The 55967-nt window shown below is 68.7% G+C and carries 51 protein-coding genes and 1 riboswitch (2 of these 52 only partly in view); of the genes, 27 read left to right on the top strand and 24 right to left on the bottom strand.

Features of this window, described 5'->3' with window-relative positions; translation table 11 throughout:
* Positions 1–1619, bottom strand: partial view of a methionine synthase gene (gene metH, locus INR38_RS04540; RefSeq protein WP_242698953.1) — the 5' portion only. It extends 1111 nt beyond the left edge of the window; the window shows 1619 of its 2730 coding nt (coding positions 1–1619); it begins with the start codon at positions 1617–1619; the stop codon falls past the left edge of the window.
* Positions 1620–1673: 54 nt separating this feature from the next.
* Positions 1674–1800, bottom strand: a riboswitch (S-adenosyl-L-homocysteine riboswitch).
* Positions 1801–2077: 277 nt separating this feature from the next.
* Between metH and INR38_RS04535 the strand changes: the two genes are divergently transcribed.
* From INR38_RS04535 to INR38_RS04515, 5 genes are read left to right on the top strand one after another with little or no spacing between them, the layout of a single operon-like run.
* Positions 2078–2869 (top strand): FadR/GntR family transcriptional regulator, encoded by a 792-nt coding sequence (locus INR38_RS04535; protein ID WP_207442898.1) that lies wholly within the window; start codon positions 2078–2080, stop codon positions 2867–2869.
* Complete coding sequence (locus INR38_RS04530) at positions 2866–3672, top strand: transporter substrate-binding domain-containing protein (protein ID WP_063327764.1); 807 nt, start codon at positions 2866–2868, stop codon at positions 3670–3672. Before INR38_RS04535 ends, INR38_RS04530 begins: the two co-directional genes overlap by 4 nt.
* Positions 3673–3703: 31 nt before the next feature.
* Positions 3704–4423, top strand: a complete 720-nt coding sequence (locus INR38_RS04525) for an amino acid ABC transporter permease (RefSeq protein WP_207442899.1) — start codon at positions 3704–3706, stop codon at positions 4421–4423.
* Positions 4420–5073: an amino acid ABC transporter permease gene (locus INR38_RS04520; RefSeq protein WP_012202167.1), complete on the top strand. Its 654-nt coding sequence runs from the start codon at positions 4420–4422 to the stop codon at positions 5071–5073. Before INR38_RS04525 ends, INR38_RS04520 begins: the two co-directional genes overlap by 4 nt.
* Positions 5060–5806, top strand: coding sequence for an amino acid ABC transporter ATP-binding protein (locus INR38_RS04515; RefSeq protein WP_016448706.1), 747 nt, complete (start codon positions 5060–5062; stop codon positions 5804–5806). Before INR38_RS04520 ends, INR38_RS04515 begins: the two co-directional genes overlap by 14 nt.
* A gap of 71 nt (positions 5807–5877) precedes the next feature.
* On the opposite strand, the gene INR38_RS04510 is transcribed toward INR38_RS04515, so the two are convergent.
* The 7 genes from INR38_RS04510 to urtA form a co-directional block, all read right to left on the bottom strand.
* A complete protein-coding gene (locus INR38_RS04510; protein ID WP_012202165.1) occupies positions 5878–6237 on the bottom strand; it encodes a zinc ribbon domain-containing protein in 360 nt (119 codons plus the stop codon).
* A 46-nt stretch (positions 6238–6283) separates the two neighbouring features.
* Positions 6284–7513, bottom strand: coding sequence for a formamidase (fmdA, locus tag INR38_RS04505; protein WP_013800108.1), 1230 nt, complete (start codon positions 7511–7513; stop codon positions 6284–6286).
* A gap of 36 nt (positions 7514–7549) precedes the next feature.
* Positions 7550–8239, bottom strand: coding sequence for an urea ABC transporter ATP-binding subunit UrtE (gene urtE, locus INR38_RS04500; protein WP_012202163.1), 690 nt, complete (start codon positions 8237–8239; stop codon positions 7550–7552).
* Positions 8240–8259: 20 nt separating this feature from the next.
* On the bottom strand, positions 8260–9003 hold the full coding sequence (gene urtD / locus INR38_RS04495) for an urea ABC transporter ATP-binding protein UrtD (protein ID WP_012202162.1): 744 nt from the start codon (positions 9001–9003) through the stop codon (positions 8260–8262).
* 19 nt (positions 9004–9022) lie between these two features.
* Entirely contained in the window at positions 9023–10213 is a 1191-nt protein-coding gene (gene urtC, locus INR38_RS04490; protein ID WP_180318525.1) for an urea ABC transporter permease subunit UrtC, read from the bottom strand.
* A 71-nt stretch (positions 10214–10284) separates the two neighbouring features.
* Positions 10285–11199, bottom strand: a complete 915-nt coding sequence (urtB, locus tag INR38_RS04485; protein WP_013800106.1) for an urea ABC transporter permease subunit UrtB — start codon at positions 11197–11199, stop codon at positions 10285–10287.
* Positions 11200–11309: 110 nt separating this feature from the next.
* Positions 11310–12575, bottom strand: coding sequence for an urea ABC transporter substrate-binding protein (gene urtA, locus INR38_RS04480; protein ID WP_012202159.1), 1266 nt, complete (start codon positions 12573–12575; stop codon positions 11310–11312).
* Between the two features lie 214 nt (positions 12576–12789).
* Here urtA and INR38_RS04475 point away from each other — a divergent pair, with 214 nt between their 5' ends.
* Positions 12790–16290, top strand: coding sequence for an ATP-binding protein (locus INR38_RS04475; protein WP_207442900.1), 3501 nt, complete (start codon positions 12790–12792; stop codon positions 16288–16290).
* Positions 16291–16309: 19 nt separating this feature from the next.
* A complete protein-coding gene (locus INR38_RS04470) occupies positions 16310–17275 on the top strand; it encodes a response regulator (RefSeq protein WP_207442901.1) in 966 nt (321 codons plus the stop codon).
* On the opposite strand, the gene INR38_RS04465 is transcribed toward INR38_RS04470, so the two are convergent.
* Positions 17248–17742 carry a PACE efflux transporter gene (locus INR38_RS04465; RefSeq protein WP_180318523.1) on the bottom strand — a complete coding sequence of 165 codons (495 nt, stop codon included), beginning with the start codon at positions 17740–17742 and terminating at the stop codon, positions 17248–17250. The genes INR38_RS04470 and INR38_RS04465 overlap by 28 nt on opposite strands.
* A 74-nt stretch (positions 17743–17816) precedes the next feature.
* Here INR38_RS04465 and INR38_RS04460 point away from each other — a divergent pair, with 74 nt between their 5' ends.
* From INR38_RS04460 to INR38_RS04445, 4 genes are all read left to right on the top strand, one after another.
* Positions 17817–18749 (top strand): LysR family transcriptional regulator, encoded by a 933-nt coding sequence (locus INR38_RS04460; protein WP_207442902.1) that lies wholly within the window; start codon positions 17817–17819, stop codon positions 18747–18749.
* A 68-nt stretch (positions 18750–18817) separates the two neighbouring features.
* Positions 18818–20464 carry a hemagglutinin gene (locus INR38_RS04455; RefSeq protein ID WP_207442903.1) on the top strand — a complete coding sequence of 549 codons (1647 nt, stop codon included), beginning with the start codon at positions 18818–18820 and terminating at the stop codon, positions 20462–20464.
* 5 nt (positions 20465–20469) lie between these two features.
* Positions 20470–20871: a hypothetical protein gene (locus INR38_RS04450; protein ID WP_013800101.1), complete on the top strand. Its 402-nt coding sequence runs from the start codon at positions 20470–20472 to the stop codon at positions 20869–20871.
* A 28-nt stretch (positions 20872–20899) separates the two neighbouring features.
* Positions 20900–21772, top strand: a complete 873-nt coding sequence (locus INR38_RS04445; RefSeq protein WP_043823254.1) for a phosphate--nucleotide phosphotransferase — start codon at positions 20900–20902, stop codon at positions 21770–21772.
* 24 nt (positions 21773–21796) lie between these two features.
* Here INR38_RS04445 and INR38_RS04440 read toward each other — a convergent pair whose 3' ends face one another.
* A complete protein-coding gene (locus INR38_RS04440; protein ID WP_207442904.1) occupies positions 21797–22615 on the bottom strand; it encodes a fumarylacetoacetate hydrolase family protein in 819 nt (272 codons plus the stop codon).
* A gap of 176 nt (positions 22616–22791) precedes the next feature.
* Here INR38_RS04440 and INR38_RS04435 point away from each other — a divergent pair, with 176 nt between their 5' ends.
* The 5 genes from INR38_RS04435 (at position 22792) to INR38_RS04415 (ending at position 28599) form a co-directional block, all read left to right on the top strand.
* Positions 22792–24096 (top strand): Glu/Leu/Phe/Val dehydrogenase, encoded by a 1305-nt coding sequence (locus INR38_RS04435; RefSeq protein WP_013800098.1) that lies wholly within the window; start codon positions 22792–22794, stop codon positions 24094–24096.
* 320 nt (positions 24097–24416) lie between these two features.
* Positions 24417–25385: a tripartite tricarboxylate transporter substrate binding protein gene (locus INR38_RS04430; protein WP_207442905.1), complete on the top strand. Its 969-nt coding sequence runs from the start codon at positions 24417–24419 to the stop codon at positions 25383–25385.
* A gap of 21 nt (positions 25386–25406) precedes the next feature.
* A complete protein-coding gene (locus tag INR38_RS04425; RefSeq protein ID WP_207442906.1) occupies positions 25407–26987 on the top strand; it encodes a class I adenylate-forming enzyme family protein in 1581 nt (526 codons plus the stop codon).
* 20 nt (positions 26988–27007) lie between these two features.
* Complete coding sequence (locus INR38_RS04420; protein ID WP_207442907.1) at positions 27008–27997, top strand: tripartite tricarboxylate transporter substrate binding protein; 990 nt, start codon at positions 27008–27010, stop codon at positions 27995–27997.
* 149 nt (positions 27998–28146) lie between these two features.
* Positions 28147–28599: a PaaI family thioesterase gene (locus tag INR38_RS04415; RefSeq protein ID WP_207442908.1), complete on the top strand. Its 453-nt coding sequence runs from the start codon at positions 28147–28149 to the stop codon at positions 28597–28599.
* A gap of 58 nt (positions 28600–28657) precedes the next feature.
* Here the strand turns inward: INR38_RS04415 and INR38_RS04410 are convergent, their stop codons facing one another.
* From INR38_RS04410 to INR38_RS04375, 8 genes are all read right to left on the bottom strand, one after another.
* Entirely contained in the window at positions 28658–29203 is a 546-nt protein-coding gene (locus INR38_RS04410) for a hypothetical protein (RefSeq protein ID WP_012202143.1), read from the bottom strand.
* A 138-nt stretch (positions 29204–29341) separates the two neighbouring features.
* A complete protein-coding gene (locus tag INR38_RS04405) occupies positions 29342–30409 on the bottom strand; it encodes a tripartite tricarboxylate transporter substrate binding protein (RefSeq protein WP_207442909.1) in 1068 nt (355 codons plus the stop codon).
* 187 nt (positions 30410–30596) lie between these two features.
* A complete protein-coding gene (locus INR38_RS04400) occupies positions 30597–31469 on the bottom strand; it encodes a CoA ester lyase (RefSeq protein WP_207442910.1) in 873 nt (290 codons plus the stop codon).
* Positions 31470–31492: 23 nt separating this feature from the next.
* Positions 31493–32500, bottom strand: coding sequence for a tripartite tricarboxylate transporter substrate binding protein BugD (locus tag INR38_RS04395; protein ID WP_207442911.1), 1008 nt, complete (start codon positions 32498–32500; stop codon positions 31493–31495).
* A gap of 103 nt (positions 32501–32603) precedes the next feature.
* The gene (locus tag INR38_RS04390; RefSeq protein ID WP_097205500.1) at positions 32604–33968 is read right to left on the bottom strand and encodes an MmgE/PrpD family protein; all 1365 of its coding nucleotides are present in this window, start codon (positions 33966–33968) and stop codon (positions 32604–32606) included.
* A 41-nt stretch (positions 33969–34009) separates the two neighbouring features.
* Complete coding sequence (locus tag INR38_RS04385; RefSeq protein ID WP_013800090.1) at positions 34010–35212, bottom strand: CaiB/BaiF CoA-transferase family protein; 1203 nt, start codon at positions 35210–35212, stop codon at positions 34010–34012.
* 10 nt (positions 35213–35222) lie between these two features.
* The gene (locus INR38_RS04380) at positions 35223–36389 is read right to left on the bottom strand and encodes an acyl-CoA dehydrogenase family protein (RefSeq protein ID WP_012202137.1); all 1167 of its coding nucleotides are present in this window, start codon (positions 36387–36389) and stop codon (positions 35223–35225) included.
* A 190-nt stretch (positions 36390–36579) separates the two neighbouring features.
* Entirely contained in the window at positions 36580–37488 is a 909-nt protein-coding gene (locus INR38_RS04375; RefSeq protein WP_207442912.1) for a MaoC family dehydratase N-terminal domain-containing protein, read from the bottom strand.
* 207 nt (positions 37489–37695) lie between these two features.
* On the opposite strand from INR38_RS04375, the gene INR38_RS04370 reads away from it, so the two are divergent.
* The 5 genes from INR38_RS04370 to INR38_RS04350 all read left to right on the top strand — a co-directional run bounded on the left by INR38_RS04370 (position 37696) and on the right by INR38_RS04350 (position 43067).
* Positions 37696–38613: an SDR family NAD(P)-dependent oxidoreductase gene (locus INR38_RS04370; RefSeq protein WP_207442913.1), complete on the top strand. Its 918-nt coding sequence runs from the start codon at positions 37696–37698 to the stop codon at positions 38611–38613.
* Positions 38614–38782: 169 nt separating this feature from the next.
* Positions 38783–39676, top strand: a complete 894-nt coding sequence (locus tag INR38_RS04365) for a MaoC family dehydratase (protein WP_097204682.1) — start codon at positions 38783–38785, stop codon at positions 39674–39676.
* Between the two features lie 51 nt (positions 39677–39727).
* The gene (locus INR38_RS04360) at positions 39728–40525 is read left to right on the top strand and encodes an enoyl-CoA hydratase/isomerase family protein (RefSeq protein WP_012202133.1); all 798 of its coding nucleotides are present in this window, start codon (positions 39728–39730) and stop codon (positions 40523–40525) included.
* Positions 40522–41823 carry an acetyl-CoA hydrolase/transferase C-terminal domain-containing protein gene (locus INR38_RS04355; RefSeq protein WP_207442914.1) on the top strand — a complete coding sequence of 434 codons (1302 nt, stop codon included), beginning with the start codon at positions 40522–40524 and terminating at the stop codon, positions 41821–41823. Before INR38_RS04360 ends, INR38_RS04355 begins: the two co-directional genes overlap by 4 nt.
* Before the next feature lie 35 nt (positions 41824–41858).
* Positions 41859–43067, top strand: a complete 1209-nt coding sequence (locus INR38_RS04350; protein WP_013800084.1) for an acetyl-CoA C-acetyltransferase — start codon at positions 41859–41861, stop codon at positions 43065–43067.
* Positions 43068–43077: 10 nt separating this feature from the next.
* On the opposite strand, the gene INR38_RS04345 is transcribed toward INR38_RS04350, so the two are convergent.
* The 3 genes from INR38_RS04345 to INR38_RS04335 all read right to left on the bottom strand — a co-directional run bounded on the left by INR38_RS04345 (position 43078) and on the right by INR38_RS04335 (position 46405).
* Positions 43078–44085: a tripartite tricarboxylate transporter substrate binding protein gene (locus tag INR38_RS04345; protein ID WP_034397674.1), complete on the bottom strand. Its 1008-nt coding sequence runs from the start codon at positions 44083–44085 to the stop codon at positions 43078–43080.
* A complete protein-coding gene (locus INR38_RS04340) occupies positions 44082–45101 on the bottom strand; it encodes an NADPH:quinone oxidoreductase family protein (RefSeq protein ID WP_207442915.1) in 1020 nt (339 codons plus the stop codon). The genes INR38_RS04345 and INR38_RS04340 overlap by 4 nt, the downstream gene beginning before the upstream one ends.
* Positions 45102–45181: 80 nt before the next feature.
* On the bottom strand, positions 45182–46405 hold the full coding sequence (locus INR38_RS04335; RefSeq protein ID WP_207442545.1) for a CoA transferase: 1224 nt from the start codon (positions 46403–46405) through the stop codon (positions 45182–45184).
* 132 nt (positions 46406–46537) lie between these two features.
* Here INR38_RS04335 and INR38_RS04330 point away from each other — a divergent pair, with 132 nt between their 5' ends.
* The 6 genes from INR38_RS04330 to INR38_RS04305 all read left to right on the top strand — a co-directional run bounded on the left by INR38_RS04330 (position 46538) and on the right by INR38_RS04305 (position 53129).
* Positions 46538–47500, top strand: coding sequence for a LysR family transcriptional regulator (locus tag INR38_RS04330; RefSeq protein WP_232245274.1), 963 nt, complete (start codon positions 46538–46540; stop codon positions 47498–47500).
* Positions 47501–47655: 155 nt separating this feature from the next.
* Positions 47656–48663 (top strand): tripartite tricarboxylate transporter substrate binding protein, encoded by a 1008-nt coding sequence (locus tag INR38_RS04325; protein ID WP_207442544.1) that lies wholly within the window; start codon positions 47656–47658, stop codon positions 48661–48663.
* 14 nt (positions 48664–48677) lie between these two features.
* On the top strand, positions 48678–50189 hold the full coding sequence (locus INR38_RS04320) for a class I adenylate-forming enzyme family protein (protein WP_207442543.1): 1512 nt from the start codon (positions 48678–48680) through the stop codon (positions 50187–50189).
* A 355-nt stretch (positions 50190–50544) separates the two neighbouring features.
* A complete protein-coding gene (locus tag INR38_RS04315; protein WP_207442542.1) occupies positions 50545–51516 on the top strand; it encodes a tripartite tricarboxylate transporter substrate binding protein in 972 nt (323 codons plus the stop codon).
* Positions 51494–51754, top strand: coding sequence for a hypothetical protein (locus INR38_RS04310; RefSeq protein ID WP_013800077.1), 261 nt, complete (start codon positions 51494–51496; stop codon positions 51752–51754). The genes INR38_RS04315 and INR38_RS04310 overlap by 23 nt, the downstream gene beginning before the upstream one ends.
* A complete protein-coding gene (locus INR38_RS04305; protein ID WP_207442541.1) occupies positions 51738–53129 on the top strand; it encodes an amidase in 1392 nt (463 codons plus the stop codon). The genes INR38_RS04310 and INR38_RS04305 overlap by 17 nt, the downstream gene beginning before the upstream one ends.
* A 68-nt stretch (positions 53130–53197) precedes the next feature.
* On the opposite strand, the gene INR38_RS04300 is transcribed toward INR38_RS04305, so the two are convergent.
* The 3 genes from INR38_RS04300 to INR38_RS04290 form a co-directional block, all read right to left on the bottom strand.
* Positions 53198–54328 carry a zinc-dependent alcohol dehydrogenase family protein gene (locus INR38_RS04300; protein WP_016450258.1) on the bottom strand — a complete coding sequence of 377 codons (1131 nt, stop codon included), beginning with the start codon at positions 54326–54328 and terminating at the stop codon, positions 53198–53200.
* Positions 54325–55566, bottom strand: coding sequence for an ABC transporter substrate-binding protein (locus INR38_RS04295; protein ID WP_034397661.1), 1242 nt, complete (start codon positions 55564–55566; stop codon positions 54325–54327). Before INR38_RS04295 ends, INR38_RS04300 begins: the two co-directional genes overlap by 4 nt.
* A 146-nt stretch (positions 55567–55712) precedes the next feature.
* Positions 55713–55967, bottom strand: partial view of a tripartite tricarboxylate transporter substrate binding protein gene (locus tag INR38_RS04290; RefSeq protein WP_034397659.1) — the end only. Its footprint extends 771 nt past the window's final position; only the last 255 of its 1026 coding nucleotides appear in the window; its start codon lies off the right edge, out of view; the stop codon is at positions 55713–55715.

Here is a 55967-nt window from a genome sequence, read left to right as displayed (position 1 = left end):
GAGGCATCGGGCACGTAGACCACGGGGCCTTCGTACTTGGGCGCGATCTTGACGGCGGTGTGCACGCGCGAGCAGGTGGCGCCGCCGATCAGCAGCGGAATCTTCTTGATGCGGAAGTAGTCGTCCTTGTGCATCTCGCCGGCGACGTATTGCATCTCTTCGAGGCTGGGCGTGATCAGGCCCGACAGGCCGATGATGTCCGCGCCCTCGGCCTTGGCCCGGGCCAGGATCTCATGGCAGGGCACCATCACGCCCATGTTGATGACCTCGAAGTTGTTGCACTGCAGGACCACGGTGACGATGTTCTTGCCGATGTCGTGCACGTCGCCCTTGACGGTGGCGATGACGATCTTGCCCTTGCTGGACACGTCCAGGCCCGCCGCTTCCTGCTGGCGCTTTTCCTCTTCGATGTAGGGCACGAGGTGGGCCACGGCCTGCTTCATCACGCGCGCCGACTTGACCACCTGGGGCAGGAACATCTTGCCGGCGCCGAACAGGTCGCCCACGATGTTCATGCCGTCCATGAGCGGGCCTTCGATCACGTGCAGCGGGCGGCCGCCGCCCTGCACCACGATCTGCTGGTAGGCCTCTTCGGTGTCGACGACGATGAAGTCGGTGATGCCGTGCACCAGGGCGTGCGACAGGCGCTCGCCCACGGTCTTCGGGTTCTCGGGCGTGCCGCGCCATTCGAGCTTCTTGCTGTCGTCCTTGGCGGCGCCCTTGGCCGCGTCGGCAATCTCCAGCAGGCGTTCGGCAGCGTCAGGGCGGCGGTTGAGCACCACGTCTTCCACGCGCTCGCGCAGCTGGGGCTCCAGGTCGTCATAGACGCCGACCATGCCGGCGTTGACGATGCCCATGTCCATGCCCGCCGAGATGGCGTGGTACAGGAAGACGGTGTGGATGGCCTCGCGCACGGGGTCGTTGCCGCGGAAGCTGAAGCTCACGTTGGAGACACCGCCCGAGACCTTGGCGCCGGGCAGGTTGCGCTTGATCCAGCGCACGGCCTCGATGAAGTCCACGGCGTAGTTGTCGTGTTCCTCGATGCCGGTGGCCACGGCGAAGATGTTGGGGTCGAAGACGATGTCCTCGGGCGGGAAGCCCACCTCGTCCACCAGGATGCGGTAGGCGCGCTCGCAGATCTCGATCTTGCGCTGGTAGGTGTCGGCCTGGCCCTTCTCGTCGAAGGCCATGACCACGGCGGCCGCGCCGTAGCGCCTGATCAGCCGGGCCTGGCGCTTGAATTCATCCAGGCCTTCCTTCATGGAGATGGAGTTGACGATGCCTTTGCCCTGCAGGCAACGCAGGCCGGCCTCGATGACTTCCCACTTGGAGCTGTCCACCATGACCGGCACCTTGGCGATGTCGGGCTCGGAGGCGATGAGGTTCAGGAAGCGCACCATGGCGGCCTTGCTGTCGAGCATGGCCTCGTCCATGTTCACGTCGATCACCTGGGCGCCGTTTTCCACCTGCTGGCGTGCCACGGACAGCGCTTCCTCGTACTGCTCGTTGAGGATCATGCGCGCAAAGGCCTTGGAGCCCGTGACGTTGGTGCGCTCGCCCACGTTGACGAACAGCGTGCCCTCGCCGATGGAGACAGGCTCCAGGCCCGACAGACGCATGGGAGGGGGAGTGAAAGAGGACGACATCAAGCTCACCTGCAAAAACGGCATGGCAACAGGTGAGCGTCGTTGGCACCGTGGGCGCGGTCCGGCCGGGAACCTGCACCTGGCCCAAGCCTGACGCGGCCCGCGATCCGGTGTACGGATGGGCGGGTGCCGCGCTGCAACGCTCCTCGGGCCAAAGCCCGGGATTCTACGGCGGCTGGCGGCGGCCTGCAGTGCGGGTTTTACGCCCGCATTCGGGGCAGGCCTGCACAAAGCCATGCGGCACTGCACCAAAGCGCGGCAGCGCGGGCCGCCGGCGCCGCCTTCGGGGCGGATTGTCGATACCCCATCGCCCCGGATTCTTTGCAGTGCCTGAGGACAACGCTCCTTTTTTTGCATCTGGCACGCAATTCGCTATCTGCTGGGTACGTGGTCTGACCAGTCAGGCCAAAACCCTCCACCCGCGCCAGCCCATGCAAAGCATTCCGATCTCGATGGCCCAGACGCTGCAGCAGCACATCCTGAGCGGCCACTATCCCGGCGGCAGCCAGCTGCCGCCGCAGCGCGAGCTGGCCCGGCAGCTGGGCATCAGCCGCGCTTCGCTGCGCGAGGCGCTGTCCATGCTGGAGGCCCTGGGCCTGGTCGAGATCCAGCCGGGCAAGGGCGTGCGCATCAACGGCCCGCACAGCGGCCGTGCACGCATGCACCGCGCCTATGCCACCCCGGCGCTGGGCACGCTGTCGCCGCGCCAGCTGATCGAGCTGCGCCTGGTGCTGGAGCCGGGCTGGGCCGCGCTGGCGGCCGTGCGCGCCGACGACAGCGGCCTGCGCCAGCTGCAATGGACCCAGTCCCAGCTGGCCCACGCCCTGGACCGCAGCGACCTGCTGGCCGCCGCCGACGCCGATCTGCAATTCCACCTGCTGCTGGCCCAGCTGTCGGGCAACCCGGGCCTGGTGGCCATGGCGCGCCAACTGGAGCTGGCCATCAGCCACAGCCTGCGCCTGCCGTTTGCCTGGAGCGGCGCCGACGACCAGCCCGTGCGCGAGCACGACGCCATCGTGCAGGCCGTCTGCGCGGGCGATGCGCCGGGTGCCGCGGGCGCCATGCGCGCCCACCTGCTGTCGGCCGCAAGGCGCAGCGGCATCGATCTCGACACACCGGACGACGCGACGGCGCCCGACGCAACAGCGCCCGATACATCTGCGCCCGACCCTGACCCGCTTTCCTTTCGCCTCACCCCACCTTCCGAAGGAGCTTTCGCATGACTTCCCCCCTGACACCCCGCCGCGCATTCATCCGCACCGCCCTGGCGGCCGCCACCCTGGCCGCTGCCGGCCTGGGCGGCGCAGCCCATGCCGACATGCTGGCCAACATCCAGAAGGCCGGCGTGCTGCGCGTGGCGATTCCGCAGGACTTCCCGCCCTTCGGCTCGCTGGGCACCGACCTGAAGCTGCAGGGCTATGACATCGACATGGCCGCCCTGGTGGCCCAGGAGCTGGGCGTGAAGGTGGAGCTGGTGCCCGTGACCAGCACCAACCGCATCCCCTTCCTGACCACGGGCAAGGCCGACATCGTCATCTCCAGCCTGGGCAAGAACGCCGAGCGCGCCAAGGTGATCGACTTCACCCAGGCCTATGCGCCCTTCCCCAAGAGCGTCTACGGCCCCAAGGACGTGAGCATCAAGGCCCCTGCCGACCTGGCCGGCAAAACCGTAGGCGTGACGCGCGGCTCCACCGAGGACCTGGCCCTCACGCAGGTGGCGCCGGCCTCGGCCACCATCAAGCGCTACGAGGACAACAACGCCACCGCGCAAAGCTATCTGACGGGCCAGGTGCAGCTGGTGACGCTGGGCAACATCGTGGCCAACGCCGTCAACGAGCGCACCAGGCTGCGCCAGCTGGACGTGAAGTTCGCGGTCGAGGACACGCCCTGCTACATCGGCGTGGCCAAGGGCGAGCCGGCGCTGCTGCAGAAGGTGGACGCCATCATCACCAAGCTCAAGGCCGACGGCCGCCTGACCAGCCTGTCCCAGCGCTGGATGAAGATGCCGCTGCCTGCCACCCTGTAACCGCTGCGCCCCTGCTCCCGGAAATCCTTCCATGGCCTATCAATTCGACTTCGGTGCCGTGTTCGACTACAGCGGCCTGCTGGCACAGGGCGCAGGCTTCACGCTGGCGCTGACGGCGGCGGGCGCCGTGCTGGGCGGCGCCATCGGCGTGGCCGGCGGCGTCAGCCGCGCCTGGCGCATTGCGCCGCTGCACTGGCTGTTCAAGGTGTACGTGGAGGGCATACGCAACACGCCCTTCCTGGTGCAGCTGATGTTCGTGTTCTTCGGCCTGCCTTCGCTGGGCGTGCAGATCAATGAATGGCAGGCCTGCCTGCTGACCACGGTGATCAACCTGGGCGCCTACATCACCGAGATCGTGCGCGCCGGCATCCAGGAGACGCCGCGCGGCCAGCTGGAAGCCGCTGGCGCGCTGGGCATGGGCCGCTGGGCGGTCTTCCGCCATGTGGTGCTGCGCCCTGCGCTGCAGCGGGTCTGGCCCTCGCTGAGCAGCCAGATCGTGATCGTGATGCTGGGCACCTCGGTGGTCTCGCAGATCGCCGCCCAGGACCTGACGTTTGCCGCCAACTTCATCCAGTCGCGCAACTTCCGCGCGTTCGAGACCTACCTGGTGGTGACGGCGGCGTACTTCGTGCTGGCCCTGGCGCTGCGGCAGTTGCTGGCCTGGATAGGCCAGCGCTTCGTGGTGGGCCGCCGCACGCCGCGTGCAGCCCGGCGCGCTGCACCTGCAACCACTGCCGGAGACGCCGCATGATTGCCGACATTCCCCTGCTGCCCATCCTGGCCAAGCTGGCCGAGGGCCTGCTGGCCACGCTGGCGCTGTCGCTGCTGGCCTTCGTGCTGGGCGGCGCCACCGGATTGCTGGTGCTGTTCGCCCGCGTGGGCCGCAGCCAGAACCTGCGCCGCCTGGCCAAGGCCTATATCCAGGCCTTCCAGAACACGCCGCTGCTGATGCAGATGTTCATCGTGTTCTTCGGCTCGTCCATGGCCGGCCTGGACATCTCGCCCTGGACGGCGGCCGCCATCGGCCTGACGCTGTACACCAGCGCCTACCTGGCCGAGGTCTGGCGCGGCTGCGTGGAGTCCATCCCCAGCGGCCAGTGGGAAGCCTCCTCCAGCCTGGCCATGGGCTACCTGCAGCAGATGCGCCATGTGGTGCTGCCGCAGGCGCTGCGCCTGTCGATAGCGCCCACGGTCGGCTTCTCGGTGCAGATCATCAAGGGCACGGCCGTGGCCTCGATCATCGGCTTCAGCGAGCTGACCAAGCTCGGCTCCATGCTGGCCAACGCCACCTTCCAGCCCTTCCTCATCTACGGCCTGGTCGCCGCAGGCTACTTCCTGCTGTGCTGGCCCCTGTCCCTCTACGCATCCCATCTGGAGAAGAAACTCTATGCCGCTCGTTGATGTGCGCGCCGTTCACAAGCATTACGGCAACAACCATGTGCTCAAGGGCGTGGACCTGAGCGTGGACAGCGGCCAGGTGGTCGCCATCATCGGCCGCAGCGGCTCGGGCAAGAGCACGCTGCTGCGCTCCATCAACGGGCTGGAGGCCATCCAGTCCGGCCAGATCGTGGTGGACGACGCCGTGCTCAAGGGCTCGGAGGGCAGCGCGCCCTCGCCCGCCCAGCTGCGCGCGCTGCGCCTGAACGTGGGCATGGTGTTCCAGCAGTTCAACCTGTTCCCCCACCTGACGGCGGGCGAGAACGTGGCCCTGTCGCCCACCGTGGTCAAGGGCGTGAAAAAGCCCGAGGCGGCGGCGCTGGCGCGCCAGATGCTGGCCAAGGTCGGCCTGGGCGACAAGTACGACAGCTACCCCGACCAGCTCAGCGGCGGCCAGCAGCAGCGCGTGGCGATTGCACGCGCGCTGGCCATGCAGCCCAAGGTGCTGCTGTGCGACGAGATCACCTCGGCCCTGGACCCGGAGCTGGTCAACGAGGTGCTGGCCGTGGTCAAGCAGCTCGCCGCCGAGGGCATGACGCTGATCATGGTCACGCACGAGATGCGCTTTGCCCGCGACGTGGGCGACCAGCTGGTGTTCATGCACCAGGGCCTGATCCACGAAAGCGGCCCGGCCAAGCAGCTGTTCGCCAGCCCGCAGACGCCGGAGCTGGCCGGCTTCATCGGCGCGGTGCACTGAGCGGTACGGCCAGGCAGGACAAAGGCCCGCGTCGCGGGCCTTTTTTCATGGGTGCGGCGCAGGGGCCGCGGTCAGTGGCTGATCATCCAGGGCCGCTTGGTCGGGAAGGTCTTGGCGCCGTTGGGCGCCGTGACCGTGGAGCCGCGCTTGCTGGCGCCGCTGCAGCAGCCGCAGCCCGAAGGGTGGCGCATGCGCGCGTAGCTGCCCTCGGCCACATCGCGTGAGCGCCTGGGCTCGTGCCGGGCGCGCTCGTTGGTGTCGTGGGCGCGGCGCTGCTCGGGGCTGGTGCAGGCCAGGCGCGGGGCGCTGACGAAGACGCGGGGCGAGGCCGCCTCGCAGCTGGGGCAGGGCGCGGGCTCGTTGCGCTGCGAGAGGCTGCGCAGCGCGTCGAAGCCGCCGCATGCGGTGCAGTGGTAGTCATAGGTGGGCATGGGCGGCCTCTGGCGGATGGTGGATAGCGGGTGTCGTATGCCGGGCTTACTTGTCCTGGGCGATGGGCAGATCCACCCCGCCCGTGATGATCTTCTGTGGACCCTCGGCCGTGGGATTGATGTCGAAGTCGAAGATCTCCGTGGGCAGCCACAGCGTAGCGCAGGCATTGGGCACGTCCACCACGCCGCTGATGTGGCCCTGCACGGGCGCCGTGCCCAGCAGCGAGTAGGCCTGGGCGCCGCTGTAGCCGAATTTCTTCAGGTACTCGATGGCGTTCAGGCAGGCCTGGCGGTAGGCCACGGTCACGTCCAGGTAGTGCTGCTTGCCCTTTTCGTCCACCGAGATGCCTTCGAAGATCAGGTAGTCCTTGTAGTTGGGCGTCATGGGGCTGGGCTTGAAGATGGGGTTCTTGATGCCGTACTTGGCCATGCCGCCCTTGATCAGCGAGACCTTCATGTGCACCCAGCCGGCCATCTCGATGGCGCCGCAGAAGGTGATCTCGCCATCGCCCTGGCTGAAGTGCAGGTCGCCCACGCTCAGGCCCGCGCCGTCCACGTAGACGGGGAAGAACACGCGCGAGCCGCGCGAGAGGTCCTTGATGTCGCAGTTGCCGCCGTGCTCGCGCGGCGGCACGGTGCGTGCGCCTTCGGCGGCGGCCTTGTCGCGCGCCTCGCCCTGCATCTGGCCCATGTGGGCGGTGGTGGCGTTGGGCGGGTTGGCCAGGCCGGGAATGCGGTCGGGGTCGGTGGCGATGAGGCCGGTCTCGCGCTCATTCCAGCTGGCCAGCATCTTGGGGTCGGGCAGGCAGCCGATCAGCCCCGGGTGGATGAGGCCTGCGAAGTTGACGCCGGGAATGTGGCGGCTCTTGGTGAACATGCCGTGGAAGTCCCAGATGGACTTCTGGGCCAGCGGGAAATGCTCGTCCAGGAAGCCGCCGCCGTTTTGCTTGGAGAAAAAGCCGTTGAAGCCCCAGAGGCTGTCGTCGCGCGCGCCGATGTCCAGCAGGTCCACCACCAGCAGGTCGCCGGGCTGCGCGCCCTTCACGCCCACGGGGCCGGACAGGAAGTGGACGGTGGACAGGTCCACGTCGCGCACGTCTTCGGCGCTGTCGTCGTTCTTGATGGCGCCGCCGGTCCAGTCATAGGTCTCCAGCTTGAACTCCGCGCCCGGCTCCACCCAGACCGCCATGGGGATGTCGGGATGCCAGCGGTTGTGCACCTGCGGGTTGTCGTAGGGGGACTGGTTGAGATCGACCTTGATCAGGGTTTCGGCCATGGTGTGCTCCTTGCGATGGCAGTGGGAAAAAACGGATCAGACGGAGAGGTAGGACTTGATGCGCTGTTCATCCGTATCAGCACGGGCCGTCTCATGGACCAGGCGGCCGCCCTCGATGACGAACAGCCGGTCGGCCACATCCATGGCGAAGGAAAGCACCTGCTCGCTGACCACGATGGTGATGCGGCGCAGCTTGCGGATCTCGTTGAGCGCCTTGGCGATGTCCTTGATGATGGAAGGCTGTATGCCCTCGGTGGGCTCGTCCAGCAGCAGCACCTTGGGGTCGGTGACCAGGGCGCGCGCAATGGCCAGCTGCTGCTGCTGCCCGCCCGAAAGGTTGCCGCCCTTGCGCCGGCGCATGTCCCAGAGCACGGGGAACAGGGCGTAAATGTCGTCGGGCACCTGGCGCGTCTTCGCGTTCTCCAGGCCCGTCTGTATGTTCTCTTCCACGGTCAGCGTGGGGAAGATCATGCGGCCCTGGGGCACGTAGGCAATGCCCTTGGCCACGCGCCGGAAGCTCTCGTCCTTCGTGACGTCCTGGCCGGCCACGGTGATCTGGCCGCTCTTGGCGGGCATGACGCCCATCAGGCTTTTGAACAGCGTGGTCTTGCCCATGCCGTTGCGGCCCATGATGGCCACGGTTTCGTTCTCGCGGCCCTCGAAGCTGATGCCGTGCAGCGCCTCGCTCTGGCCATAGGCCACGTACAGATCCTTGACTTGCAGCATGTGAATTCCTTGTGCGTGCCTCAGTGGCCGAGGTAGACGTCGATGACCTTGGGGTCGGCCTGCACCTTGTCCATGGGACCCTCGGCGAGGATCTTTCCCTGGTGCATGACGGTGACCTTGTGCGCGATGCGCGCCACGAACTCCATGTCGTGCTCGATGACGATGACGGAGCGGTTCTTGCAGATGCGCTGCAGCAGCTCGGCCGTCAGCTCGCGCTCGCGGGCGCTCATGCCGGCGATGGGCTCGTCCAGCATCAGCAGCTCGGGCTCCTGCATGAGCAGCATGCCGATCTCCAGCCACTGCTTCTGGCCGTGGCTGAGCAGGCCGGCCTCGGTGTCCAGGCGCTCGTCCAGGCCGATGTCGGCGGCCACGGCCTGCACGCGATCGCGCACCGCCTCCGTGCACTTGAAGGCCAGCGCACCGAAGACCGAGCGGCCTTGCGGGTAGGAGACCTCCAGGTTCTGGAAGACCGACAGGTTCTCGTAGATGGACGGTGTCTGGAACTTGCGCCCGATCCCCAGGCGCACGCGCTTGTGCTCGGCCATGCGCGTGAGTTCCTCGTTCTTGAACTTGATGCTGCCGGCCGTGGCGCGGGTCTTGCCGCAGATCAGGTCCAGCAGCGTGGTCTTGCCCGCGCCGTTGGGACCGATGATGACGCGCAGCTCGTTCTTGTCGATGTACAGGTTCAGCGCGTCGATGGCCTTGAAGCCGTCGAAGGAGACCGTCAGGTCTTCCACGGCCAGCGTGAAGTCGGTATTGCTCATGGTGTGCTCCCGCTGTGGTTCAGGCGCCCTGGCGGCCCATGCCTTCGGACAGGGCGGACGTGGGCTTGGTGGCGGCCGGAGCCGGGGCAGGTGCTGCCTGGGCTCCCTGCGCTGCGCCAGGTGCCGTGCCCTTGCGGCGGCTGTTCCACCAGGGAACGATGCGGCTTTCCCACAGGCCGGCCAGCCCCATCGGGAAGGCCATGGTCACGCCGATGAACAGGCCGGCCATGAGGAACAGCCACAGGTCCGGGAAGCTCTCCGAGAAATAGGTCTTGCCCGCGTTGACCAGCAGCGTGCCGTACACGGCGCCCACCAGGCTCATACGCCCGCCCACGGCGGCGTAGATCACCATTTCGATGGAGGGCACGATGCCCACGAAGCTGGGCGACATGAAGCCCACCTGCAGCGTGAACATGGCGCCGCCTATGCCCGACAGCGCAGCGGCCAGGCAGAACACGAAGACCTTGAAGTTGGCCACGTCGTAGCCGGAAAAGCGCACGCGGTCTTCCTTGTCGCGCATGGCCAGCAGCAGGGTGCCCACCTTGCCGGTCTGAATCCAGCGGCACAGCACGATGGCGCCGATCAGCAGGGCCACGCAGACGTAGTAGAGGATGTACTTGGCGCTGTCCGTGCGCGTGTCCCAGCCCCACAGGGTCTTGAGGTCGGTCATGCCGTTGACGCCGCCCGTGTAGCCCTGCTGGCCGATGATGAGCACGGTGACGATCAGCGCCACGGCCTGCGTGATGATGGCGAAGTACACCCCGCCCACGCGGCGCTTGAACATGGCGAAGCTGATGAGCCAGGCCAGCAGCGTGGGCACGGCGATGACGGCGGCCAGCGAGAACGGCAGGCTCTTGAAGGGCAGCCAGAACGAGGGCAGCTCGGTCAGCTGGTTCCAGTCCATGAAGTCGGGGATGCCGGGCGTGGACTGGATCTTGGTGCTGATGGGGTCGGACGCCTCCAGCTTCAGGAACATGGCCATGGCGTAGCCGCCCAGGCCGAAGAACACGCCCTGGCCCAGGCTGAGCACGCCGCCATAGCCCCAGACCATGACCAGGCCGATGGCGACGAAGGCATAGGTCAGGTACTTGCCGACCAGGTTGAGGCGGAAGATGTCCAGCGCCAGGGGCAGCACCACCGCCAGCAGGACGGTGAGCAGCACCAGGCTGGCGAGCTGGTAGCGCTGTATCCAGGCTTTGAGGGCTTGCATGGAATGACTCCGGTGAACTCAGGGGAAATCGGGGGAACGCGGGGAATTCGTGGACAGGGCCGGCGCGGGGATCAGCGCCGCACCTTGGAAGCGAACAGGCCCTGGGGACGCAGCATCAGGATGAAGACGATCAGCGACAGCGTGATCACCTTGGCCATGGAGCCCGCGAGGAAGAACTCGGTGATGGACTGCGTCTGCGCAATGCCGAAGGCCGAGACCACGGTGCCCAGCAGGCTGGCCGCGCCGCCGAAGGTGACCACCAGGAAGGCGTCCACGATGTACAGCGAGCCCGAGGTGGGGCCGGTGGAGCCGATGGTGGTGAAGGCCGCGCCCGCCACGCCTGCGATGCCGCAGCCGATGGCAAAGGTCAGGCGGTCGGTCTTCTTGGTGTCGATGCCGATGGCGTTGGCCATCACGCGGTTGCTGACCGTGGCACGCACGCGCAGGCCCCAGCGGCTCTTGTGCAGCGCGATCAGCACGCCGGCCGTGACCACCGCGGTCAGCGCCAGCACGAACAGGCCGTTGATGGGAATGTCCAGCCCCTCGGCCGGCGCCCACGAGCCCATCAGCCAGTCAGGCAGGGTGGGGCTGACTTCCTTGGGGCCGATGAAGGTGCGAAAGCACTGCTGCAGCGCCAGGCTCACGCCCCAGGTGGCCAGCAGCGTGTCCAGCGGGCGCTTGTAGAGGTGGCGGATCAGCCCCCACTCCACCAGCCAGCCGGCCGCGAAGGCGAACAGGAAGGCGGCCACGATGGCCAGCGGGAAGTAGTAGGGCATGAACTCGGGCGCGTGCTGCGCCGTGAGCGTGGAGCCCAGGTAGATGGTGTAGGCGCCAATGGTCATGAACTCGCCATGCGCCATGTTGATCACGCCCATCTGGCCAAAGATGATGGCCAGGCCCAGGCCCATCAGCAGCAGCACGGCGAACAGGCTCAGCCCCGCGAAGCCCTGCATCAGGCCGATGTTCATCATGTCGGAAAAACTCATGGTGCTGCTCCTGCGCGCAAGCCAATCGGGAGAGGGGGAAACGGTTCACGCGGCGGCCCGCCCACCAGGCCGCAGGCCGCCACGCATCACCTGCCTGAACGGATCAGGACTTACTGGTAACCCTTGGGGAAGGGATCGGGTTTGATCAATTCCGGAGATTCCGAGACCACCTTGAACGTGCCGTCCGGCTGCCCCACGGCAATGCGCGACTTGCTCCACAGGTGGTGGTTGGCATCCACCTTCACGTAGCCTTCGGGCGCGGTCTTGAGTTCCAGCCCCGGCGATGCGGCCACCACCTTGTCCACGTCGAAGCTCTTGGCCTTTTCCACGGCGGCCTTCCACAGCCAGGGGCCCAGGTAGCCGGCCTGGGTGACGTCGCCGATGACGGCATTGGGGCCGTACTTGGCCTTGAAGGCGGCCACGAACTTCTTGTTGTTCTCGTTGTCCAGCGTCTGGAAGTACTTCATCGAGGAGTAGAAGCCCGTGAAGTTCTCGCCGCCCACGCCGGTCATCTCGTCCTCGGTCACCGACAGCGTGACCAGCAATTGCTTGTCACCCGTGATGCCTGCGGCCTTGAGCGCCTTGTAGAAGGCCACGTTGGAGCCGCCCACCACGGCCACGAAGATGCAGTCCGGCTTTTGCAGCTTGATCTTGTTGACCAGCGAGCCGAAGTTGGTGCTGCCCAGCGGGTAGTACTCCTCGCCGACGACCTTGCCCTTCTGGAAGTTCTCGATGTGCTTGCGCGCGATCTTCATGGAGGTGCGCGGCCAGATGTAGTCCGAGCCGATCAGGAAGAAGGTCTTGGCCTTTTTCTCGGCCTTGGCCCAGTCCAGGCTGTACAGGATCTGCTGCGTGGCTTCCTGGCCCGTGTAGATCACGTTCTTGGACTGCTCCAGGCCTTCGTAGAAGGTGGGGTAGTACAGCAGGCCGTTTTCCTTCTCGAACACGGGCAGCACGGCCTTGCGCGAGGCGCTGGTCCAGCATCCGAAGACGGCGGCGCAGCGGTCGTTGATGAGCAGTTTCTTGGACTTCTCGGCGAAGGTGGGCCAGTCGGAGGCGCCGTCTTCCTTGATCACGCGGATCTTGCGGCCCAGGATGCCGCCCATGGCGTTGATCTGGTCGATGGCCAGTTGCTCGGCCTGGATGGAGCCGGTCTCGGAGATCGCCATGGTGCCCGTGGCCGAGTGCAGCTGGCCCACGACGACCTCGGTGTCGGTCACGGCCAGCTTGGTGGTGTTGACCTGGGCCGTGGGCTGGGCGAAGGACCAAGCCGGCAGCCCGGCCACCGAGGCGGCGCCAAGCGCCTGCAGGACGCGGCGGCGGCCCATTTCCGTGCCGGGGGAACCAGGTGTGCGGGGGTCGGAGGGGTGGCTCATGGTGACTCTCCTGTAAGGATCGGTTGGGTGATCTGCAAGTGGCTGAAAACTGGCGTTGCGGTTACGGCTTGTTTCCGCGCTGGGTCCAAGATTAGGAAGAACCCTTGAAACCGCCCATACGTCAATTGACGTAGCCATCTGCGTACGCACCCCGCGCACCCCTCTTGAAAGCCGCGCCAGCATTGGCCCCGCACGTTTCTTGCTAGACCAGGGAATGCACTCCGCACCCCCGCCCGACAGCTCCGCCAGCACCTCGCCCGCGCCGCAGACCATCTTTCGGTTCCGGCGCGAATACAACGCCTGGGTGGCCGACGAGACCATGGAGGACTACGCGCTGCGCTACACGCCGCGCAGCTTCCGGCGCTGGAGCGAGTTCCGCGTGGCCAACACGGCCTTCGGCTCGCTGTCCTTCCTGGCGCTGGAGGCGATCGGCGGCGCCATTGCGCTGAACTACGGCTTTGCCAACGCCATGTGGGCCATCGTCACCGTGGGGCTGGTGATCTTCCTGACGGGGTTGCCCATCGCCGTCTGCGCCGCGCGCTACGGGCTGGACATGGACCTGCTGACGCGGGGCGCGGGCTTCGGCTACCTGGGCTCGACCATCACCTCGCTGATCTACGCCGTCTTCACCTTCATCTTCTTTGCGCTGGAGGCGGCCATCATGGCGCTGGCCCTGCAGCTGGTGGTGGACTGGCCGCTGCAGTGGTGCTATGCGCTGTCGGCCCTGGTGGTGCTGCCGCTGGCCATGCGCGGCATCACGCTGATCTCGCGCCTGCAGGCCTGGACGCAGCCGCTGTGGCTGTTCCTGCTGGTGCTGCCCTTCGTGTGGATGGCGCTGTCCCAGCCCCAGCTGTACCGCGACTTCGCCAGCCTCACCGGCCTGCGCTCGGGCAGCAGCCAGTTCGATCCGCTGATGTTCGGCGCGGCGGCCGCCGTGATCTTCGCGCTGGTGGTGCAGATCGGCGAGCAGGTGGACTTCCTGCGCTTTCTGCCGCCGCGCACCCGGGCCAACCGCCTGCGCTGGTGGGGCGCGGTGCTGGTGGCCGGACCGGGCTGGGCCGTGATGGGCATGCTCAAGATGGCGGGCGGCGCGTTTCTCGCCTTCGCGGCCATGCAGCTGGAAGGGGTGGACGCCTCGCGCGCGGCCGAGCCCACGCAGATGTTCCTGGTGGGCTTCCAGCAGGTGCTGCAGGCCCTGGGCCTGCCGGGGCTGGCCGTGGCGGTGACCGTGGTCTTCGTGGTCATCTCGCAGGTCAAGATCAACGTGACCAATGCCTACGCGGGGTCGCTTGCCTGGTCCAACTTCTTCGCGCGCATCACGCGCAGCCATCCGGGGCGCGTGGTCTGGATGGTGTTCAACGTGGTCATCGCCACCTTGCTGATGACGCTGGGCGTGTTCGGCGCGCTGGAGAAGGTGCTGACCATCTACAGCAACGTGGCCATCGCCTGGGTGGGTGCGCTGGTGGCCGACCTGGTCATCAACAAGCCGCTGGGACTGAGTCCGCCGGGCATCGAGTTCCGCCGCGCCCATCTGTACGACTTCAATCCCGTGGGTCCGGGCGCCATGCTGCTGGCCGCCGCCGTGGCCTGCTGCGCCTATGCGGGCCTGCTGGGCGAGACGGCGGCCGCTTTCTCGCCCTTCATCGCGCTGGCGCTGTCCATGCTGCTGTCGCCGCTGCTGGCCTGGCTGACGGGCGGGCGCTACTACCTGGCGCGGCCCGCAGGCAACCTGTGGAAGCCCGGCGAGACCGTGCGCTGCGCCGTCTGCCAGAAGCATTTCGAATCCGAGGACATGGCGCACTGCCCCGCCTACGGCGCGCCCATCTGCTCGCTGTGCTGCTCGCTGGAGTCGCGCTGCCATGACCGCTGCAAGACCGGATCGCGCGCGGGCGAGCAGTTGCACGCGCTGGCCTCGGCCCTGCTGCCGCCGCGCTGGGCGACCAAGGTGAACTTCCGCGCGGGCCAGTACCTGGTGGTGATGCTGTCGCTGTGCGCGGTGACGGCCTTCATGGTGGGCGTGGTCTACATGCAGGAAAGCCTGCAGGCAGGCAGCGTCGATGGCGGCGCGCTGCGCATCCCCTTCCTCAAGGTCTTCGCGCTGCTGGCCCTGCTGTGCGCCGTGGCCGCCTGGTGGGTGGTGCTGAGCACGGACAGCCGGCGCATGGCGCAGGACGAGTCCGAGCGCCAGAACCAGCTGCTGCTGCAGGAGATTGCCGCCCACAAGCGCACCGATGCCGAGCTGCAGGCCGCCAAGGACCATGCCGAGCAGGCCAGCCAGGCCAAGACCCGCTATGTGGCGGGCATGACGCACGAGCTGCGCTCGCCGCTCAACAGCCTGCTGGGCTATACGCAGATCCTGCTCAAGAGCCCACAGGTCGATGGCTGGGTGCGCGAGACCCTGTCCACCATGCAGCACAGCGGCCAGCACCTGCGCGCGCTGATCGACGAATCGCTGGAGCTGGCCAGCATCGAGGCCGGCCGCCTGCGCCTGGACCTCGCCCCCCTGCCCCTGCCCGCGCTGATCGACGGCATCGAGGCCATGATGCGGCCCCAGGCACAGGCCAGGGGGCTGCAGTTCTCGGTCGAGACGCTGGGCACCATGCCGCGCTGGGTGCGGGCCGACGCCAAGCGGCTGCGCCAGATCCTGATCAACCTGCTGTCCAACGCCGTGCGCTTCACCCAGCACGGCGAGGTGCGGCTGCGCATGGACTTCAGGCCCCATGTCTCGCGCATCGAGGTCATCGATACCGGCATCGGGATCGAACCGCAGGACATGGAGCGCATCTTCGTGCCCTTCGAGCGCGGCAGCGCGGGGCGGCGCGTCAGCGAGGCGGGCACGGGCCTGGGGCTGACCATCACCCATCTGCTGACCGAGCTGATGGGCGGCCAGCTCACCCTGAGCAGCACGCCCGGCGAGGGCAGCTGCTTCACCGTGCGCCTGTACCTGCCCGAGATGGCGCCCGACGCGTCCTGGGTCCCTCCGGGCGCCGCCGCCACGCTGCACACCGTCATCGGCTATCTGCCGCCCCGGCGCACCCTGCTGGTGGTGGACGACCAGCCGCTGCAGCGCCAGCTGCTGGCCGGCCTGCTGCTGCCGCTGGGCTTCGAGATCCGCGAGGCCGCCAGTGGCCGCGAGTGCCTGGAGATCGTGGAGCAAAGCCTGCCCGACCTGGTGCTGCTGGACATCAGCATGGACGACCTGGACGGCTGGCAGACCGCCGCCCTGCTGCGCGCGCGCTGGGATGCGCAGCAGCTGCCCGTGGTCTTCGTCTCGGCCAACCTGTTCGACAACGACCCGCCGCGCCTGGCCGATGCGCGCTGCCAGGGCTTTGTCGCCAAGCCCGTGACCGAGTCCGAGCTGCTGCAGGTGCTCGAGCGCGTGCTGCGGCTGGAATGGGTGCATGACAACCGCCCGCTGCTGCTGCCGGCGCCGCGTGCAGAGCAGGCAGAGGCCAAGGCAGAGGAGGCGCCGGCAGCCGCCCCCTTCCCGCCCGACCTGCGTGAAGACCTGGCCCGGCTGGCGCGCTCGGGCCAGGCCACCGCCCTGCGCGAGCGCCTGCGCCAGGCGCGCCAGCAGGCGCCCGCGCATGCCGCGCTGCTCGATGCGCTGCAGGCCTGCGCGAACCGCTTCGACTTCGATGCGCTGGCGCGCATGCTGCCGCGGCCCGAGCAAGAGGATGAAGAAGACGAAGAAAGAGAGGAGACCGATGAATGAGAACCCGCAAAGGCCACAGATGACGACCGCCGACAGCAGCAGCCACCCCCCTCACAACGCCCACGTCATCCTTGTGGTGGACGACGCGCTGGACAGCCTGCGCATGCTGTGCGACGCGCTGGCCGCCGAAGGCTACGTGGTGCTCGCCGCCCGCGATGCCGACGAGGCCCTGCAGCGCTTCGCCCTCACCGTGCCCGACGGCGTGCTGCTGGACGCCGTCATGCCCGGCATGGACGGCTTCACGCTGTGCCGCACGCTCAAGGCCACGCCGGCCTGGGCCCATGTGCCCGTGGTGTTCATGACCGGCCTGTCGGACACGGACCAGATCATCCGCGGCTTTGCCAGCGGTGGCGTGGACTACGTGGTCAAGCCGCTGCGCATCCCCGAGGTGCTGGTGCGCCTGGCCACCCATGTGCGCAATGCCCGCGCCACGCGCCAGGCGCAGGAGGCCGTGGACGTGGCGGGGCTGGGCGTGGTGGTGCTCGACGGCCAGGGCCGCGTGGCCTGGCGTTCGCCCCAGGCATCGCGCTGGCTGGAGGAGGCCTTTGCGGACCAGCCCTTCCCGCTGGAGGCGGCCGGGGACTGGCTGGCCGGCGCCCGCCAGCCGGATGAGCACGGCAAAGCGGATCAGGAGGGCCAGCCCGCCCCCCAGGATCTGGCGCTGGCCCTGGCCGATGGCCGCCAGCTGCTGGCGCGCCACATGGGCGCCAGCGGCCTGGGGGAGTCGATGGTGCTGCTCAGCCACGAGGCGCCGCAAACGCCGGCCGCGCGCCGGCTGCAGCAGGTGGCGCTCACCCCGCGCGAGACCGAGGTGCTGTCATGGCTGAGCAAGGGCAAGACCAACCGCGACATCGCCGACATCCTGGGCATGAGCCCGCGCACGGTGAACAAGCACCTGGAGCACATCTTCGAGAAACTCGGCGTGGAGACCCGCACGGCCGCCGCCGCCGTGGCCGGTCAATTGCTGCAGGCCGGCTCGCCCTGAGCACGCGGGGCCACCGCAGCGGGCGCCGAGGCCGAGGCCGGCAGGCCGAACACATGGTCGAAGCACCAGTTGAAGACATAGGTGTAGACCAGGAAGAAGACCAGCAGGCCAGCCTCCATCACCGTGGCCTCCCACAGCGTGACGCCGAACCACCAGGCCATCAGCGGGATCAGCACCATGGCCAGACCGCCCTCGAAGCCCAGAGCGTGCACCACGCGGCGCATCACCGAGCGGCCCTTGACGCTCTGGCGCGCCTCCCATTGCTCGAACAGGTGGTTGAAGGTCAGGTTCCAGACGATGGCCAGCGTGGAGGCGGCAATCGCCATGCCGCCCGAATGCCCGGCGCTCTGGCCGATGGCCATGAACAGCAGGCTGGAGGCCGCGATGGCGATCAGTTCATACAGGGTCACGAAGACCACTTTGCGCTTGGGCCCCTGGAGGCCCTTTTTGTGTGTCTGCAAGGTCATAGGGGGCGCAGTTTATTTGTCTGGAATTGAACGTTAAAGTCAGATTCTTTCAATAAAACTGACAGGTTCCCGCCATGTCCTTTCCCGCTGACCAGGTGCCGCTGTTCCTTGCCGTGCTGGACCACGGTTCGTTTTCCGCCGCCGCACGCCGGCTGGGGCGGGTGCCCTCGGCCGTGAGCATGGCCATCGCCCAGTTGGAGGCAGAGCTGGACCTGCAGCTGTTCGACCGCAGCGGCCGCGAGCCCCGGCCCACGGCGGCGGCGCGCGCACTGGAGCCCCAGGCCCGGCTGCTGGCCGCCCAGCTGCAGCAGCTCAACCACCAGGCGCTGGCCCTGCACCAGGGACTGGAGGAGCGGCTGACCCTGGTGATCGCGCCCGAGCTGCTGTCCACGGCCTGGGCCGCGCCGCTGCAGCCGCTGGTCGAGGAATTCCCGGGGCTGGAGGTGGAGGTGCTGGTGGCCGCCCAGGTCGATGCGCTCAAGGAACTGCATTCGGGCCGCGCGCATCTGGCCCTGGTCTTCGAGCGCCCTGCCATCGACGGCCGCGAGGATTTCCAGGAGATGGGCCAGGAAACCATGGTCGCCGTGATGGCGGCCAGGCACCCGCTGGCCCGGCAACTGGGCGTGGACGGGCAGCAGCGCCTGGACGTGGGCCAACTGGCCGGCGCACGCCAGATCCTGCTGGCCAGCCGCGACCTGGCCCATACCGATCCGCGTTTCGTGATCTCGCACCAGCTGTGGCGCACGGACAGCCATCTGGCGGCCCTGTCGCTGGTCTCGGCCGGCCTGGGCTGGGGGTGGCTGCCCTTCAGCGTCGCCGAGCCCCTGCTGCAAACGGGCGCGCTGCTGCGCATTCCGCTGTGCAACATCAGCAACGGCACCCAGCTGTTCGTGGACTGGGTGTGGTCCAAGGAGCGCCCGCTGGGGCTGGCGGCGCGGCGGTTCGTGGAGCAGCTGCAGGTGCCGGTGCGGCTGGAGCCGGACAGCGATGGGGATCGCATCGGGTAGCATCTCTCGCCATATCGGACCAAAAATCCACATCTCCAGCAGCAGGTCACACAAGAGGAAGGGAAAACATGTTCTTTGATCATCAGCACAGCAAAACCGCCATCGCACTGGCTTTGGGCGCCGTCCTGGCCGGTTGCGGCGGCGGTGGAGGCGGCGGGCCGTCCGGCCCGTCTTCCCAGTTGACGGCCGCCTGCTCGGGCACGGCCTGCGGCGCGGCCAATGCCACCACCTATTCAGGCCAGGGCGTGGGCGTCTGGAGCTACACCAACACCACGCAGGCCGAGCAGCAGATTCCTGTGGCGCTGACCAACCTGGGCAGCAAGCAGGTCACGCTGATCTACACCAACAACGGCGACGCCAGCGTGCCCATGCCCGCCCTGACGCTGACTCCGCCTGCGGCGACCACCGCCACGGCCCAGAAAAGCCTCAGCGCCGCATCCGCAACGGTCAACCAGATTCCCGAGCGCATCCGCAACTTCAAGCCCCGCCTGACGGCAGCGGACACGCAGGCGCGGCAATCCATCAAGCCGCAGGCAGCGGCGATCCTGCCCGTGGGCAGCCAGCGCAGCTGGTTCGTCCAACCCGGCGACTCCCGCATCGAAACCCGCCAGGCCACGCTCAGGCGCCAGGCCAGCGTGCCCACGCCCACCGGCACCCGCACCATCAACGTCTGGCTGGAAGACAGCGAGTACGACGCGGCCAAGGTCAGCGATGCCATGCTCGACACGCTGGTCCAGCGATTCACCAGCGGCTCCGACGCGGTCTACCCCCTGATCACCGGACTGTCTGGCGAACCCTGGGGAGCACACTCCTACGGCGACCTCATCGACCCCGACCAGCCCCTGGACATCGTGTTCGTGAATTTCGTGCCGGACCGCACTCCGTACGGTCTGCTGGGCTATTTCTGGTCGCTGAACAACTTCAAGGCGGACCCTGCAGATCCCGATGTCAAGTACAGCAACCAATCGCTGTCGTTCTACATGGATACGGAAACGCTGTACCTGGATCCTGCTGCCGGCATGACCAACCAGATCAGCACGCTGTCCCATGAGTTCGTCCACATGACGAACTTCTACCGCCGCAGCGTCCAGCTGTCCAAGCCGGGAACCGACTACGCGTTCGACACCTTCCTGGAGGAAATGAGCGCCATGATGGGCGAAGACATCGTGGCCCAGCGTGTCACGCCCGGCTTCAACTCCATCGCCAGCGGACGCGTCCCCTCCTGGCTGTCCCGCTCGGGCTTCAACTGCGATCCGGCCGCCTGGAGCGCCGACACCGCCGCGCCCTGCTTCGGCTACGACGTCAACGGCAGCCTGGGCGCCTATCTGGTGCGCCAGTACGGCGTGGGCTTCTACAAGCAGCTGCTGAGCAACACCACGTCCACCGATTCGCTGCAGGTCCTGGGCAATGCCATCCAGCAGGCCGGCGGTCCCACGCTGCCCGTTGCCGTCCAGCGCTGGGGCGCGAACATCGCCCTGCTGCCCGCAGACAGCCCCAGCGGCTTTGGCTGGCCTGCGCGCACGGAGCAGGGCTTCACCCTGGCGGCGATCAACGGCAGCAGCCTGGCTTCTTCCCGGGTCCTGCCCACCACGGTGCCGGTGAACCTCAATGCGCGCGGCCATTTCCCCTTCCTGCGTCAGCCTGATGCGCAAGGCACCTACCAGGAACAGCTGCGTGTTCCGGCAGGCAGCACGCTGACAGCCGTCGTACGCTGAACGCCATGAACCACGCACACCCGACTGCCTCCGCCCGCGGCCTGCGCCGCAGTCTGCCGCTGCTGCTGGCCAGCGGCCTGGCCCTGCTGAGCGCCTGCTCGGCCCCGGCTTCGCCCGCCGCCAGCGCGGCTGCGCCAGCCTCGGGCGCGGCGGCCGAACCGGGCCAGCCCCTGACCCTGCAAGGCCGTCTGGTGCTGCGTGGCAATGCGCCCCATGAGCAGCCCGTGCTGCAGACTGCCTCCGGCGAGACTTGGCAGCTCAAGGGCCTGAGCGCCGAGCAGGTCACGCAGTGGCAGCGGCAGAACGTGGAGGTCCGGGGCCAGCCCGGCCCCAGGCCCGCCGCTGGCGCCGCGCCTTCGATGGCGCCGCCGCAACTGCAGGTGCAATCCATTCGCGCCCAGCCCTGACCCTCCCCGCTCACCCACCGCTCAAGCCATGGACGCCTTCAACCCTTTCTCCAGCCGCGATGCGGCCGTGCAAAAGCTCTGGGAGCAGTGGCAACCGCGCTCCGCCAAGTCCGACAAGGACAAGCCGATTGCCCTGGCCGACTTCGACCCCGGCGCCAAGCCCTTTTCCAACGGCAACGGCAAGACCGAGGACAAGGCCGCCGTCGAGGCCCTGGCCGAAGAGATCGACGCGCTGCAGAACCTGCTGTACGCCGACCGCCGCTACAAGCTGCTGGTCGTGCTGCAGGGCACGGACACGGCGGGCAAGGACGGCACCATCCGTGGCGTCTTCGGCCGCACCAGCGCCCTGGGCATGAACGCCGTGGGCTGGAAGGCGCCAACCGATGCAGAGCGCGCGCACGACTACCTGTGGCGCATCCACCAGCGCGTGCCGGGCGCAGGCGAGATCACGGTCTTCAACCGCAGCCACTATGAGGATGTGCTGGTGCCCGTGGTCAACGGCTGGATCACGCCCGAGCAGCAGCGCCAGCGCTTTGCCCACATCAACGACTTCGAGCGCATGCTCAGCGAGACGGGCACCGTGGTCGTCAAGTTCCTGCTGCACATCAGCGCCGACGAGCAGCGCGCGCGCCTGCAGGAGCGCCTGGACGACCCGGCCAAGCACTGGAAGTTCGACGAGAACGACATGAAGGTGCGCACGCAGTGGAAGGACTACCAGCAGGCCTACGGCCAGTTGCTGGGCGCCACGCACACGCCCTGGGCGCCCTGGACCATCGTGCCCGCAGATTCCAAGACGCACCGCAACCTCATGATCGCCACCTTGCTGCGCGAGGTGATGCGCAACCTGGACCTGCGCTTTCCGCCCGGCGATCCGGCCCTCAAGGACTACAAGATCACCTGATCACTCGATGGCCTGCCTGAAGCCTCACAGCTGCAGGCGGGCCTCGGCGATGCCGTCCAGCTCGGCCACCACCAGGTCACCGGCCTGGGCAAAGGCCAGGCCATTCCACGTGCCCGTAGTCACCACCGTGCCTGCGGGCACGCTGCCATAGCGGCGCACCAGTTCCTGCAGCCAGCCGGCCAGCAGCCACAGCGGATCGCCCAGCGGATGCGTTCCGGTGAACGCCTGCAGAGGCGCCGCGCCCACGCGCAGCCGGCAGACCTGGGCTGACCAGTCCCGCGGCGACTCGCGCGGCAGCAGCCGCGAAGCGTCCTGCCAAGGTCCCAGCACCAGCGCGCCATGGCACAGGCCGTCGGCGGCCAGCAGCAGCGGCGGCGCCTTCAGGTGCTGGCGCCAGCGCGTATCCACCACCTCGATGGCGGCGGTGATGCCGTCGATCAGCTCCAGGCCCTCGCCGGGCTGCAGGGCGGCGGCCATCGCGGCCGTGACATCGCGGCCCAGGCGCAGGGCGACCTCGGCTTCGATGCCGCGCAGGTGCAGCGGCGCGCCGCCAGCGACCGAGGGGCTGGCCCAGACGCCTTCTTCGGGCAGCGGCGCATGGGTCAGCGGGGCATCGCGGCGCGGCGCGCCAGACTTCCAATAGCCCGGCACGCGGCCCGGTCCCTGCTGGCTGCCGGCCACGCGCCAGCCCAGGGCGGGCGCCATGGCGGCCTGCACGGCCTGTGCATCTGCGGGCGTGCGCACCACGTCGGCCCAATAGTCGGCATCCAGCAATTCGCCGCTGTGGCGTGCCTGGAGCAGCGCATGGGCCAAGGCTGTGGGAGTGCGGGGCGTGTTCGTCATGGGGCGGCTTTCCTGGAGTGCATCGGTGGGTCTCAAGCGGCCCCGATTGTCCGCTGGACAAGGCGCTCCCAGGGTTATGCATTAAATGCATAAGGCTCTCGCTCATAAGGCGTTGGACAGCGCATAGCCCCGGGAATAAGCTCAAAACCCTCAGACAACTCTTGTGTGGAACCACCATGCAGCAACCCGCTTCGGCCGGCGTTACCAACCACGCCATCCCTTCCTACCTGCAGGCCGATCACCTCGGCCCCTGGGGCAACTACCTGCAGCAGGTCGATCGCGTCACGCCCTATCTGGGCCATCTCGCCCGCTGGGTCGAAACCCTCAAGCGCCCCAAGCGCATCCTGATCGTCGATGTGCCGATCGAGCTGGACAACGGCACCATCGCCCACTACGAAGGCTACCGCGTTCAGCACAACCTGAGCCGCGGTCCCGGCAAGGGCGGCGTGCGTTTCCACCAGGATGTGACCCTGTCCGAAGTCATGGCCCTGTCGGCCTGGATGTCGGTCAAGAACGCGGCCGTCAACGTGCCCTACGGTGGCGCCAAGGGCGGCATCCGTGTCGATCCCAAGACGCTGTCGCGCGGTGAGCTGGAGCGCCTGACGCGCCGCTACACCAGCGAGATCGGCCTGCTGATCGGCCCCTCCAAGGACATCCCCGCGCCTGACGTCAACACCAATGGCCAGATCATGGCCTGGATGATGGACACGTACTCCATGAACACCGGCGCCACCGCCACCGGCGTGGTCACGGGCAAGCCCGTGGACCTGGGCGGCTCGCTGGGCCGCGTCGAGGCCACCGGCCGCGGCGTGTTCACCGTGGGCGTGGAAGCGGCCAAGCTGACCGGCCTGTCGGTCCAGGGCGCGCGCATCGCCGTGCAGGGCTTCGGCAACGTGGGCGGCACGGCGGGCAAGCTGTTCGCCGACGTGGGCGCCAAGGTGGTGGCCGTGCAGGACCACACCGGCACCATCCACAACGCCAATGGCCTGGATGTGCCGGCCCTGCTGGCCCACGTGGCCGCCAAGGGCGGCGTGGGCGGCTTTGACGGCGCCGAGGCCATGGACGCGGCCGACTTCTGGAGCGTGGACTGCGACATCCTGATCCCCGCCGCACTGGAAGGCCAGATCACCAAGGACAACGCCGGCAAGATCAAGGCCAAGATGGTGATAGAGGGCGCCAACGGCCCCACCACCACCGAGGCCGACGACATCCTGACCGAAAAGGGCGTGCTGGTGCTGCCCGACGTGCTGGCCAATGCCGGCGGCGTGACGGTGAGCTACTTCGAATGGGTGCAGGACTTCTCCAGCTTCTTCTGGAGCGAGGACGAGATCAACGCCCGCCTGGTGCGCATCATGCAGGACGCCTTCGCGGCCATCTGGCAGGTCGCCCAGCAGCACGGCGTGACGCTGCGCACCGCCACCTTCATCGTGGCCTGCCAGCGCATCCTGCATGCGCGCGAGATGCGGGGACTGTATCCCTGATCACCCCCTGAGGCGCTGACGCGCCTTCCCCCTCTCTGCTTGCTTCGCAAGGGAGGGGGACGACACCCTCGCTGCGGGGCGGCCCTTGCTCGGTGTCCCTGACTTGGGCCGCGCCAGTTTCATGCGCTGTGCATTCTGCGAAAAAGAAAAGGCGCTTCGGCGCCTTTTTTCTTGTGGCCGCCTTTTCGGCAACGGGTTAGCACGCGTTCCAGTGGGCCTAAGCGCGGGTTTCCGAATGGCGAAGCGGATCTCCAGTCAAACCCTGGTGCCCTGGGGCCCAGGGTTTTCTATCGTTGCGGGCAGTGAACTGGAGACTGCCCATGACCGTCCGACGCAGCCTGCTGGCCCTGCTGGCCGCTTTGCCTTTTTTCTCCCTGGCTCCTGCCGCCGCGCTGGCGGCGGCCTGGCCTGAACGCCCCATCACCATCGTGGTGCCGGCCGCCGCTGGCGGCACCACGGACATTGCCGCGCGCGTGCTGGCCGAGAAGATGGGCAAGGACCTGGGCACCTCGGTGGTGGTGGAGAACAAGGGCGGTGGCGGCGGCAGCATCGGCACGGCCCAGGTGGCGCGCGCCAGGCCCGATGGCTACACGCTGCTGATGGGCAACATCGGCCCGGTGGCCATCAATTTCAGCCTGTACAAGCAGCTCAGCTACAAGGAAAGCGATCTGCGCGGCATCACCAATGTGATCCCCGTGCCCAACATCCTCGTGGTCCATGCCGATTCGCCCGTGCGCAGCGTGCGCGAGCTGGTGGAGCTGGCCAGGACCCGGCGCCTGAACGTGTCCACCTCGGGCGTGGGCCAGTCGCCGCACATGTCCTCGGAGATGTTCCGCCAGAAGGCCGGCATCGAGGTCACGCTCGTGCCCTTTCCCGGGGCCGCGCCTGCGGTCACGGCGCTGCTGGGCCAGCAGGTGGACTACATGATCGACAACCTGCCCAGCTCCATGCCGCACATCAGGAGCGGCAAGTTCCGCGCGCTGGCCATCACCAGCGCCACGCGCTCGGCCCAGTTGCCCGAGGTACCCACCATGACCGAGGCCGGCGTGCCCATGCAGGTCACGGCCTGGTTCGGCCTGCTGGCCCCTGCCGGCACGCCCGATGCCGTGGTCGAGCGCATTCAGCAGTCGGCCCGGCGCGCCATGCAGACGGCCGAGGTGCGCCAGCGCTTTGCCGACCTGGGCGGCGTGCCCGGTGGCGAGACACCGGCCGAGTACGACGCCTTCATCGCCCAGGAACGCAAGAGCTGGGCTCAGATCGTCAAGGCCGCAGGTCTGTCGCTGGAATAGTTCTCCCCACTCGCCCCTCCCATGCAAGAAGACATCGCCTCCCTGCTGCGCCAGCCCTTTGGCTCGCTGCCCGAACTCGTCGCGCTGCAGGCCAGCCAGCGCCCCCGCCACACCGCCCTGGCCATGGATGGCCGCAGCCTCGACTACGCCGCGCTGCGCCTTGGCATGGACCGCGTGGCCCTGCGCCTGCAACGCCAGGGCCTGGGCCCCGGCGACGTGGTGGCCATCTGCGCGGGCAGCTCGCCCGAGTACGTGCTGGCCTTCCTGGGCGCGCTGCGCGCGGGCGTGGCCGTGGCGCCGCTGGCCCCGTCGGCCACCGCCGGCCACCTGGGCGCCATGCTGGACAACTGCGGCGCCCGGCTGGTGCTGCGCGACGCGGACACCGCAGCGCAATGGCCGCTGCAGGCCGGACAGGATCTGCAATGCGTGGCCCTGGACGGCGCTGTCGAAGCCGGCATGCCGTGGTCGCAATGGCTGGCTGCGGACGAAGCGGACCATGGCACGGCACCCACGCCCATCCACCCCCAGCCCGACTGGCCCTTCAACGTCATCTACTCCTCGGGCACCACGGGCGTGCCCAAGGGCATCGTCCAGTCCTGGGCCATGCGCTGGGCCCACGTGCAGCGCGCCATCCACAACGGCTACGGGCCCGATGCCGTCTCGCTGTGCGCCACGCCGCTGTACTCCAACACCACCTTGGTCGCGGCCCTGCCCACCATGGGGCTGGGCGGCACCCTGGTGCTGATGCGCAAGTTCGACGCGGCGCACTACCTGGAACTGGCCGAGCGCCACCATGCCACCCACACCATGCTCGTGCCCGTGCAGTACCAGCGGCTGATGCAGTGCCCGGGGTTCGACGGCGCCGACCTGAGCCGCCTGCGGCACAAGTTCTGCACCAGCGCACCCTTCCATCCCGCGCTCAAGGCCGAGGTGCTGCGCCGCTGGCCCGGACGGCTCATCGAGTACTACGGCATGACCGAAGGTGGCGTGCGCTGCGAGCTGCACTGCCATGACTTCCCCCACAAGCTGCACACCGTGGGCAGGCCGGGGCCGGGCGCCGACATCCGCTTCATCGATGAGCAGGGCCGCGAACTGCCGCCCGGCGAGCAGGGCGAGATCGTGGGCCGCTCGGCCGGGATGATGAGCGGCTACCACCGCCTGCCCGACAAGACGCAGGAGGCCGAATGGTTCGATGCCCAGGGCCTGCGCTTCATCCGCAGCGGCGACGTGGGCCGCCTGGACGAGGACGGCTTCATCGTGCTGGGCGACCGCAAGAAGGACATGATCATCACGGGCGGCTTCAACGTCTACCCGAGCGACATCGAGTCCGTGCTGCTGCAGCACCCGCAGGTGGCCGAATGCGCGGTGATCGGCGTGCCCTCCGATGCTTGGGGCGAGACCCCCGTGGCCTACGCCGTGGCGCGCCCCGATGCCACGCCCTCGGCCGCCGAGCTGCGCGAATGGCTGAACGCCCGCGTGGGAAAGACCCAGCGCGTGGCCGAGCTGCGGCTGGCCGCCAGCCTGCCGCGCAGCGAGATCGGCAAAGTGCTCAAGCGCGCGCTGCGCGAGCAGTACCAGGCCGGCGCCCTGTCCTCTTCATGAAACGGAGTCCCCCCATGCCCATGCCCATGCACCCACTCCCGCGCCGCCGCCTGCTGTCCTGCCTGGCCCTGGCGACCTGCGCCCTGCTGGCCCCGGCCGCCCATGCTGCCGAGGCCTGGCCTGCCAAGCCCATCCAACTGGTCATTCCCTATCCACCCGGCGGCAGTGCCGACCTGCTGGGCCGCCCGCTGGCCGTGCAACTGCAGCAGCAGCTGGGCCAGCCCGTGGTGCTGGAGTACAAGCCCGGCGCAGGCGGCACGCTGGCCTCGCAATACGTGGCGCGCGCCAGGCCCGATGGCTACACCGTGCTCATGGTGCTGGCCGCCCATGCCATCAACGACAGCCTCTATCCCAAGCTGCCCTACGACACCCGCCGCGACTTCGCGCCCGTGTCACTGGTGGCCAACCTGCCCATGGTGGTTGCGGCCAGCAGCAAGCTGCCGGCAAAGAACATCCAGGAACTCATCCAGGCCGCCAAGGCCAACCCCGGCAAGCTCACCTTCGGCTCGGCAGGCAATGGCAACACGGGGCATCTTGCGGCCGAGTACTTCGGCTCCATGGCAGGCGTGCGCATGACCCATGTGCCCTACAAGGGCAGCGCGGGCGTGGTCAACGCCATGCTGGCCGGCGACATCGACCTGACCTTCGACAGCATCTCCACCTCCATGCCCCACATCCGCAGCGGGCGCATGCACGCGCTGGCCGTCACCAGCCCGCAGCGCTCGGCGCTGGCGCCCGAGGTGGCCACCATCCAGGAGCAGGGCATCGCAGGCTTCGACGTGACCGGCTGGTACGCCGTCATCGCGCCGGCCGGCACGCCCGCCGAAGCCACCCAGCGCCTGAGCCGCGAGATCGCCACCGCCCTGCGCCAGCCCGCGCTGCAGGCCCAGCTGGCCGCCGGCGGCTACGAACCCGTGGGCTCCACGCCCGAGGCGCTGCAGGCGCATATCGACAAGGAAATCACGCGCTGGGCCACTGTCGTCAAATCGACAGGTGCACGGGTGGATTGAAAGTCACCCCCTGAGCGGCTGCGCCGCTTCCCCCTCTCTCGCTTCGCGGGAGGGGGACGGCACCCTCGGTGCGGGACGGCCCTTCCTCGGTGCCCCTGAGACGGTACACGCCAGTCTCGAGCGCCGCGCCCAATGCGATGATCATGTCCATGAATACACCCATCAAAGAACACCCGGCCAACCCCTTCGAAGGCGAGGCGCCCGGCATCCTCTTCGGCCTGCCCATGCCCATGGCCCGCGCCATGAAGCTCAGCGGTGAACGCATCGGCGAAGACCGCGCCCAGATCCGCATGGGCTTTCAACCGGACCAGGCCAACAGCCGCGGCGACGTGCACGGCGGCGCCATCGCCTCGCTGCTGGACTGCGCGCTGGCCTCGGCCTGCCGCTCGCATGACCCCACGGCCTTCGGCGTGGCCACCATCGATCTCACGCTGCACTACGTCTCGGCCGGCAGCGGCGATCTCATCGCCACCGCCCACTGCGAGCGGCGCGGCCGCTCCATCAGCTTCGCGCGCGGCGAAGTGCGCGCCGAGGACGGCACCCTGGTGGCCCTGGCCACGGGGACGTTCAAGCTGATGGCGCGCAGCCCGGCACAGGCCTGAGCGCAGGGCACGCGCGGCGCCGGATGGCGCCGGACGGCACTTGCGTGCCGCCGCGTCGTCAGAGCCGCTTTTCCTTGGCCTCGATCAGCTTTTGCATCAGTTCGCAGACCTGCCTGGCCTGCTCCTGGGTGATGTCGATGTTCTCGATCACCGAGCGCTTGAACTGGATGCCGTTGACTGCGCCGCTGTTCTCGATGAAGCCCAGCGTCAGGGTGCGGTTCAGGAAGTAGATGACGGCGGCGATGCCCCAGCCGATCAGCATGACCACCAGGCCTGCAAAGAAGCTCTGGGCCATCATGGACCCGCCCATGAACAGGGACAGGGCACCGATGCCCAGCGCCGTCTTCCAGGGCTTGTGATAGCCGTAGTAGGTGGAGCAGATGCCCTGCAGGGGGATCAGGCGCGACTGGGTGCCCGACAGCGAGGCGCTGCTGAACTCCAGGCGCTCGCTGCCCACGCGGATGGTGGTGGTGGGATCGATGTTGACCTTGGACAGGATCCAGGCGACCAGGCCGCCTTCGCGGCCTGTGATGGCAATGTGGTTGCCCTTGTCGTCTATGGGTTGCTCGCTGGCCTTCCAGGCCTTGATGACCAATGCACTCACGGTAATACCCTCTCTTGAATGTTTGAGAAACCACGGGCTGTCCCGTCATGGCATTGCACCACCGGGGCCGCCTGAGGAGGGGCGATTACAGCACAGGGCATGAGTGCAGCCTTGGGCAACCAGGGCCGCTGTGCGCCATCAACCGGGTTGCACCCCTGCCGACTGCAGCAGCCGCCCCCAGACCGGAGCCTCTTGCGCCCAGGCCTTGCCGAAGCGCTGGGCCGTGTCGTCATCCACGGGAACGAAACCGGCCGCGATGATGCGGGCCGTGCCTTCGCGGCTGGCCACGGCGCGGTTGGAGATCTCGCCCCATTGCCGCGTGAGGTCGGCCGGCAGGCCCCTGGGGCCGGCGATGGCCAGCCAGCCGGACAGTTCCATGGCCTCGTGGCGGTAGCCGGCCTCGGCAAAGGTGGGCACCTCGGGCAGCAGGGGCACGCGGCGCGTGCCGGTGACGGCCAGGGCGCGCAGCTTGCCTGCATCGATGTGGGGCTTGAGCGTGAGCAGGCTGCCCATGCCGATGGGGATGCGCCCGCCCAGCATGTCCTGCACCATCAGCGCCTCGCCCCGGTAGGCCGCATGCGCCATGCCGGCACCGGCCATGTCGCTGAGCACGGCGCAGGCCAGGTGGCCGTGCGAGCCTATGCCGTAGGAGCCATACGAGAGCTTGCCCGCGTTGGCCTGGGCCCAGGCCATGAATTCGCGCAGGTTGGAGGCGGGCACGTCGGCCGTGACCACCAGGGCGATGGGCGCCATGCACACGCGCGACAGGGGCGTGAGGTCGGTCAGCGGGTCGTAGGCGGTCTTCTTGTAGAGGTATTTGTTGGTGAGCATGGTGGAGGTGGTGCCCAGCAACAGGGTGAGCCCGTCCGGCGCGGAGCGGACCACGATCTCGCCGCCGATCAGTCCGGCCGCACCGGGCTTGTTGTCCACCACCACGGTCTGGCCCAGCTGCTGGGCCATGCGCTCGCCCAGGATGCGCGCAATCACGTCGGTGGCACCGCCAGCCGCAAAGGGCACGACGATGCGCACGGGCCGCGTGGCAAAGCCGGCCTGCGCCAGCACGCTGGCGGGCCCTGCCGCCACGGCGCCGGCCGCCAGGGCCAGCGCCTGGCGCCGATTCAATCGGTTGTTCAGTCTGTCATTCAGTCGGTCATTCAATTGGCCGTTGAATCCGCTGTTCGATGCCGTCCCCGAGATCACTGCCATCACACGCTCCTTTGCCTGGGTGCCACCATGGACGGAGACACCGGATCAAGAAACCGCCGTCTCGAAATTAATCGAGTTGGCCAAGCGTATTCGAGGCAGATGGATTCACCATCAGGGAAATCATTGGACTGCTTGCACCAGAATCAGAAAACTCTGAGTGCAAAACGGCCTTTCAGTCTCATTTTGATCAAGATCGTGCTGCAGATCTCTGTTGCGCCCAGGCATGGCGCAGCAGCACCTGTTCGGCCTGCTTGAGCACGGGCGCATCGACCATGCGGCCGTCCAGCACGCAGACGCCGCCTCCGGCCTCGGCCAGGGCCTGGCGCAGGCGCTGCGCGTGGGCCACGGCCGCTGCGTCGGGGTCGAAGACGGCGTGCAGGGGCTGGACCTGGGCCGGGTGGATGCACAGCTTGCCGCCAAAGCCCATACGCCGCGCGCGTGCCGCGTCCTGGGCCAGCCGCTCGGGGTTGCGCGTGTCCACCGTCACGCCGTCCACGGCCGCGCCGATGCCGGCGCGGCGCGAGGCCAGGACCAGGGCCATGCGCATGGGCAGCAGCTCTTCCTCGCCCTGCTCGCAGGCCATGCCCGCATCGACCTGGAAGTCCAGGTGGCCGAAGGCCAGGCGCACCACCTGGGGCGCGGCAGCCAGGGCGTCGGCCGCGTCCAGGCCGGCCACGCTTTCGATGAGGGGCAGCACGGCTGCCCGTGCGCCTGCAGCCTGGGCCACCGCATGCAGGGTCTGGGCGCGCTCGGCCTTGGAGACCATGGCGCCGGCCACGCCCTGATCCACCAGCTGCGCCAGCGCGCGCAGGTCATCCGCATGCCAGGGCGTGCCTTCGGCGTTGATGCGCACCAGCAAGCGGGCACGGGCCGGACCTTCCAGCGCACCCACGGCCTGGGCCAGCGCCTGGCGGGCGCCGTCCTTGTCGGCAGGGGCCACGGCGTCCTCCCAGTCGGCGATGACCATGTCGGCGCCGCTGTCCAGGGCCTTGCCCAGGCGCTCGGGCCGCGTGGCGGGGACGAAGAGAAAGGAAGTGGCCTGTCGCGCCAGATCGTGCATGCGGATGTCCTTGGGAGAGCGGTTTATTCGGCCGAGACGCCTGCGGCCTTGATGACCTTGTCCCAGCGCGCCACCTCGGCCTGCAGGTGGGTGCGCAGGCCTTCCGGCGTGGCCTTGTCGGGCGTGACCAGGTCGGAGCTGAGTTCGGCGATGCGTTTCTTGACGTTCTCGTCCTTGATGGCCACGTTCAGCGCCTTGTTGATGGCCATGACCACCTCCTTGGGCGTGCCCTTGGGCGCGTACATGCCGTGCCAGACCTTGACGTCGAAGCCCTTGAGGCCCTGCTCGTCCAGCGTGGGGATGTCGGGCAGCGAGGACAGGCGCTTGGGCGTGGTCACGCCGAAGACCTTGGCGCGCTGGCCGTCCTTGATCACGGGCACGGTCTGCGTGGTCTGGTCGCACAGCAGGTCCACCTGGCCGCCCATGAGGTCGTTCATGGCCGGGCCTGCGCCCTTGTAGGGCACGGTGGTGAGCTTGACGCCCGCCTGGTGCATGAACAGCATGCCGCACAGCTGGGAGACGGCGCCGATGCCGGCATTGGCCAGCGAGACCTTCTCCTGGTTCTTCTTCACGTAGTCCAGCAGCTCGGCAAAGGTGTTGGCCGGGAAGTCCTTGCGCGACAGCAGGGTCATGGGCACGTCCAGCACCTGGCCGATGTACTCGAAGTCCTTGAGCGGGTCATAGGGCAGCTTCTTGTACAGCGCAGGCGCCGTGGCCATGCCCATGTGGTGGATGAGGATGGTGTAGCCGTCGGCCTTGGCCTTGGCCACGCGGTTGGGCGCAATGGTGCCGCCCGCTCCCACGGTGTTCTCGACCAGCACGCTCTGGCCCAGCACCTGGCCCATGGGCACGGCCAGCAGGCGCGCCACCACGTCGGTGGGGCCGCCAGCGCTGTAGGGCACGACGAGGACGACGGGCTTCTCGGGCCAGGCCGCGGCCAGGGCGCCGGTGGTCGTCCCGCCGGCGGCAAGGGCGCAGGCGGCGGCCGCTGCGTAAACGAGGCGGCGGCGGAAAGAAGTGGTGCGTTGCATGGTTTGTCTCCTGTGCACTTTGGTGGAAGCGGGAGGCGCTCTGTGGTGGCGCCTTTCCCATGGATTCGCCGGCCGGGGCCGGCGCGAAAACTCAGTCAAGAACTCAGTCAAGCAGGCGCTGCACGCGCGGCCAGTGCGCGATCTGCCACAGCCGCGCTACAGCGGCCTGTGCGGCGTCGTCCTGCAGGGCACCGCCATAGGCGATCAGGCGCAGCGCCTTGGCCGTGATCTCCTCGCGCGACAGCGTGTTGCCCGGATCGCCCTTGGGCTCTTCCACACGGCCGTGCAGCGTGCGGCCATCGGTGGTGAGCACGGTGACCTTGCCGATCCAGCGCTGCGGGTAGGCGGCATCGACCTCGGGGTCCAGCACCATGCCCACCTTCTCGCGCAGGGCCACGGTGGTGGCGGCCAGGTATTCGTTGTCGAACTCGTCCAGGCCCGCATGGCCGTGGCGCGCGGCCAGCGCCAGCACCGTGCCCATGGAGAACTTGCTCTGGTGCACCGTGCCGGGATCGACCACGGGGCCCAGCACGTCGATGGCGCCCTGGTGCACGTGGCAGGTGACCTGCGCCAGGTCGGCGGGGGCCAGGCCGTGGTCCTGCATGACCTGCAGCAGCGCGTCGGCGGCCGGGTGCGTGTGGCGGCAGGAGGCATGCCATTTGAACGAGGTCTCGGCCGTGGCCCAGCGCGTGCCGATGCCGTCCGTGAGGCGCGTGGGATCGGCGTCCGTGGACATGCCTGCCGCCAGGCCCTGCGGCCCGGTGAAGATGTCCTGCGCACCGGTGAATCCGTCCCGGGCCAGATAGGCCGACATCAGGCCCGCAGCGGCCGCATGCGCCGTGTGCAGCTGCTTGCTGTCGGCGCCCGTGCGCAGGAACTCCCACAGCCCTGCCGACTGCGTGCCCGCCGAGCCGAAGGCATGCTGCATCTGCGCGGGCGTGAGGCCCAGCAGCCGGCCCACGGCGGCCGCGGCGGCCAGGGTGCCGGCCGTGGCCGTGGTGTGGAAGATGCGGTAGTGGCTGCGGCCCAGGAACTCGCCCACGCGGATGCCGACCTCATAGCCGGCCACGCAGGCGGCCATGAGCTCGGCGCCGCTGGCGCCGATGCTCTGCGCCACGGCCAGCGCGGGCGGGAAAACCACGGCGGCGGGGTGGAAGACCGAGCCGTTGTGCACATCGTCCTGCTCGGCCACATGCGAGGCCGCGGCATTGGCCAAGGCCGCCATCATGGGCGAGGTGGTGTCGGCACTGCCCAGGATCTCGCTAGGCCCCTGCGCCGGTCCCTGGGACAGCGCAAAGCGCGTGATGCTCTGCACGGGGCGCGCGCCCTGGCCTGCGAGCACGGAGCCGAACCAGTCCACCCAGAGGTCTTCGGCGCGCTGCTGAACGGCGGCGGGAACGTCGTCCCAGCGCAGCGAGGCAGCGAATTGGGCCAGCGGATGGATGCTCACTTGGGTGTCGTTTTTCATGGGTTGGGTCTCCGGCGCATTCTTGGGCATGCGCCCTGGTTTCAGGGGGCGGTTTTTCCCGGGGGCGGGCACAGGGCACTGATGCGCTCGGCGCTCCAGCCCAGCTCGGCCAGGATGGCGGCGCTGTGCTCGCCCACGGCGGGCACGGCCTCCATGCGGTAGTCGAAGGCGCTGTTGGCACCGGGGGGCAGCAGGGCCTGCACGGGTCCGGCCGGCGTGTCCACGCTGCACCAGCGCTGGCGTGCGGCCAGCTGGGGATGGGCCCACAGGCCGGCCATGTCGTTGACGCGCGCATTGGCAATGCCGGCCGCATCCAGCCGCTGCACCACCTGGGCGGCATCCAGCGCGTTGAACACGCCCAGGATCAGCGCGCGCAGCTCCTCGCGGTTGGCGTTGCGGCGCGCGTTGCTGTCGAAGCGCGCATCCGTGGCCAGCGCGGGCTGCAGCAGCACCTGTTCGCAAAAGAGCTTCCACTCGCGTTCGTTTTGCAGGCCCAGCATCACCGTCCCGCCGTCACCGGCCTCGAACGGCCCGTAGGGATAGATGCTGGCGTGCGAGGCGCCGGTGCGCGGCGGCGGCGGCGCGCCGTCGAAGGCGTAGTACATGGGGTAACCCATCCACTCGCCCAGCGCCTCCAGCATGGACACGTCGATGTGGCTGCCCTCGCCCGTGCGCCCGCGCAGCAGCAGGGCCGACAGGATGTTGGTGTACGCATACATGCCGGCCGCGATGTCGGCCACCGAGATGCCGGCCTTGGACGGCACCTCGGGCGTGCCCGTGACCGAGAGAAAGCCCGCCTCGCTCTGGATCAGCAGGTCGTAGGCCTTCTTGTCGCGGTAGGGGCCGTCAGCGCCGTAGCCGCTGATGTCGCAGACGATGAGGCGCGGAAAGCGCTCGCGCAGCGCCGCATAGGACAGGCCCATGCGCGCGGCCGCCCCGGGCGCCAGGTTCTGCACCAGCACGTCGGCACCCTCCAGCAGCTGCAGCAGCGCCTGCATGGCCTCGTCCTGCTTGAGGTCCAGCGCCAGGCTCTGCTTGCTGCGGTTGATCCAGGTGAAGTGCGAGGACTGGCCCTGCACGCGCTGGTCATAGCCGCGCGCAAAGTCGCCGCTGCCGGGCCGCTCGACCTTGATCACGCGCGCGCCCAGGTCGGCCAGCTGGCGCGTGCAAAACGGTGCGGCCACCGCATGTTCCAGCGAGACGACGGTGGTGCCGTCCAGGGGCCTCAGGCGTTGCTGTGTCATGCGCGAGCCTTCAGAAAGAACGCGGGAGACCGAGGATGTGCTCGGCCACGTAGGAATAGATCAGGTTCGTGGAGATCGGCGCCACCTGGTACAGGCGCGTCTCGCGGAACTTGCGCTCCACGTCGTATTCGCAGGCAAAGCCGAAGCCGCCGTGGAACTGGATGCAGGCATTGGCCGCCTCCCAGCTGGCCTTGGCCGCCAGGTACTTGGCCATGTTGGCCTGGGCGCCCATGGCCTGGTTGGCGTCGAACATCTCGCAGGCCTTCCAGCGCATGAGGTTGGCGGCCTCGACCTCGATGAAGGCATCGGCAATGGGGAACTGCACGCCCTGGTTCTGGCCGATGGGGCGGCCGAACACGTTGCGGTCGCGCACGTAGTTGGTCACGCGGTCCAGGAACCAGTAGCCGTCGCCAATGCATTCGGCCGCAATCAGCGTGCGCTCGGCATTGAGGCCGTCCAGGATGTACTTGAAGCCCTTGCCTTCCTCGCCGATCAGGTTCTCCTCGGGGATTTCCAGGTTCTCGAAGAACAGCTCGTTGGTCTCGTGGTTGACCATGTTGGGGATGGGGCGCACGGTCAGGCCGCTCTTTTGCGCCTCGGCCAGGTCCACCATGAAGATGGACATGCCCTCGCTCTTTTTCTTCACCTCGGCCAGCGGCGTGGTGCGCGCCAGCAGGATCATCCAGTCGCTGTGCTGCACGCGGCTGATCCAGACCTTCTGGCCGTTGACCACGTAGCGGCCATCCTTCTTGACGGCGCTGGTCTTGATCTTGGTGGTGTCCGTGCCCGTGGTGGGCTCGGTCACGCCCATGGACTGCAGGCGCCATTCGCCCGAGGCGATGCGCGGCAGGTATTTCTCCTTTTGCGCCTGCGAGCCGTGGCGCAGCAGCGTGCCCATGTTGTACATCTGGCCGTGGCAGGCGCCCGAGTTGCCGCCGCAGCGGTTGATCTCTTCCATGATCACGCTGGCCTCGGTCAGACCCAGGCCCGAGCCGCCGTACTCCTGCGGGATCAGCGCGGCCAGCCAGCCGGCCTTGGTCAGCGCGTCCACGAAGGTCTCGGGATAGGCGCGCTGCTCGTCGATCTTGCGGAAATACTCGTCGGGGAACTCGGCGCACAGCGCACGGATGGCGTCGCGGATTTCGGGGAAATTGTTGGAAAGCGTGTGTTCGATCATGGTGGTCTCAAGGCTTTATGGTCAGCGCCTTCACAGCGCGGAATGTGTTGAATACCAATTCAGTTATCGCAGCGGGAGCCAAAGCCGGCGCCGCCCAAAGCAAGGGACACCGAGGAAGGGCCGCCCCGCACCGAGGGTGTCGTCCCCCTCCCCCGCGAAGCGGGTAGAGAGGGGGAAGGCGCGAAGCGACTCAGGGGGAGACACTTGCCGTGCCGGTCATGGTCAGCCAGCCCTCGTGGTCTTGCGCCCAGAGTTCGACGGTCTTGCCGTCCGCAGAAGGCTTGCCGTGCACGCTGAAGGCATGCAGGTCGAAGGTGGGGCGCACGGCCTTGAACTCGAAGGACAGCACGCGCGCCTGGGGCAGCTCGCGGCGCAGCAGGTCCAGCAGCAGCGTGGCGATCAGCGGGCCGTGCACGATCAGGCCCGGATAGCCTTCGACACCCGTTACATAGCGGCGGTCGTAGTGGATGCGGTGGCCGTTGAAGGTCAGGGCCGAGTAGCGGAACAGCAGCACGTCGTCGGGAACGATGGTGCGCGACCAGGTTTGCTGGCCGTCCAGCGGCGGCTTCTGGGGCGTGGGCGCGGGATCGCCGGGCTGGGCAGCGGCGCGGTAGACGATGTCGTGCTCCTCGGTCAGCGCCAGGCCCTGGTCGTTGCTGTAGGCATGCTCGACCAGCACGAACAGCAGCTCGCCCGAGCGGCCGCTCTTGTGGCTGACCGAGCCGATGGTGGAGCGGCGCTGCACCTTCTGGCCCACCTTCAGCGCGTTGCCTGCCTCCCAGCGCAGTCGCCCGCCGGCCCACATGCGGCGCGGCAGCGGCACGGGCGGCAGAAAGCCGCCACGGCGCGGGTGGCCGTCGGGGCCGAGCTCGCTTTGGCGTGCATGGGGCAGGAAGTACATCCAGTGCCACAGCGGCGGCAGCGCCGTGCCGTCGGCGGGCTCGGGGTCTTCCCGGTCCAGCGTGGCCGACAGCGCGGCCACGGGCGCGGCCGTGATGCTGTCTGCCAGGGTTTCGCTGCGGCCCTGCCAGGACTGAAGGTGCGCCAGCGCGGCGGCGTCGAGGGTGTCGGTAGCTTGCTTGTCTGTCATGGCCGCCATGGTCGGTGCAAGCGCGGCGGCCCGCAATCCGCGTTTTCTTAAGCAAGCCTTTGGCCGCGCTGAAGGCTGGGCCGGCGCGGCCTGTCCGCCGCTGCTTTCATTCCCGCGAAGTCCGCCCTTGTGATTGGCGAATGGCGCGGTGCGGCGTTTGCCGGCATCCTTGGTCCCGACTTCTTTCCAACGAACACTGAACGGGGACGACAGGCCATGGCGCAGAAAATGATGCAGGACAAGGTAGTGGTGGTGACGGGTGCCGGCGGCGGCATCGGGCGCGACATGGCGCTGGCCATGGCGGCCGAGGGCGCCAAGGTGGTGGTCAACGACATCGGCACCTCCACCACGGGCGAGGGCACGGACGCCGGCCCGGCGCAGAAGGTGGTCGATGAGATCAAGGCCGCAGGCGGCCAGGCCGTGGCCAACACCGACAGCGTGGCCGAGGCCGCCAGCGCGGCCCGCATCGTGCAGTGCGCCGTGGACAGCTTCGGCCGCATCGACGGCGTGGTCAACAACGCCGGCATCCTGCGCGACCGGTTCTTCCACAAGATGAGCCTGGACGAGTGGGACGCCGTCATCAAGGTCCACCTGTACGGCAGCTACTACATGAGCCGCGCGGCCGCCAACCATTTCAAGGAGCAGGAAAGCGGCGCCTTCGTGCACATGACCTCGACCTCGGGCCTGATCGGCAACCTGGGCCAGGCCAACTACAGCGCCGCCAAGCTGGGGCTGACGGCCCTGTCCAAGTCCATCGCGCTGGACATGCAGAAGTTCAACGTGCGCTCCAACTGCATCGCGCCGTTCGCCTGGAGCCGCATGATCGGCTCCATCCCCACCGACACGCCCGAGCAGCAGGCGCGCGTGGCCAAGATCCAGCAGATGACGCCCAACAAGATCGCCCCGCTGGCTGTCTACCTGCTGTCCGACGCGGCCAGCGACGTGAACGCCCAGGTCTTCGCCGTGCGCAACAACGAGATCTTCGTCATGAGCCAGCCGCGCCCGCTGCGCTCGGTGCACCGCAGCGAGGGCTGGTCGCCCCAGTTCATTGCCGAGCACGGCATGCCTGCGCTCAAGGCATCGTTCGTCCCCCTGGACCGCTCGGCAGATGTCTTCAGCTGGGACCCTGTTTGAACGACACCCCCTGAGGCGCTACGCGCCTTCCCCCTCTCTACTCGCTTCGCGAGGGAGGGGGACGACACCCTCGGTGCGGGGCGGCCCTTCCTCGGTGTCCCTGAGTCGGGCCGCGCCAGTTGCGAGGGTTGAAGCGCGCCAGCGCAATCAAACACTGAGAGGAACCGTGATGGCCATCAGCTATCAGCATCTGAAACAGCGCCCCTTCGAGCCCGTGCGCCAGCACTATGGCGAGCGCGACACCATGCTCTATGCCTTGAGCCTGGGCTTGGGCAGCGATCCGCTGTCGGATGCGGCCCTGCCCTTTTTCTACGAAGGGGCGCCCGGCGGGCTGCGCGCCCTGCCCTCGCAGGCCGTGGTGCTGGGCTACCCGGGCTTCTGGGCGCGCGAGGCCGATACGGGCATCGATTGGGTGAAGCTGCTGCATGGCGAGCAGCGCATGCGGCTGCACCGCCCGCTGCCGGCCAGCGCCGACGTGGTGGGCCACAACCGAATCACGCACCTGACGGACAAGGGTGAGGGCAAGGGCGCCATCATGGTCACCGAGCGGCGCCTGGAGACCGCCGGCGGCGAGCTGCTGGCCACCGTGCAGCAGGTCAGCTTTCTGCGCGGCGATGGCGGCTACAGCCTGCTGGACGGCGGCCAGCCAAGCGACGCGCCCCTGGCGCCGCTGCGCCCCACGCCGGAGGACCGCGCGCCCGACTTCACCGACACCCAGGCCATACGCCCCGAGGCCGCGCTGCTGTACCGCCTGATGGGCGACTACAACCCGCTGCATGCCGACCCGGCCGTGGCGCGCAAGGCCGGCTTCGAGCGGCCCATCCTGCATGGCCTGGCCAGCTACGGCCTGGTGGCCCATGCCGTGCTGCGCCAATGCGGCGACCGCAATCCCGCGCGCCTGAAGGCGCTGGATGTGCGCTTCACCGCTCCCGTCTATCCCGGCGAAACCCTGGTCACCGAGATCTGGCGCACGCCCGACCAGCCCTGCCAGCTTCAACTGCGCGCCCGCGTGCTGGAACGCGACAAGATCGTGCTCAGCCACGGCTACGCCGAACTCGCCTGATGCACGGCGGCTTCGCAAGAGGCCGCTCCTTCCCCCTGCCCTGGAGTTCCCATGAACACCTCCCCCGTATTGACCTCCGTCCAGGACGGCATAGGCACGATCACGCTGAACCGGCCCGAGGCCCGCAACGCGCTCAACCAGGCCATGCGCCCGGCCCTGGCCGCCGCCGTGGCGCAGATGCGCGATGACGCGCAGGTGCACACCGTCATCCTCACGGGCGCGGGCGGCGCCTTCTGCTCGGGCGGCGATATCAGCCAGATGATGGATGCCAGCCAGGCCGGCCTGCCCTGGCGCCAGCGCATGCGCAGCCTGCACCAGTGGTTCCCCGAGCTGGTCAACCTCGAAAAGCCCGTGATCGCCGCCGTGGACGGCCCGGCCTTCGGCGCAGGCCTGAGCCTGGCGCTGGCCGCCGACTTCGTGCTGTGCACGCGGCGCGCGAAGTTCTGCGCCGTGTTCGGCCGCATCGGCCTGGTGCCCGACCTGGGCGCCATGCACATGCTGCCGCGCATCGTGGGCCTGCAAAAGGCCAAGGAGCTGGTCTTCACCGCGCGCACCGTGCAGGCCGAGGAAGCCAGGTCGCTGGGCATGGTCTACGAGATCGTGGAAGACGGCGAGGCCCTGCAGGCCGCCGCCGTGGCGCTGGCGCGGCGCTTCGGCGAGGCATCCACGGCCGCCATCGGCATGGCCAAGACGGCCATGAACCAGGCCTTCGAGCTGGACGCACGCGCCATGGCCGAGCTGGAAGCCTATGCCCAGACGATGTGCCGCGGCTCGGACTACCACCAGGAGGCGGTGCAGCGCTTCAAGGACAAGCAGCCCACGCGCTTCGACTGGGACCGCGCGCCATGAGCGTGCTGTCGCCGGACGCCCTGCAAGAAAGGCTGCAGGCCCTGATCCGCCCCGGCGACACCCTGTGGTGGGGCCAGGCCACGGCCGAGCCGCTGACGCTCACGCGCGCCGTGGTCGCGCACCGCCATGCACTGGCCCGGCACGGTGGCCGGGGCCGGCTGCGCGTCTTCGTGGGCATGGGCGCATCGGACACGCTGCAACCTGCGCATGCCGACGCCATCGACTTCTTCGGCTACGCGGCCGGCGGCCCCCACCGCGCGCTGGCCCAGGCCGGAGTGCTGGACATCCTGCCCAGCCACTACTCCCACCTGCCCGGCCTGATCGACGAGGGCCTGCTGCCTGCCGACGTGGTGCTGCTCCAGGTCTCGCCACCCGATGCACAAGGCCGCTACAGCCTGGGCCTGGTCCATGAATACCTGCCGGCCGCCATACGCAAGGCGCGCGTGCTGATCGGCGAGGTCAACCCCGCCATTCCGTGGACGCACGGCAGCCTGCACCTGCAGGCCGGCGACTTCGCCCTGCTGGTCGATGCCGAACACCCTCCGCTGGACCAGGCGCGCAGCGCGCCCGGCCCTGCCGAGCAGGCCATTGCCGGCCATGTGGCCGCCCTCATCGAAGACGGTGCCACGCTGCAGGTGGGCGTGGGCAACCTGCCCGAGGCCGTGCTCGCCGCCCTGCACGGCCACCGCGACCTGGGCCTGCACAGCGGCGCCGTGGGCGACGGCATTGCAGCCCTGGCCGAAGCCGGCGTGCTGACCCACGCGCGCAAGAGCCAGGACCGCGGCGTGGGCATTGGCGGCATCCTCATGGGAGGCGAATCGCTCAGGCGCTGGGCCCACCGCAACCCCGCCCTGCAACTGCGCGAGACGCGCTACACGCACGACCCCGAGGTGCTGGCCGCCAGCCACAGGCTGGCCGCCATCAATTCGGCGGTGGAAGTGGACCTCACGGGCCAGATCAATTCCGAAGTGGCAGGCGGCGTCTATGTGGGCGCCGTGGGTGGCGCCGTGGACTTTCTGCGCGGCGCGGCACGCAGCCGCGGCGGCCTGCCCATCATCGCCCTGCCCGCCACGGCCAGGGGTGCCACGCGCATCGTTGCGCGGCTGTCCGGCCCCGTCAGCACGCCGCGCAGCGATGCCGGCCTCATCGTCACCGAACACGGCGTGGCCGACCTGCGCGGCCAGACGCTGTCGCGCCGCGTGAAACGGCTGATCGACATCGCGGCACCGGAGCACCGCGCCGACCTGGAACAACAGGCACATACCCTGCTGCGCCAATGCGGCGCAGCCTTTTCCTGATCCACTGATCCACTGATTCCCAAGGAGACAACACCATGCGCAGAGCCGCCATCGTCACCCCCCTTCGCACGCCCGTGGGCACCTTCGGCGGCAGCCTGCGGCCGGTATCGGTCGAGGAGCTGGCCGCCACCACGGTGCGCGCCGTGGTCGAGAAAAGCGGCATCGACCCCGCACGCATCGACGACGTGGTCTTCGCCCAGTCCTACGCCAGCAGCGAGACGCCCTGCGTGGGCCGCTGGGCCGCGCTGCAGGCCGGCCTGCCGGTGACGGTGCCGGGCATGCAGCTGGACCGGCGCTGCGGCGGCGGCCTGCAGGCCGTGGCCACGGCGGCCATGATGGTGCAAAGCGGCGCCGCCGACGTGGTGATCGCAGGCGGCGTGGAAAGCATGAGCAACATCGAGTACTACAGCACCGACATGCGCTGGGGTGCGCGCTCGGGCAATGTGCGCTTCTACGACCGACTGGACCGCGGCCGCGAGCGCTCCCAGCCCGTGGAGCGCTTCGGCAAGATCTCGGGAATGATCGAGACCGCCGAGAACCTGGCGCGCGACTACGGCATCAGCCGCGAGGCAGCCGACGCCTACGCCGTGCGCAGCCACCAGCGCGCTGCCGCGGCCTGGGAGGCGGGCCGCTTCGCCGACGAGATCGTCCCCGTCAAGGTGCCCCAGCGCAAGGGCGACCCCGTGCTGTTCACGCGCGACGAAGGCTTTCGCGCCGACGCCACCACCGACAGCATGGGCAAGCTGCGCGTGCTCATGCCCAATGGAACGGTCACGGCCGGCAACGCCAGCCAGCAGAACGACGCCAGCGCCGCCTGCCTGATCGTGGCCGAGGACAGGCTGGCCGAACTGGGCCTCACCCCCATGGCCACCCTGGTGGGCTGGGCCGCCGCAGGCTGCGAGCCCTCACACATGGGCATAGGCCCCGTGCCCGCCGTCAAGAAGCTGCTGGCGCGCCTGAACCTCACGCTGGACCAGATGGACCTGGTCGAACTCAACGAAGCCTTTGCCTGCCAGGTGCTGTCCGTGCTCAAGGGCTGGGAGTGGAACGACCAGGGCGCCATAGACCACAAGCTCAACGTCAACGGCTCCGGCATCTCCCTGGGCCACCCCATCGGCGCCACCGGCGTGCGCATCCTGGCCACCCTGCTGCACGAGCTGGAGCGCCGCAAGGGCCGCTATGGGCTGGAGACCATGTGCATCGGCGGCGGCCAGGGGATTGCGGCGGTGTTCGAGCGGGTGTGAGCTTCCCGCCTCAATCCGCCCGCGCTCCCGAAGCCTTCACGATCTCTTCCCACTTGCGGGCTTCGGCCTGGATGTAGCGCGCGAACTCGGCGGGCGTGGAGCCCACGGGCTCGGCGCCCAGGCGGCGGTATTGCGCGGCGATCTGGGGTTCGGCAAGCACGCGGCGGGACTCGGTCCACAGTTTCTGCACCACGTCCTGGGGCGTGTTCTTCGGCGCCCACAGTCCGTACCAGGTGCTGGTGCGAAAGCCCGGCATGCCGGCCTCTTCCATGGTGGGCACATCGGGCAGGGAGGGCGAGCGACTGGCCGAGGTGACGGCCAGCGCACGCAGCCGGCCCGAGGCGATGAAGGGCATGGCCGAGGGCATGGAGTCGAACATGAGCTGGATCTGCCCGCCCATCAGGTCGGTCAGGGCCGGCGAGCTGCCCTTGTAGGGCACATGCTGCATCTGCGCGCCGGTCTTCAGGCGGAACAGCTCGCCCGACAGGTGCTGTGACGACGCATTGCCGGCAGAGCCGAAGTTCACCTGCCCGGGATGGGCCTTGGCCCAGGCGATCAGCTCCTGCACATTGCGCACCGGAAGCTGGCTGCCCACGACCAGCACCAGGGGGACATCGACCAGCTGCGTGACCGGCTCGAAGTCGCGGAAGGCGTCATAGGGCGCGCTGGCATAGACGTAGGGGTTGATGACGTGGATGGAGGCGTTGACCAGCAGCGTGTAGCCGTCGGCCGGCGCCTTGGCCACCAGGGCCGCGCCGACCATGCCGCTGGCGCCAGCCTTGTTGTCCACGACCAGGGGCTGGCCCAGCGCCTCGCCCAGCCGCGTGGTGACCACGCGCCCGACCACGTCGGTAGGCCCGCCGGGTGGATAGGGCACGACGACGCGGATGGGCGCCTTGGGATAGCCCTGGGCCCCGGCGGATGGCTGCGCGCCCGCCGTTCTCCATGCGGCCAGCGCCGCCGCGGCGCCCAGCAGGGTGCGGCGGGAAAGCGCGGGGCCTGTGCGTTGCGTTGTCATACCTTGTCTCCTTGAATGGCGAGTGCGAGCTTGCCGGTCACGTTGCGGCCGTGCAGCGCATCCAGCGCAGCCGGCAGTTCATGCATGGCGAAGACCTGGCTGACCTGTGGATGGATGCATCCCCGGGCAGCCCAGTCGAGCAGCGTGGCAATGACGGGCTGCAGCTGCGCCGCGAAGGCCTGGCGCTCATCGGCCGGCGTCCAGCCGATGTAGCGGCCGTAGAAGAAGCCGTGCAGCGTGAGGTTCTTGACCAGGGCCAGGTTCATGGGCACGGCAGGGATGGTGCCGCTGGCAAAGCCCACGCTCAGCAGCTGCGCGTTCTGCGCGGCCGCGCGCAGTGCCTGCAGCAAGAGATCGCCCCCCACGGGGTCGAAGACGACGGAGGCGCCCCGGCCCTGCGTGGCCTGCTTGACCTGGGCGGCCAGGTCCTGCGGGGTGACTGCCTGGTGCGCGCCACGGCGCAGCGCATCGGCGCGCTTGGCCTCGGTGCTGGCGCAGGCGATGACCTGCACGCCGGGCGTCTGCCGGGCCACTTCCACCGCCGCGGCGCCCACGCCAGAGCCGGCGCCCAGCACCAGCACCACATCGCCTTCCTGCAGGCGCGCGCGCCAGTGCAGGGCCGTGTAGGCCGTGCCGTAGGACAGGGGAATGGGCAGGGCCTGCAGCCAGGGCATGCCCGCAGGCAGGCGGTAGACGGTGGACGCATGCACCACCGTTTCCTGCGCAAAGGCACCCCAGTCGGCAATGAAGGCCACGGCATCGCCGGGCTGCAGGTGCTGCACCGCGCTGCCGCATTCCAGCACGCGCCCCACGCCTTCGGTGCCGGGCACGAAGGGTAGCGGCGGGCGCCGCTGGTAGCGGCCCTCGATCAGCAGGCCCGTGGCGTGGCTGACGTTGGCGTAGGCCACGGCAATCCGCGCCTGGTGCGCGCCCAGGGGCTGGCCGGGCCGGTCCATGGACTGCAGGCTGACCACCTCGTGCGGCGCGCCGAATTGATGGCAGACCAGGGCCTGCATGGAGGTGTCCGGGGAGGTGTCCGGGGAGGTGTCCGGGGAGGTGTCCGGAGAGGTGGGTGTGAACGTGGATGTGGAAGCGCTCATGCCATGACCTCCTGCGCGCACTGGTGCACCACGCCGCTGGCCATCCATTGCTCCATCTCCTGCGGCGTGCAGCCGGCCTCGGCCAGGATCTGGCGCGTGTGCTCGCCCGTGCGCGGCGCGGCGCCAAGGGATGCACCGGAGGCTGCTGCGTCTGCCGGCCAGGGTGATGCCGCATACAGCAGCGGCCCGAACCCGGGCTGCGCCAGCGTGGCGAACGATGCGCGGTGCACGGCCTGGGGATGCGCCACCACATCGGCCAGCGTGCGCACGCCCGCATGCAGGGCGCCCTGCGCCGCCAGGCGCTGCTCCCAGTGGGCGCGCGGCTGCTGCGCCAGCAAGGCCTGCAGCCCGGCATGCAGGACATGGCGGTGGGCCATGCGGCCCGCATTGGAGGCAAAGCGCGCGTCCTGCAGCCAGTGCGGCAGGTCCAGCGCGCGGCACAGCCGCTCGAACTGGTCGTTGTTCAGGGCCAGCACGGTGATGAAGCCATCGGCCGTGGCGAACACGCCGTTGGGGGCGCTCACGCCTTCGGCTGGCAGGCCGCCGCGCAGCGTGTCTTCGGCCAGCACCGTGGATTGCAGGGCGCAGCAGACCTCGAACAGGTTCAGCTCCACATGGCGCCCGCGCCCGCTGCGCGCCTTGCCCAGCAGGGCCGCCGTGCAGGCCTGTGCCGCGTAGACACCGGCCGCGATGTCGGCCAGCAGCAGGCCCACGCGCTGGGGCTGGCCCTGCGCGTCGCGGTTGCTGGTCATCAAGCCCGTGTCCGCCTGCATGACGGAGTCGGTGGCGGGCCGGTCGGCATACGGCCCCGTGGGTCCGTAGCCGCTGATGGAGACGTACACCGGGTCCAGGCCGGCCGCGCGCAGGCTGTCGTAGTCCACGCCCATGCGCTGCACGACCTGGGGGCGGAAGTTCTGCACCACGATGTCGGCCTCACGCGCCAGCCGCAGCAGCAGCGCGCGCCCCTGGGCCTGGCGCGCATCGACGGCAATGCTGCGCTTGCCCGCGTTGTAGGTGGCCGACAGGCTGCTGTGCCCATCGCGCGAGATGCCCACGTGGCGCGCCCAGTCGCCTTCGGGCGGATCGACCTTGATCACCTCGGCGCCCTGGCGCGACAGCAGGTGGGTGCAGTAGGGGCCGGCCACGCCCTGGCTCAGATCGAGCACACGGTAGTGCGCCAGGGGCGCCGGCGGCGCGGTTTGTAAAGCTTCTTGGTTCACGGTCTGCGGCCTTTCGCCATGGTTTCCTCCATGCTAGGGAGGCAAGGCTGGCGCCACAATCCTCGCCAGCAGGCCAGGCCTGGTGACTCCCGATCAACAATGGCCGGCCCCGGCCCTGCAAAGAATGCCGAGATGGACCTGAACCTGTGCCGCGTCTTCATCGACATCGCCGAGGCCAAGAGCCTCACGCGGGCGGCCGAGCGCGGCGGCATGACGCGCTCCAACGTCTCGCGCCGGCTGCGTGCGCTGGAGACCGAGATGGGGACGCAGCTGCTGCGCCGCACCACGCGCAATGTGGAGCTCACCCAGGCCGGCCAGCTGCTGTACCGGCGCTGCCTGGCCATGATGGAGGAGCTGCAGCGCGCCCGCGATGCCATCCACCAGTTGCGCTCCACCGTGAGCGGCGAGGTGGGCGTGCGCGTGCCCACCGGCTTCGGGCATTTCTATCTCAAGCCGCTGATCCTGGGCTTTTGCCGCGAGCATCCCGACATCCGCCTGCGCCTGCTGATCAACGACCAGATGGCCGACCTCGTGGCCTCCAAGGTCGATCTGGCGGTGCAGATCACCTCCGCGCCGCTGGACGATCTGGTGGCCACGCGGCTGTGCGATGTGCGCTGGAACTTCGTGGCCACGCCCGCCTGCCTGCAGGCGCTGGAGCAGTCGCTGGGCCGGCCCCTGCGCGCACCTGCCGACCTGCTGCAGGCCCGCCTCATCCTGCCGCTGGCCATGGGCGGCAGGCTGGCCTGGCTTACAGGCAGCGGCGACGATGGCGTCGCCGCTGCCCTCGATGTGCTGCCCTCGCTGCAATCGGGCGACTACCGCCTGCTGTACGACGCCGTGCTGGACGGCCTGGGCCTGGCCCTGCTCCCGGACTACGTGACCTCGGCCGCGCTGGCCGGCGGCACGCTGGTGGCCGTGCTGGACCAGGTGGTGTTCTCCGGCCTGGGCAATGCCATGTACCTGGTGCGCATGCCCGACCGCCAGCCCACCATGGCGGCCCGCGCCTTCCAGCAGTTCCTGCGCGAGGCCATCGTCACCGCCGCGCCCAGCTGGCAGGCGGGCGCCGAGGAGGCGGGCGCGGACCTGTCTTCCTAGGACGTCCTAACAGCCGGCAAACCCCGGCTTAGGCAAAAGCAGATTCCCAAGAAGCGCCGGCGTGCGCACCATTGCCTGCATGTCCGGCGCAGACCGGGCGCGCCGCCGTGCAGGCCACGGCAGCGCTTCATTCATTTTTTGCAGGAGACATGCACATGCCCGCCCAACACCGCCGCAAGGCCCTGGCCACCCTCGCCCATGCCCCGCTTCTGGCGTCCCTGGTGACCGCCCTGGCCACCCTGACCGCCCTCCCCGCCGCCGCGCAGGACGCACAGCCCGTGCGCCTCATCGTGGGCTACTCGGCCGGCGGTCCCGTGGACCAGGGTGCCCGCCTGCTCAGCGTGGCGCTGACCAAGGAGCTGGGCGCCTCGGTGGTGGTGGAGAACAAGCCCGGCGCCAACGCCACCATGGCCGGCAGCGAAGTCGTGCGCGCCAGGCCCGACGGCCTCACGCTGTGGTTCGCGGCCAGCCCCACCATCACCATCAGCCCCAACGTGATGAGCAAGATGTCCTTCGACCCGGCCCGTGACCTCACGCCCGTGGCGCCCGTGCTCAGCTACTACAACGTGCTGGTGGTCAACAACAACGAGCCCTACAAGACCACGGCCGAGCTCGTGGCCTACGCCAAGGCCCATCCGCAAAAGCTCAACTACGGCTCGGCCGGCGTGGGCGGCTCCAACCACCTGGGCGCGCTGCTGTTCGCGCGGCGCAGCGGCATCGAGATGAACCACATCCCCTACAAGGGCAACGCACCGGCCATGACCGACGTGATCGGCGGCCAGCTGAGCATGATGCTGGACATCATCAGCACCGCCAGCACCTACATCCAGAGCGGCAAGGTGCGCGCCGTGGCCGTGACCTCGCCGCAGCGCAATGCCTCGCTGCCCGATGTGCCCACCTTTGCCGAGTCCGGCATCGAAGGCCTCAAGGGCTTCGACGTGGGCGGCTGGTATGGCGTCTATGGGCCCAAGGGCATGTCGCCTGAACTCGTGGCCCGCCTGAACAAGTCCATCAACGCCGCCCTGGCCCAGCCGGAGCTGCGCAAGCGCCTCAAGGAACTGGGCTACGAAGAGTGGACCGGCGCACCCCAGAAACTGGCCGAGCGCGGTACAAAAGAACGCGCGATGTGGGCCACCGTCACGCAAGGCATTGTGGTGGACTGAGGGATACGCGGAGCATGAATCAACGAATACACCATCTGCTGGACCGCTGGCTGGCCGAAGCGCCGCAGCGTCCCTTCATCCACCTGCCCGACGGCAGCAGCCTGAGCTTTGCCGACCTGGGCGCGCTGGCGGACACGGCCGAGGCCGAGCTGCGCGCGCTGCAGGTGCGGCCCGGCGACCGCGTGCTGGTCGTGGCCGAGAACTGCCCCGAGCATGCGGCGCTGATCCTGGCCTGCAGCCGCGTGGGCGCCTGGTCCTGCGGCGTGAATGCGCGCATGGCGCCCGGCGAGATCGATGCCTTTGCGGCCAAGGCCGATGCGCGCGTGGTGTATTTCACCTCGGCCGCATCGGACAGCGCCAGCGGCCACGCGCGGCGCTTTGGCGCAGGCGACTCGGCCCTGGCCGGCATGCAGCACAGCCCGGTGCGCGCGCAGGCCGTGGCCGAATCCGGTGCGCTGCAGGACGAGGTGGCGGCGCTGATCTTCACCTCGGGCACCACGGGCACGCCCAAGGGCGTGATGGTGGGGCATGACGCGCTGACGCTGTTCGCGCGCGTCTCGGCCGCATCGCGCGGCCTGGGTCCGCAGGACCGCAGCTATGCCTTCGTGCCCATGACCCACATCTTCGGCCTGGGCACGGTGCTGCTGGCCTCGCTGCATGCGGGCGCGCAGATGGTGATGCGCCCGCAGTTCGACCCCGCAGATCTTCTGGATGCGCTGGCCCGCCACGGCATCTCCCAGCTGCAGGGGCCGCCCGCGCTGTACGCGCGCCTGCTGGCCTATCTGCAGGAGCAGGGCATTGCCCATCCGCAGGCGCCTGCGCTGCGCTATGTCTATACCGGCGCAGGCCCGCTGGACCTGACGCTGAAAAAGCGCGTGGAGGCCGCCTTCGGCCAGGCGCTGCACCATGGCTACGGCCTGTCGGAATACGCAGGGTCGGTCCACCTCACGCGCCAGGGCGAGCAGCGGCCCGACACCAGCGCGGGCTACGTGGTGGAAGGCGCGGAAGTGCGCGCCGTGGACCCGGCCACGGGCCGCAGCCTGCCGGTGGGCGAGCGCGGCGAGCTGTGGATACGCGGGCGCGGCCTGATGCACGGCTACTTCCGCGATGACCAGGCCACGGCCGCCGTGATGCGCGAGGGCGGCTGGTACGCCAGCGGCGACCTGGGCGAGCTGCATGCCGACGGCGCACTCTTCGTGGTGGGGCGGCTCAAGGAAATGATCATCCGCTCGGGCTTCAACGTCTATCCGGCCGAGGTGGAACTGGCGCTCAACGAGCTGCCCGGCGTGCAGCGCAGCGCCGTGGTAGGGCGGCCCGAGGGCGATGGCAACGAGGAGGTCATCGCCTTTGTCGAGCTGCAGCCCGGCGCCACGCTGGACAGCGCCGCAGCGCGCTCCCACCTGCGCGAACGGCTGGCGCCCTACAAGCTGCCCGCCCGCATCGTGCCCCTGGCCGAGCTGCCCACCAGCCCCAACGGCAAGGTGCTCAAGCGCCTGCTGCAGGAACAGGCACTGCGCGTTTCCTGAGCCCGGGCCGCCCAGCAGTTGCGCCGGCACCGCTGCCGGTGCAACCTTTGTCCTGCCCTGCCCCTTCCCTGCCCCATGTCCGGATGTGCGCACGCGCCACCGCCTTCCGGAACCGGCCTCTGCAGCATGGACGCAACACCCCTACATTGCGCATCCGCAGGCCTTGCACCCCATCCTTCATGATGTAAAACTATGGCACTCAATGTTTCAATAGTTTTAACAAATTCATTATTTTTTCGCCTGCCTTGGCCTTGGCTGCAGTTACCGGATCCATCGTGAGATGCATCCCGGCGTGTCGGCCCGGATCTGCACAGGGCATGCATCCTCTCCCCCTGCAACCATATGAATCAAGCCCATGAAAAGAATCCTCAGCCTGTTTCTCGGAGGTATTTTCCTGGTCGCTGCCAGCCTGGTTCATGCGGCCTGGCCAGACCGGCAGATCACGCTGGTTGTACCTTTCCCGGCAGGCGGTGGCACTGATGTCGTGGGGCGCATCATCGCCAAGGAGCTTGCACAACGCCTGCGCGTCAACGTGGTGGTGGAAAACCGCCCTGGCGCCTCGGGCAACATCGGCGCGCGCCAGGTCTCCAAGGCCAGTCCTGATGGATATACGCTGCTGATCTGCACCACGGCCCAGACCATCTCGGGCGCGCTGTACACGCAGGCCGGGTATGACGTGGCCAACGACCTGGAAGCCATCTCCACCATCAACGACAGTCCTCTGGTGCTCATCACACGCCCGGGCCTGCAGCTGTCGTCGGTGCAGGACCTGATCGAGCTGGCGCGGCGCAGCCCCGGCAAGCTGACCTATGCCACGCCGGGCTATGGCAGCGCGGGCCACATGGCGGCCGAGGCCCTGAGTCTGGCCGCCGACATACGCATGCTGCACATCCCCTACCAGGGCGCCGCGCCCATGATGGCCGACCTGGTCAGCGGCCAGGTCGATATCGCCTTCGACCTGCTGATCACGGCCAAGCAGTACGTGAGCCAGGGCAAGGTCAATCGCGTGGGCGTGGCCACGCGCGAGCGCTCGCCCCTCATGCCCGACTGGCAGACGCTCAGCGAGCAAAGCCCGGCCCGGCTCGGCAATTTCAACGAGACCGCATGGAATGTGCTCATGGCACCCAAGGGCACGCCGGCCGCGATAGTGAACGCCATCAATGCACAGATGAAAAATATCCTGGCCGATGAAAAGGTGCAGCGCAAATTCATGGAGCTTGGCAGCATTCCCCTTTGGAAATCCGTGGACAGCACCAAGGCATTCGTATCCGACGACGCCAGAAAATGGAGAAAGGTGGTCAGTGATGCCGGCATCGCGAAAATCTGAAATACCCCCTTCGCCGCAGAAACTGGCAGGGCCCGATGTCAATGCGCTGCACGAATTGCTCAATGCGCTGAAAAAGCACGGCATCGACATCCCCTTCGAGCGGCTGGGACCCATCCTGGCGGAGCACCAGCTGCTGATGGAGCACCGCGGCCTCGTCAACGAACTGGCGCATGAGGCGGGTCCCTCGCACATCCACACCACCATTTCCCGTCAGAGCAACCATGCGCGGCAGTCCTGAACTTTCCATACGGCAGATGGCCAGCGCGCTGCGCGCCGGCAAGACCACCTCGGAGCTGCTGACCCGGTCGGCGCTGGGACGCATCCGCGCCATGGACATCGACATCCATGCCTTCACCAATCTCGATGCCAGCGGTGCCATGGAGGCTGCGCGCAGCGCAGACATGGCGCGCGCCGAAAGCGCCGACCTGCCGCTGCTCCACGGCATTGCCGTGGCCATCAAGGACGTCTACGACGTGGCCGGCCTGCCGACCACCTGCCAGTCCTGGCTGAGCCTGGACTATGTGCCCGAGGAGGATTCCACGCCGGTGCGGCGCCTGCGCGATGCCGGTGCCATCATCCTGGGCAAGCTGGCCACGCACGAGTTCGCCATCGGCGCGCCCAGCCCCGACCTGCCGTTTCCCGCGGCCCGCAATCCCTGGGACCTGGCCCATATCCCGGGCGGCTCTTCCTCGGGCTCTGGCGCCGCCATTGCGGCAGGCTTCACACGGCTGGCCCTGGGCACCTGCACGGGCGGCTCCATCCTCATACCGGCCGCATGGTGCGGCGCCGTGGGGCTGAAACCCACCTACGGCCGCGTCTCCAAGCACGGCGTGTTTCCGCTGGCCTGGACGCTGGACCACTGCGGCCCGCTGTCGCGCAGCGTGGAGGACGCAGCCATTGCGCTGCAGGTGCTGGCCGGTCACGACCCGCTGGACCCGGCCAGCTCCACCGAACCCGTGGACGACTACTGCACGGGGCTTGAGCAGGGCGTGAAGGGCCTGACCATCGGCGTGCCGCAGGACCACTTCCAGTCGTCGCCCCAGGCATCGCCCACGTTCCTTTCGGCCTTCGATCGCACGGCCGCGCTGCTGGCCGAGGCCGGCGCCCGTCCCATCCACGTGAGCCTGCCCCACAGCCAGCAGTTCCTGGCGGCCGGCCGCGTCATCCTCAGTGCCGAGATGTTCACCATCCATGCGCAGGACCTGCGCTCGCGCCCGCTGGACTATGGCGAGCTCACGGCGGCGCGGCTGCTGCTGGGCGCCACCGTGTCCTCGGAGGACTACCTGAACGCCCTGCGCGTGCGCCGCATGCTGGCGGCCCGCGTGGACGCGGCCCTGGACCGCTGCGACGTGCTGCTGACCGCCATCACCCTGGATACGGCGCCGCGCTTCGATCCCATGCCGCATTTCCGCCACTGGCCGGTGCAGACCCATGCCTTCAACGTGACCGGGCACCCGGCCATCAGCGTGCCGGTGGGCCTGTCGCCGCAAGGCCTGCCGCTGGCCGTGCAGGTGGTGGGACGCTACTTCGACGAGGCCCGCATCCTGCAGGTGGCCCGGGCCATCGAGCGGCTGACCGGCTGGGAAAACCAGCTGCTGCCCGACGGCACCTGACCGCCGTGCTTGGCTTGGACACAGACGCAGCAGCAGCCCCGGTCCTCGCTGATCAGCCTGACCTCCTATCAGGCCTCCATGCGGATGATCTGGCGTATGGCCTCGCCCCGCGCCAGGCGGTCGAAGCCCTCGTTGATCTGGTCCAGCGTCAGGTGGCCGGTGACCAGGCGGTCCACCGGCAGCCTGCCGGCCGCATGCAGGGCGAGATAGCGGTCGATGTCGCGGCGCGGCACGCAGCTGCCCATGTAGCAGCCCTTGAGCGTGCGCTCCTCTGCTACCAGGTGCCAGACCGGCAGGCTGATGGCCTGGGCGCTGGAGGGCAGGCCCGCCGTCACGGTCTGGCCCCCGCGCCGCGTGATGCGGTAGGCCATCTCCAGTGCCTTGGCCGAGCCCACCATCTCGAAGGCATGGTCCACGCCGCCGCCCGTCAGCGCCCGCACCTGCTTGACGGCATCCTCGTCGCCGGCATTGACGGTATCGGTGGCGCCGAAATCGCGCGCCATGGCCAGCTTGTCGGCATTGAGGTCCACGGCCACCACGCGGGCCGCGCCCGCCGCCGCCGCGCCCATCACCGAGGACAGGCCCACGCCGCCCAGCCCCACCACGGCCACGCTCTGGCCGGGGCTCACTCTGGCGGTATTGGCCACCGCGCCCACGCCGGTCATCACGGCGCAGCCGAACAGCGCGGCCAGCTCCAACGGCACCGACTTGTCGATGCGGTGCACGCCGCGGCGCGAGAGCACGGCATGCTCGGCAAAGGCCGAGACGCCGACGAAGTGCGAGATGGGCTGGCCATTGCGCGACAGCCGCCTGGCGCCCGACAGCAGGGTGCCCGCCACGCCGGCCTGGCCTGCGGGCTCGCAGAGCACGGGCCGGCCCTCGGCGCAGGGCTGGCAGTTGCCGCAGCCGGGCACGAAGAGCATGACCACGTGGTCGCCCACCTCCAGGTCGGTCACGCCCTCGCCCAGCGCCTGGATCACGCCTGCGGCCTCATGGCCGAGCACGATGGGCGTGTCGCGCGGACGGTCGCCGTTGATGATGGACAGGTCGGAGTGGCACACGCCTGCGGCGGCCACCTTGACCAGCACCTCGCCGGGGCCGGGCGGCGCCAGGTCCACCTCCCAGATCTCCAGCGGGCGGCTGTCGGCATAGGGCGCGGCTGCGCCCGTTCTCGTGAGTACGGCGGCGCGTGTCTTCATGATGTCTTCACCAGCTTGCAGCTGCTCTTGGACAGCGGGCGGAAGGCCTCGTCACCGGGGATGGTGGAGAGCACCTTGTAGTAGTCCCAGGGGTATCTGGATTCCTCGGGCTTCTTGATCTGCACCAGGTACATGTCGTGCACCATGCGACCGTCCTCGCGCACCTTGCCGTTCTGGGCGAAGAAGTCCTCGATGGGCATCTGCTTGAGCTGGCGCGCCACCGCGTTGCCGTCGTCGCCCCTGGTGGCCTGCACGGCCTTGAGGTAGTTGGTGACGGCCGAGTAGGCGCCCGCATGGATCATGGAGGGCATCTTCTTCATCTTCTCGAAGAAGCGCCGTGACCAGGCGCGCGTGGCCTCGGTGCGGTCCCAGTAAAAGCCCGTGGTCAGCACCATGCCCTGCCCGTAGCGCAGGCCCAGCGCATGCACGTCGTTGATGAACAGCAGGCTGGGCACCAGGGTCTGCCTGGGCGCGATGCCGAACTCGTGCGCGGCCTTGATGGCGTTGACCGTGTCGCTGGTGGCATTGGCCAGGTTGATCACCGAGGCCTTGGACGCCTGGGCCTGCAGCAGGAAGGACGAGAAATCACTGGCGTTGAGCGGATGGAAGGTGGTGCCCACCAGCTTGCCGCCGCCGTCTTTCAGGAAGTCGGTCACATTGGCCGTCATGGCCTTGCCGAAGGCATAGTCCACGCCCAGGATGAACCAGTCCTTCTTGCCCTGGGCCAGGATGCCGCGCACCGCGCCATTGGCCAGCGCATAGCTGTCGTAGGTGTAGTGGATGGCCGTGGGCGCGCAGTGCTCGTTGGTGAGGATGTCCGAGGCGCCGCCGGTGTTGATCACCATCTTGCCGCGCTCACGCGCCAGGTTGTTGACGGCGATGGCGACGGCCGTGTTGTTGATGTCCACGATCAGGTCCACGCCGTCGCGGTCGAACCAGGTGCGCGCATGGGTGGCGCCCACGTCGGCCTTGTTCTGGTGGTCGGCCCAGACCACCTCGATCTTCCTGCCCAGCACCTGGCCGCCGAAGTCGGCCACGGCCATCTTCGCGGCCTCGACGGAGCCGCGCCCCGCCGTGTCCGCATACAGGCCCGACATGTCGCTGAGCACGCCGATGCGCACCACATCGTCCGATATCTGCTGCGCCTGCGCCGCCGCCGTCCACAGCAGGCCGGCGCCCAGCGCGCAGCCGGCAGCGCGCGCCTTGGTCAAGCCGCCTCGCATCAAGCCTTTCCGCATATCCGTCTCCTTGTCTCGGGGTTGTTTTTCTGGATACCGAAGGCAAGCCTAAGCAGGCCATGGCGGCCCGCCTATGCGCGATTGCGAAAGGCGGGGTTGCAGCGCTGCGAAGCCGGGTTTGTCCCGAGTCCGGCCCGCCGCCGCGCTCAGTCCGCCTGGATGCCGGCCACCTTGACCACCTGGGCCCATTTGCGCAGCTCGCTGCTCAGGCGCTCGCGCATCTGCTGCTGGGTGCCGGGGTCGGCCTCGGCGCCCGCCGTCAGCAGGCGCTGGCGCACGGCGGCATCGCGCAGCGCGGTGTTGAAGTCGGCGTTGATGCGCGCCAGCACGGCGGGCGGCGTGCGGGCCGGCGCAAACAGCGCGGCCCAGGAATAGGCCTCGTACTCGGGCAGGCCCGACTC

The organism is Delftia sp. SD018, from assembly GCF_017355445.1.
Lineage (GTDB): Bacteria > Pseudomonadota > Gammaproteobacteria > Burkholderiales > Burkholderiaceae_C > Comamonas > Comamonas acidovorans.
The sequence above is the reverse complement of the archived record's forward strand: the minus strand, read 5'-3'. Positions and strand labels throughout refer to the sequence as shown.

Coding starts and splice junctions, on each gene's coding strand:
- INR38_RS04535 (WP_207442898.1), top strand. CDS start 2,078: ATGCAAAGCATTCCGATCTCGATGGCCCAGACGCTGCAGCAGCACATC.
- INR38_RS04530 (WP_063327764.1), top strand. CDS start 2,866: ATGACTTCCCCCCTGACACCCCGCCGCGCATTCATCCGCACCGCCCTG.
- INR38_RS04525 (WP_207442899.1), top strand. CDS start 3,704: ATGGCCTATCAATTCGACTTCGGTGCCGTGTTCGACTACAGCGGCCTG.
- INR38_RS04520 (WP_012202167.1), top strand. CDS start 4,420: ATGATTGCCGACATTCCCCTGCTGCCCATCCTGGCCAAGCTGGCCGAG.
- INR38_RS04515 (WP_016448706.1), top strand. CDS start 5,060: ATGCCGCTCGTTGATGTGCGCGCCGTTCACAAGCATTACGGCAACAAC.
- INR38_RS04510 (WP_012202165.1), bottom strand. CDS start 6,237: ATGCCCACCTATGACTACCACTGCACCGCATGCGGCGGCTTCGACGCG.
- fmdA (WP_013800108.1), bottom strand. CDS start 7,513: ATGGCCGAAACCCTGATCAAGGTCGATCTCAACCAGTCCCCCTACGAC.
- urtE (WP_012202163.1), bottom strand. CDS start 8,239: ATGCTGCAAGTCAAGGATCTGTACGTGGCCTATGGCCAGAGCGAGGCG.
- urtD (WP_012202162.1), bottom strand. CDS start 9,003: ATGAGCAATACCGACTTCACGCTGGCCGTGGAAGACCTGACGGTCTCC.
- urtC (WP_180318525.1), bottom strand. CDS start 10,213: ATGCAAGCCCTCAAAGCCTGGATACAGCGCTACCAGCTCGCCAGCCTG.
- urtB (WP_013800106.1), bottom strand. CDS start 11,199: ATGAGTTTTTCCGACATGATGAACATCGGCCTGATGCAGGGCTTCGCG.
- urtA (WP_012202159.1), bottom strand. CDS start 12,575: ATGAGCCACCCCTCCGACCCCCGCACACCTGGTTCCCCCGGCACGGAA.
- INR38_RS04475 (WP_207442900.1), top strand. CDS start 12,790: ATGCACTCCGCACCCCCGCCCGACAGCTCCGCCAGCACCTCGCCCGCG.
- INR38_RS04470 (WP_207442901.1), top strand. CDS start 16,310: ATGACGACCGCCGACAGCAGCAGCCACCCCCCTCACAACGCCCACGTC.
- INR38_RS04465 (WP_180318523.1), bottom strand. CDS start 17,742: ATGACCTTGCAGACACACAAAAAGGGCCTCCAGGGGCCCAAGCGCAAA.
- INR38_RS04460 (WP_207442902.1), top strand. CDS start 17,817: ATGTCCTTTCCCGCTGACCAGGTGCCGCTGTTCCTTGCCGTGCTGGAC.
- INR38_RS04455 (WP_207442903.1), top strand. CDS start 18,818: ATGTTCTTTGATCATCAGCACAGCAAAACCGCCATCGCACTGGCTTTG.
- INR38_RS04450 (WP_013800101.1), top strand. CDS start 20,470: ATGAACCACGCACACCCGACTGCCTCCGCCCGCGGCCTGCGCCGCAGT.
- INR38_RS04445 (WP_043823254.1), top strand. CDS start 20,900: ATGGACGCCTTCAACCCTTTCTCCAGCCGCGATGCGGCCGTGCAAAAG.
- INR38_RS04440 (WP_207442904.1), bottom strand. CDS start 22,615: ATGACGAACACGCCCCGCACTCCCACAGCCTTGGCCCATGCGCTGCTC.
- INR38_RS04435 (WP_013800098.1), top strand. CDS start 22,792: ATGCAGCAACCCGCTTCGGCCGGCGTTACCAACCACGCCATCCCTTCC.
- INR38_RS04430 (WP_207442905.1), top strand. CDS start 24,417: ATGACCGTCCGACGCAGCCTGCTGGCCCTGCTGGCCGCTTTGCCTTTT.
- INR38_RS04425 (WP_207442906.1), top strand. CDS start 25,407: ATGCAAGAAGACATCGCCTCCCTGCTGCGCCAGCCCTTTGGCTCGCTG.
- INR38_RS04420 (WP_207442907.1), top strand. CDS start 27,008: ATGCCCATGCACCCACTCCCGCGCCGCCGCCTGCTGTCCTGCCTGGCC.
- INR38_RS04415 (WP_207442908.1), top strand. CDS start 28,147: ATGAATACACCCATCAAAGAACACCCGGCCAACCCCTTCGAAGGCGAG.
- INR38_RS04405 (WP_207442909.1), bottom strand. CDS start 30,409: ATGGCAGTGATCTCGGGGACGGCATCGAACAGCGGATTCAACGGCCAA.
- INR38_RS04400 (WP_207442910.1), bottom strand. CDS start 31,469: ATGCACGATCTGGCGCGACAGGCCACTTCCTTTCTCTTCGTCCCCGCC.
- INR38_RS04395 (WP_207442911.1), bottom strand. CDS start 32,500: ATGCAACGCACCACTTCTTTCCGCCGCCGCCTCGTTTACGCAGCGGCC.
- INR38_RS04390 (WP_097205500.1), bottom strand. CDS start 33,968: ATGAAAAACGACACCCAAGTGAGCATCCATCCGCTGGCCCAATTCGCT.
- INR38_RS04385 (WP_013800090.1), bottom strand. CDS start 35,212: ATGACACAGCAACGCCTGAGGCCCCTGGACGGCACCACCGTCGTCTCG.
- INR38_RS04380 (WP_012202137.1), bottom strand. CDS start 36,389: ATGATCGAACACACGCTTTCCAACAATTTCCCCGAAATCCGCGACGCC.
- INR38_RS04375 (WP_207442912.1), bottom strand. CDS start 37,488: ATGGCGGCCATGACAGACAAGCAAGCTACCGACACCCTCGACGCCGCC.
- INR38_RS04370 (WP_207442913.1), top strand. CDS start 37,696: ATGGCGCAGAAAATGATGCAGGACAAGGTAGTGGTGGTGACGGGTGCC.
- INR38_RS04365 (WP_097204682.1), top strand. CDS start 38,783: ATGGCCATCAGCTATCAGCATCTGAAACAGCGCCCCTTCGAGCCCGTG.
- INR38_RS04360 (WP_012202133.1), top strand. CDS start 39,728: ATGAACACCTCCCCCGTATTGACCTCCGTCCAGGACGGCATAGGCACG.
- INR38_RS04355 (WP_207442914.1), top strand. CDS start 40,522: ATGAGCGTGCTGTCGCCGGACGCCCTGCAAGAAAGGCTGCAGGCCCTG.
- INR38_RS04350 (WP_013800084.1), top strand. CDS start 41,859: ATGCGCAGAGCCGCCATCGTCACCCCCCTTCGCACGCCCGTGGGCACC.
- INR38_RS04345 (WP_034397674.1), bottom strand. CDS start 44,085: ATGACAACGCAACGCACAGGCCCCGCGCTTTCCCGCCGCACCCTGCTG.
- INR38_RS04340 (WP_207442915.1), bottom strand. CDS start 45,101: ATGCAGGCCCTGGTCTGCCATCAATTCGGCGCGCCGCACGAGGTGGTC.
- INR38_RS04330 (WP_232245274.1), top strand. CDS start 46,538: ATGGACCTGAACCTGTGCCGCGTCTTCATCGACATCGCCGAGGCCAAG.
- INR38_RS04325 (WP_207442544.1), top strand. CDS start 47,656: ATGCCCGCCCAACACCGCCGCAAGGCCCTGGCCACCCTCGCCCATGCC.
- INR38_RS04320 (WP_207442543.1), top strand. CDS start 48,678: ATGAATCAACGAATACACCATCTGCTGGACCGCTGGCTGGCCGAAGCG.
- INR38_RS04315 (WP_207442542.1), top strand. CDS start 50,545: ATGAAAAGAATCCTCAGCCTGTTTCTCGGAGGTATTTTCCTGGTCGCT.
- INR38_RS04310 (WP_013800077.1), top strand. CDS start 51,494: ATGCCGGCATCGCGAAAATCTGAAATACCCCCTTCGCCGCAGAAACTG.
- INR38_RS04305 (WP_207442541.1), top strand. CDS start 51,738: ATGCGCGGCAGTCCTGAACTTTCCATACGGCAGATGGCCAGCGCGCTG.
- INR38_RS04300 (WP_016450258.1), bottom strand. CDS start 54,328: ATGAAGACACGCGCCGCCGTACTCACGAGAACGGGCGCAGCCGCGCCC.
- INR38_RS04295 (WP_034397661.1), bottom strand. CDS start 55,566: ATGCGGAAAGGCTTGATGCGAGGCGGCTTGACCAAGGCGCGCGCTGCC.